This is a genomic window from methane-oxidizing endosymbiont of Gigantopelta aegis, assembly GCF_016097405.1.
In the GTDB taxonomy this organism is placed as follows: Bacteria; Pseudomonadota; Gammaproteobacteria; order Methylococcales; family Methylomonadaceae; genus Methylomarinum.
Window position 1 is genome coordinate 1 of sequence record NZ_JAEHGD010000003.1, and the last position, 55,807, is coordinate 55,807.

Annotated in this window: 66 protein-coding genes and 4 pseudogenes (1 of these 70 cut by a window edge); 54 read left to right on the forward strand and 16 right to left on the reverse strand. The window is 43.3% G+C overall.

Annotation, left to right across the window (positions count from 1 at the left end; translation table 11 throughout):
- On the reverse strand, positions 1-584 hold a 584-nt coding region (locus JEU20_RS13815), incomplete at its 3' end, for a class I SAM-dependent methyltransferase (protein WP_198246741.1).
- A gap of 172 nt (positions 585-756) precedes the next feature.
- Between JEU20_RS13815 and JEU20_RS13820 the strand changes: the two genes are divergently transcribed.
- The 5 genes from JEU20_RS13820 to JEU20_RS13835 all read left to right on the forward strand — a co-directional run bounded on the left by JEU20_RS13820 (position 757) and on the right by JEU20_RS13835 (position 4,083).
- Positions 757-1,320 carry a hypothetical protein gene (locus tag JEU20_RS13820; RefSeq protein WP_198246742.1) on the forward strand — a complete coding sequence of 188 codons (564 nt, stop codon included), beginning with the start codon at positions 757-759 and terminating at the stop codon, positions 1,318-1,320.
- Positions 1,321-1,339: 19 nt separating this feature from the next.
- A complete protein-coding gene (locus tag JEU20_RS13825) occupies positions 1,340-2,074 on the forward strand; it encodes a zinc-dependent metalloprotease family protein (RefSeq protein WP_198246743.1) in 735 nt (244 codons plus the stop codon).
- Complete coding sequence (locus JEU20_RS16000) at positions 2,061-2,786, forward strand: transposase (RefSeq protein WP_425356722.1); 726 nt, start codon at positions 2,061-2,063, stop codon at positions 2,784-2,786. The genes JEU20_RS13825 and JEU20_RS16000 overlap by 14 nt, the downstream gene beginning before the upstream one ends.
- Complete coding sequence (locus tag JEU20_RS16005; RefSeq protein ID WP_425356723.1) at positions 2,779-3,573, forward strand: IS3 family transposase; 795 nt, start codon at positions 2,779-2,781, stop codon at positions 3,571-3,573. The genes JEU20_RS16000 and JEU20_RS16005 overlap by 8 nt, the downstream gene beginning before the upstream one ends.
- Positions 3,574-3,900: 327 nt before the next feature.
- Positions 3,901-4,083, forward strand: coding sequence for a helix-turn-helix domain-containing protein (locus tag JEU20_RS13835; protein WP_198246744.1), 183 nt, complete (start codon positions 3,901-3,903; stop codon positions 4,081-4,083).
- Positions 4,084-4,466: 383 nt separating this feature from the next.
- Here the strand turns inward: JEU20_RS13835 and JEU20_RS13840 are convergent, their stop codons facing one another.
- Together JEU20_RS13840 and JEU20_RS15410 are read right to left on the reverse strand one after the other, a co-directional pair.
- Positions 4,467-5,465: a transposase gene (locus tag JEU20_RS13840; RefSeq protein WP_245395285.1), complete on the reverse strand. Its 999-nt coding sequence runs from the start codon at positions 5,463-5,465 to the stop codon at positions 4,467-4,469.
- An 82-nt stretch (positions 5,466-5,547) separates the two neighbouring features.
- Positions 5,548-5,769, reverse strand: a complete 222-nt coding sequence (locus JEU20_RS15410; RefSeq protein ID WP_245395275.1) for a hypothetical protein — start codon at positions 5,767-5,769, stop codon at positions 5,548-5,550.
- 89 nt (positions 5,770-5,858) lie between these two features.
- Here JEU20_RS15410 and JEU20_RS13845 point away from each other — a divergent pair, with 89 nt between their 5' ends.
- The gene (locus JEU20_RS13845) at positions 5,859-6,185 is read left to right on the forward strand and encodes a transposase (protein WP_198246745.1); all 327 of its coding nucleotides are present in this window, start codon (positions 5,859-5,861) and stop codon (positions 6,183-6,185) included.
- Between the two features lie 254 nt (positions 6,186-6,439).
- Here JEU20_RS13845 and JEU20_RS13850 read toward each other — a convergent pair whose 3' ends face one another.
- Positions 6,440-6,655, reverse strand: coding sequence for a hypothetical protein (locus JEU20_RS13850; protein ID WP_198246746.1), 216 nt, complete (start codon positions 6,653-6,655; stop codon positions 6,440-6,442).
- 149 nt (positions 6,656-6,804) lie between these two features.
- Here JEU20_RS13850 and JEU20_RS14770 point away from each other — a divergent pair, with 149 nt between their 5' ends.
- The gene (locus JEU20_RS14770) at positions 6,805-7,032 is read left to right on the forward strand and encodes a hypothetical protein (RefSeq protein WP_214657314.1); all 228 of its coding nucleotides are present in this window, start codon (positions 6,805-6,807) and stop codon (positions 7,030-7,032) included.
- A gap of 87 nt (positions 7,033-7,119) precedes the next feature.
- Positions 7,120-7,644 (forward strand): YcxB family protein, encoded by a 525-nt coding sequence (locus tag JEU20_RS13860; protein ID WP_198246748.1) that lies wholly within the window; start codon positions 7,120-7,122, stop codon positions 7,642-7,644.
- On the opposite strand, the gene JEU20_RS13865 is transcribed toward JEU20_RS13860, so the two are convergent.
- Positions 7,636-7,842, reverse strand: coding sequence for a hypothetical protein (locus JEU20_RS13865; RefSeq protein WP_198246749.1), 207 nt, complete (start codon positions 7,840-7,842; stop codon positions 7,636-7,638). The genes JEU20_RS13860 and JEU20_RS13865 overlap by 9 nt on opposite strands.
- Positions 7,843-7,862: 20 nt before the next feature.
- Here JEU20_RS13865 and JEU20_RS13870 point away from each other — a divergent pair, with 20 nt between their 5' ends.
- The 13 genes from JEU20_RS13870 (at position 7,863) to purD (ending at position 19,069) form a co-directional block, all read left to right on the forward strand.
- Positions 7,863-9,752, forward strand: a complete 1,890-nt coding sequence (locus JEU20_RS13870; RefSeq protein ID WP_198246750.1) for an ATP-binding cassette domain-containing protein — start codon at positions 7,863-7,865, stop codon at positions 9,750-9,752.
- On the forward strand, positions 9,745-10,257 hold the full coding sequence (locus JEU20_RS13875; RefSeq protein ID WP_198246751.1) for a hypothetical protein: 513 nt from the start codon (positions 9,745-9,747) through the stop codon (positions 10,255-10,257). The genes JEU20_RS13870 and JEU20_RS13875 overlap by 8 nt, the downstream gene beginning before the upstream one ends.
- 2 nt (positions 10,258-10,259) lie before the next feature.
- A complete protein-coding gene (locus JEU20_RS13880; RefSeq protein WP_198246752.1) occupies positions 10,260-10,703 on the forward strand; it encodes a universal stress protein in 444 nt (147 codons plus the stop codon).
- The gene (cobU, locus tag JEU20_RS13885) at positions 10,696-11,220 is read left to right on the forward strand and encodes a bifunctional adenosylcobinamide kinase/adenosylcobinamide-phosphate guanylyltransferase (RefSeq protein WP_198246753.1); all 525 of its coding nucleotides are present in this window, start codon (positions 10,696-10,698) and stop codon (positions 11,218-11,220) included. The genes JEU20_RS13880 and cobU overlap by 8 nt, the downstream gene beginning before the upstream one ends.
- Entirely contained in the window at positions 11,220-12,266 is a 1,047-nt protein-coding gene (cobT, locus tag JEU20_RS13890) for a nicotinate-nucleotide--dimethylbenzimidazole phosphoribosyltransferase (RefSeq protein WP_198246754.1), read from the forward strand. The genes cobU and cobT overlap by 1 nt, the downstream gene beginning before the upstream one ends.
- 132 nt (positions 12,267-12,398) lie before the next feature.
- Positions 12,399-12,815 carry a TM2 domain-containing protein gene (locus JEU20_RS13895; protein WP_198246755.1) on the forward strand — a complete coding sequence of 139 codons (417 nt, stop codon included), beginning with the start codon at positions 12,399-12,401 and terminating at the stop codon, positions 12,813-12,815.
- A gap of 4 nt (positions 12,816-12,819) precedes the next feature.
- Positions 12,820-13,548, forward strand: a complete 729-nt coding sequence (locus tag JEU20_RS13900) for an adenosylcobinamide-GDP ribazoletransferase (RefSeq protein WP_198246756.1) — start codon at positions 12,820-12,822, stop codon at positions 13,546-13,548.
- Positions 13,541-14,191: a 5,6-dimethylbenzimidazole synthase gene (gene bluB / locus JEU20_RS13905; protein WP_198246757.1), complete on the forward strand. Its 651-nt coding sequence runs from the start codon at positions 13,541-13,543 to the stop codon at positions 14,189-14,191. Before JEU20_RS13900 ends, bluB begins: the two co-directional genes overlap by 8 nt.
- A gap of 79 nt (positions 14,192-14,270) precedes the next feature.
- Positions 14,271-14,798 (forward strand): hypothetical protein, encoded by a 528-nt coding sequence (locus JEU20_RS13910; protein ID WP_198246758.1) that lies wholly within the window; start codon positions 14,271-14,273, stop codon positions 14,796-14,798.
- Positions 14,799-14,914: 116 nt separating this feature from the next.
- Positions 14,915-15,883, forward strand: coding sequence for a tRNA dihydrouridine synthase DusB (gene dusB / locus JEU20_RS13915; protein ID WP_198246759.1), 969 nt, complete (start codon positions 14,915-14,917; stop codon positions 15,881-15,883).
- A gap of 2 nt (positions 15,884-15,885) precedes the next feature.
- The gene (locus JEU20_RS13920) at positions 15,886-16,170 is read left to right on the forward strand and encodes a helix-turn-helix domain-containing protein (protein WP_198246760.1); all 285 of its coding nucleotides are present in this window, start codon (positions 15,886-15,888) and stop codon (positions 16,168-16,170) included.
- Between the two features lie 46 nt (positions 16,171-16,216).
- On the forward strand, positions 16,217-17,779 hold the full coding sequence (gene purH / locus JEU20_RS13925) for a bifunctional phosphoribosylaminoimidazolecarboxamide formyltransferase/IMP cyclohydrolase (RefSeq protein ID WP_198246761.1): 1,563 nt from the start codon (positions 16,217-16,219) through the stop codon (positions 17,777-17,779).
- Between the two features lie 15 nt (positions 17,780-17,794).
- Positions 17,795-19,069, forward strand: coding sequence for a phosphoribosylamine--glycine ligase (purD, locus tag JEU20_RS13930; protein ID WP_198246762.1), 1,275 nt, complete (start codon positions 17,795-17,797; stop codon positions 19,067-19,069).
- 140 nt (positions 19,070-19,209) lie between these two features.
- On the opposite strand, the gene JEU20_RS13935 is transcribed toward purD, so the two are convergent.
- The 4 genes from JEU20_RS13935 to ribF all read right to left on the reverse strand — a co-directional run bounded on the left by JEU20_RS13935 (position 19,210) and on the right by ribF (position 25,257).
- Positions 19,210-20,841 (reverse strand): methyl-accepting chemotaxis protein, encoded by a 1,632-nt coding sequence (locus JEU20_RS13935; protein ID WP_198246763.1) that lies wholly within the window; start codon positions 20,839-20,841, stop codon positions 19,210-19,212.
- A 151-nt stretch (positions 20,842-20,992) separates the two neighbouring features.
- Positions 20,993-21,454, reverse strand: a complete 462-nt coding sequence (gene lspA, locus JEU20_RS13940) for a signal peptidase II (RefSeq protein WP_198246764.1) — start codon at positions 21,452-21,454, stop codon at positions 20,993-20,995.
- A 13-nt stretch (positions 21,455-21,467) separates the two neighbouring features.
- A complete protein-coding gene (ileS, locus tag JEU20_RS13945; RefSeq protein WP_198246765.1) occupies positions 21,468-24,293 on the reverse strand; it encodes an isoleucine--tRNA ligase in 2,826 nt (941 codons plus the stop codon).
- A gap of 31 nt (positions 24,294-24,324) precedes the next feature.
- Positions 24,325-25,257, reverse strand: a complete 933-nt coding sequence (gene ribF / locus JEU20_RS13950) for a bifunctional riboflavin kinase/FAD synthetase (RefSeq protein WP_198246766.1) — start codon at positions 25,255-25,257, stop codon at positions 24,325-24,327.
- 220 nt (positions 25,258-25,477) lie between these two features.
- Between ribF and JEU20_RS13955 the strand changes: the two genes are divergently transcribed.
- From JEU20_RS13955 to fcl, 18 genes and pseudogenes are all read left to right on the forward strand, one after another.
- Positions 25,478-25,837, forward strand: coding sequence for a hypothetical protein (locus JEU20_RS13955; RefSeq protein ID WP_198246767.1), 360 nt, complete (start codon positions 25,478-25,480; stop codon positions 25,835-25,837).
- Positions 25,838-25,986: 149 nt separating this feature from the next.
- The gene (locus JEU20_RS13960; RefSeq protein ID WP_198246768.1) at positions 25,987-26,556 is read left to right on the forward strand and encodes a hypothetical protein; all 570 of its coding nucleotides are present in this window, start codon (positions 25,987-25,989) and stop codon (positions 26,554-26,556) included.
- A 148-nt stretch (positions 26,557-26,704) separates the two neighbouring features.
- The gene (locus JEU20_RS13965; protein ID WP_198246769.1) at positions 26,705-26,998 is read left to right on the forward strand and encodes a ComEA family DNA-binding protein; all 294 of its coding nucleotides are present in this window, start codon (positions 26,705-26,707) and stop codon (positions 26,996-26,998) included.
- A gap of 74 nt (positions 26,999-27,072) precedes the next feature.
- Positions 27,073-28,098, forward strand: a complete 1,026-nt coding sequence (locus JEU20_RS13970) for an IS630 family transposase (RefSeq protein ID WP_198243546.1) — start codon at positions 27,073-27,075, stop codon at positions 28,096-28,098.
- A 240-nt stretch (positions 28,099-28,338) separates the two neighbouring features.
- On the forward strand, positions 28,339-28,749 hold the full coding sequence (mntA, locus tag JEU20_RS13975) for a type VII toxin-antitoxin system MntA family adenylyltransferase antitoxin (RefSeq protein WP_198246770.1): 411 nt from the start codon (positions 28,339-28,341) through the stop codon (positions 28,747-28,749).
- On the forward strand, positions 28,742-29,155 hold the full coding sequence (hepT, locus tag JEU20_RS13980) for a type VII toxin-antitoxin system HepT family RNase toxin (RefSeq protein WP_198246771.1): 414 nt from the start codon (positions 28,742-28,744) through the stop codon (positions 29,153-29,155). Before mntA (JEU20_RS13975) ends, hepT (JEU20_RS13980) begins: the two co-directional genes overlap by 8 nt.
- 109 nt (positions 29,156-29,264) lie before the next feature.
- Complete coding sequence (locus JEU20_RS13985) at positions 29,265-29,750, forward strand: hypothetical protein (protein WP_198246772.1); 486 nt, start codon at positions 29,265-29,267, stop codon at positions 29,748-29,750.
- Positions 29,737-30,027, forward strand: coding sequence for a nucleotidyltransferase family protein (locus JEU20_RS13990; RefSeq protein WP_198246851.1), 291 nt, complete (start codon positions 29,737-29,739; stop codon positions 30,025-30,027). The genes JEU20_RS13985 and JEU20_RS13990 overlap by 14 nt, the downstream gene beginning before the upstream one ends.
- Before the next feature lie 72 nt (positions 30,028-30,099).
- On the forward strand, positions 30,100-30,501 hold the full coding sequence (gene mntA, locus JEU20_RS13995) for a type VII toxin-antitoxin system MntA family adenylyltransferase antitoxin (RefSeq protein WP_198246773.1): 402 nt from the start codon (positions 30,100-30,102) through the stop codon (positions 30,499-30,501).
- A complete protein-coding gene (hepT, locus tag JEU20_RS14000; RefSeq protein ID WP_198246774.1) occupies positions 30,494-30,910 on the forward strand; it encodes a type VII toxin-antitoxin system HepT family RNase toxin in 417 nt (138 codons plus the stop codon). The genes mntA (JEU20_RS13995) and hepT (JEU20_RS14000) overlap by 8 nt, the downstream gene beginning before the upstream one ends.
- Positions 30,911-31,017: 107 nt before the next feature.
- Complete coding sequence (mntA, locus tag JEU20_RS14005) at positions 31,018-31,434, forward strand: type VII toxin-antitoxin system MntA family adenylyltransferase antitoxin (RefSeq protein WP_198246775.1); 417 nt, start codon at positions 31,018-31,020, stop codon at positions 31,432-31,434.
- Complete coding sequence (gene hepT, locus JEU20_RS14010) at positions 31,427-31,840, forward strand: type VII toxin-antitoxin system HepT family RNase toxin (RefSeq protein WP_198246852.1); 414 nt, start codon at positions 31,427-31,429, stop codon at positions 31,838-31,840. The genes mntA (JEU20_RS14005) and hepT (JEU20_RS14010) overlap by 8 nt, the downstream gene beginning before the upstream one ends.
- Before the next feature lie 505 nt (positions 31,841-32,345).
- Positions 32,346-33,461: a GDP-mannose 4,6-dehydratase gene (gene gmd / locus JEU20_RS14015; protein ID WP_198246776.1), complete on the forward strand. Its 1,116-nt coding sequence runs from the start codon at positions 32,346-32,348 to the stop codon at positions 33,459-33,461.
- A 232-nt stretch (positions 33,462-33,693) separates the two neighbouring features.
- On the forward strand, positions 33,694-33,975 hold the full coding sequence (locus JEU20_RS14020; protein WP_214657315.1) for a nucleotidyltransferase domain-containing protein: 282 nt from the start codon (positions 33,694-33,696) through the stop codon (positions 33,973-33,975).
- Positions 33,976-33,980: 5 nt separating this feature from the next.
- The gene (locus JEU20_RS14025) at positions 33,981-34,469 is read left to right on the forward strand and encodes a hypothetical protein (RefSeq protein WP_198246778.1); all 489 of its coding nucleotides are present in this window, start codon (positions 33,981-33,983) and stop codon (positions 34,467-34,469) included.
- A 521-nt stretch (positions 34,470-34,990) separates the two neighbouring features.
- Complete coding sequence (locus JEU20_RS14030) at positions 34,991-35,164, forward strand: hypothetical protein (protein WP_198246779.1); 174 nt, start codon at positions 34,991-34,993, stop codon at positions 35,162-35,164.
- The gene (locus tag JEU20_RS14035) at positions 35,154-35,531 is read left to right on the forward strand and encodes a type II toxin-antitoxin system VapC family toxin (RefSeq protein ID WP_198246780.1); all 378 of its coding nucleotides are present in this window, start codon (positions 35,154-35,156) and stop codon (positions 35,529-35,531) included. The genes JEU20_RS14030 and JEU20_RS14035 overlap by 11 nt, the downstream gene beginning before the upstream one ends.
- 4 nt (positions 35,532-35,535) lie before the next feature.
- A pseudogene (gene fcl, locus JEU20_RS14040) lies at positions 35,536-36,477 on the forward strand (GDP-L-fucose synthase); the annotation flags it as partial.
- 58 nt (positions 36,478-36,535) lie between these two features.
- Here fcl and JEU20_RS14045 read toward each other — a convergent pair.
- Positions 36,536-38,094, reverse strand: a pseudogene (locus JEU20_RS14045) (IS3 family transposase).
- A gap of 202 nt (positions 38,095-38,296) precedes the next feature.
- Here JEU20_RS14045 and JEU20_RS14050 point away from each other — a divergent pair.
- Both JEU20_RS14050 and JEU20_RS14055 read left to right on the forward strand, forming a co-directional pair.
- Positions 38,297-39,383 (forward strand): annotated as a pseudogene (locus JEU20_RS14050) (DegT/DnrJ/EryC1/StrS family aminotransferase).
- Positions 39,374-40,003, forward strand: coding sequence for a WbqC family protein (locus JEU20_RS14055; RefSeq protein ID WP_245395277.1), 630 nt, complete (start codon positions 39,374-39,376; stop codon positions 40,001-40,003). Before JEU20_RS14050 ends, JEU20_RS14055 begins: the two are co-directional and overlap by 10 nt.
- 49 nt (positions 40,004-40,052) lie before the next feature.
- Here JEU20_RS14055 and istB read toward each other — a convergent pair whose 3' ends face one another.
- On the reverse strand, positions 40,053-40,793 hold the full coding sequence (istB, locus tag JEU20_RS14060) for an IS21-like element helper ATPase IstB (protein WP_198244246.1): 741 nt from the start codon (positions 40,791-40,793) through the stop codon (positions 40,053-40,055).
- Positions 40,780-42,326 (reverse strand): annotated as a pseudogene (gene istA / locus JEU20_RS15700) (IS21 family transposase). The gene istB and the pseudogene istA overlap by 14 nt, the downstream one beginning before the upstream one ends.
- 242 nt (positions 42,327-42,568) lie before the next feature.
- Between istA and JEU20_RS14070 the strand changes: the two are divergent.
- Positions 42,569-43,537 carry a sulfotransferase gene (locus JEU20_RS14070; RefSeq protein WP_245395279.1) on the forward strand — a complete coding sequence of 323 codons (969 nt, stop codon included), beginning with the start codon at positions 42,569-42,571 and terminating at the stop codon, positions 43,535-43,537.
- A gap of 11 nt (positions 43,538-43,548) precedes the next feature.
- Positions 43,549-43,866, forward strand: coding sequence for a hypothetical protein (locus JEU20_RS14075; RefSeq protein ID WP_198246782.1), 318 nt, complete (start codon positions 43,549-43,551; stop codon positions 43,864-43,866).
- Positions 43,867-43,956: 90 nt separating this feature from the next.
- On the opposite strand, the gene JEU20_RS14080 is transcribed toward JEU20_RS14075, so the two are convergent.
- Together JEU20_RS14080 and JEU20_RS15430 are read right to left on the reverse strand one after the other, a co-directional pair.
- On the reverse strand, positions 43,957-44,982 hold the full coding sequence (locus JEU20_RS14080; RefSeq protein WP_245395280.1) for a transposase: 1,026 nt from the start codon (positions 44,980-44,982) through the stop codon (positions 43,957-43,959).
- Positions 44,945-45,208: a hypothetical protein gene (locus tag JEU20_RS15430; RefSeq protein ID WP_245395281.1), complete on the reverse strand. Its 264-nt coding sequence runs from the start codon at positions 45,206-45,208 to the stop codon at positions 44,945-44,947. The genes JEU20_RS14080 and JEU20_RS15430 overlap by 38 nt, the downstream gene beginning before the upstream one ends.
- Positions 45,209-45,430: 222 nt before the next feature.
- Between JEU20_RS15430 and JEU20_RS14085 the strand changes: the two genes are divergently transcribed.
- Positions 45,431-45,757 (forward strand): class I SAM-dependent methyltransferase, encoded by a 327-nt coding sequence (locus JEU20_RS14085; protein ID WP_198246783.1) that lies wholly within the window; start codon positions 45,431-45,433, stop codon positions 45,755-45,757.
- Here the strand turns inward: JEU20_RS14085 and JEU20_RS14090 are convergent, their stop codons facing one another.
- Together JEU20_RS14090 and JEU20_RS15435 are read right to left on the reverse strand one after the other, a co-directional pair.
- Positions 45,758-46,786 carry a transposase gene (locus tag JEU20_RS14090; RefSeq protein ID WP_245395178.1) on the reverse strand — a complete coding sequence of 343 codons (1,029 nt, stop codon included), beginning with the start codon at positions 46,784-46,786 and terminating at the stop codon, positions 45,758-45,760.
- Positions 46,749-47,057, reverse strand: a complete 309-nt coding sequence (locus JEU20_RS15435) for a hypothetical protein (protein ID WP_198245660.1) — start codon at positions 47,055-47,057, stop codon at positions 46,749-46,751. The genes JEU20_RS14090 and JEU20_RS15435 overlap by 38 nt, the downstream gene beginning before the upstream one ends.
- A 338-nt stretch (positions 47,058-47,395) precedes the next feature.
- On the opposite strand from JEU20_RS15435, the gene JEU20_RS15530 reads away from it, so the two are divergent.
- From JEU20_RS15530 to JEU20_RS14140, 10 genes are all read left to right on the forward strand, one after another.
- Entirely contained in the window at positions 47,396-47,944 is a 549-nt protein-coding gene (locus tag JEU20_RS15530; RefSeq protein ID WP_198246855.1) for a glycosyltransferase family 2 protein, read from the forward strand.
- Positions 47,945-48,271: 327 nt separating this feature from the next.
- Positions 48,272-49,456 (forward strand): lipopolysaccharide biosynthesis protein, encoded by a 1,185-nt coding sequence (locus JEU20_RS14100; protein ID WP_198246784.1) that lies wholly within the window; start codon positions 48,272-48,274, stop codon positions 49,454-49,456.
- 383 nt (positions 49,457-49,839) lie between these two features.
- Complete coding sequence (locus tag JEU20_RS14105) at positions 49,840-50,748, forward strand: glycosyltransferase family 2 protein (RefSeq protein WP_198246785.1); 909 nt, start codon at positions 49,840-49,842, stop codon at positions 50,746-50,748.
- Between the two features lie 20 nt (positions 50,749-50,768).
- Entirely contained in the window at positions 50,769-51,716 is a 948-nt protein-coding gene (locus JEU20_RS14110) for an IS5 family transposase (RefSeq protein WP_198242941.1), read from the forward strand.
- 338 nt (positions 51,717-52,054) lie between these two features.
- A complete protein-coding gene (locus tag JEU20_RS14115; protein WP_198246786.1) occupies positions 52,055-52,957 on the forward strand; it encodes a glycosyltransferase in 903 nt (300 codons plus the stop codon).
- Entirely contained in the window at positions 52,954-53,943 is a 990-nt protein-coding gene (locus JEU20_RS14120; protein ID WP_198246787.1) for a UDP-glucose 4-epimerase family protein, read from the forward strand. Before JEU20_RS14115 ends, JEU20_RS14120 begins: the two co-directional genes overlap by 4 nt.
- Positions 53,944-54,004: 61 nt before the next feature.
- On the forward strand, positions 54,005-54,274 hold the full coding sequence (locus tag JEU20_RS14125) for a hypothetical protein (RefSeq protein WP_198246788.1): 270 nt from the start codon (positions 54,005-54,007) through the stop codon (positions 54,272-54,274).
- Positions 54,275-54,396: 122 nt separating this feature from the next.
- Positions 54,397-54,813: a nucleotidyltransferase substrate binding protein gene (locus JEU20_RS14130; protein ID WP_198246789.1), complete on the forward strand. Its 417-nt coding sequence runs from the start codon at positions 54,397-54,399 to the stop codon at positions 54,811-54,813.
- Positions 54,786-55,070, forward strand: a complete 285-nt coding sequence (locus JEU20_RS14135) for a nucleotidyltransferase domain-containing protein (RefSeq protein ID WP_198246790.1) — start codon at positions 54,786-54,788, stop codon at positions 55,068-55,070. The genes JEU20_RS14130 and JEU20_RS14135 overlap by 28 nt, the downstream gene beginning before the upstream one ends.
- 74 nt (positions 55,071-55,144) lie before the next feature.
- Positions 55,145-55,807: the 5' portion of an SPL family radical SAM protein gene (locus JEU20_RS14140; protein WP_198246791.1), read on the forward strand. The gene runs 330 nt beyond the window's last position; only the first 663 of its 993 coding nucleotides appear in the window; its start codon is at positions 55,145-55,147; its stop codon lies off the right edge, out of view.

Sequence of the window (55,807 nt, forward strand, 5' to 3'; positions counted from 1 at the left end):
CTATCGGCATACTGGTAAGCAAGCGCGTGAATTGAACGTTCTGATTTTAAATGTCCAAAATCGACCAGATACAGTCCGCCACTAGGCTTTAAGATACGACTGATTTGCGTAAATGTCTGTTCGAGTGCTGTCGTATCGGGTAAGTGATGTAACACGACGGTACTCATGAAAGCATCTACACTGTTGTCTGGGAATGACTGTAATTGGGTAATATCTTCTTGTCGAAACTGGATGTTGCTCAGACCTTTTTCCTGGGTATAGGCTTTTGCTTTGTGCCGCATCTCATTCGATAAATCAATGCCTATAAATTGAATATCCGGATTCAAGCGCGCAATTAAACCCAGCCGGGTGGCCGGGCCGCAGCCTAAATCCACGACAGTGTCCCCTGGTTTGATCACTTCACAGATTTGACTGCAGTGGTAAAGATAAACGGGGTGCATGACACCGTCCTCGCGTCCTGCTCGGGTATAAGCTGTAACTTTGTCAGGGTTATCCATCACTAAGTCGGGCTCGGTTTTGCGAACAGCTGTGGGCTTTGAGAAAAATTCGCGTAAAAAAAACTTGATGGCGGTAGGGCTGGGCATAATGTTTATTTATCTGAAGGTGAAAAAATATAAACAGCAGTATAAGTCTGGCCGATAGCGATTGATGTCAACTTCTTCACACTTAGTGGTCATAAAGTGTGAACTCCTTTCAGGTGGCTCTAATAAAACTCGTCTAAACTAAATGGTACTTAAACAGACTAGGGTGTTCCTGATGAAAAAATATATTTTTTTATTTGTTATCGGCATTGCTGTGCTGGGCTATTTTATGCAGGCAAATGTGCCCGTTGCAGCAGACAAGATTAGCAGTTTGCCTAAGCAGGTAGCTCGTTCTAAAACGCAAACTAATCAATTATGGCAAAACGTCGCTGATCCGGCACAGCTCCAGTACAAGGATTCGTTAGATTCGGTGATTGAACTGGCATATATCCAGACAGATCCGGATAGACTGGCGAATTTGACTGAAGGTCAAACCGTTAATTTTGAAATTCCGCAAACGCAGAAGACCTATCAAGGCGTGGTTGAAAGCCATTATCAACAGTTTGATGGCAAGGTTAATGTGGCTAAAGGCAAAATCACCGGGGGTGATGCCTTTTCATCGTTTTCTATTACGAGTGGCCCGGAAACAACACTGGTAATGGTAGCGACAGAAGACAGTGTGTATCAAATTGAAATTGATAATCGGACAGGGTACGGCACGGTGATAGATGATCGTGCGTTAGATTATTTTCGTAAGCAGGATGATGCGCAACTGACACCACCCGAAGGCTTGTCTTGAAGATATTGGAGATGACGGAATGAAAATTAAAACATCTGTTCGTATTATGTTGTTAGTTTGCTTGGCTGCGATAGCCCATAGTAGCTGGGCGAAAATTCATACATTGGATATTCTGGTATTGCATCCCCCAAAAACGACGTTGAATATTGATGCCTTGACGCGTGCAGCCAGTATGGAAACTTATGCCAATAAGGCATTGGAAAACAGTCAGGCTGAGATTCGGTTTCGTGTGGTCAAGGTCGTGGAATTCGATTTACCTAATCCAAAAACCGATGTCGCTACTTTGAAGGCGTTGAAAGACAATACTCAGGTGCAGCAGCTCAGGTCACAATATGGCGCCGATATCGTCACGATGATTACACCGACGGGACCTTATTGTGGTGTAGGTTATGTATTGGGCGGGCGTAATGATACGATTTATGCTGGCCTGAAAGGCTATGCCTATAATGTGGTGGGTGACCGTTGTATCAGTTCATTTGCACATGAAGTCGGCCATAATTTAGGTTTGGGGCATTCGTATAAACAAAATAGTAATGGCGGGCTTTATACCTGGGGGCGCGGGCATGGTGTCGATAATGATTTCGTTACGACCATGGCTTATACCTCGGCCTATAACGCCAGACGCGTGCAGTTTTTTTCCAATCCCGCTGTTTTGGAATGTCATGGCTTGGCTTGCGGTGTCGATCCCCCCCTATGTCAACATACCTGTCGCCTAGGAAATTTTAAATCAGGAGACAAAAATGAGCGTATTTAGCCAAGAATTTAAAGTACAATCAGTAGAAAAAGCATTATCCAGAAGACCAGAACAATCGCTAAAGCAAATTGCAGTTACTTTAGGTGTGGGTTACTCCACACTTCAAAAATGGATTCGGTTAGCTAAGAAAAATCAACTCGAAAAAACAGAGTCAAACATGTCAAAAGAAAAAAGCCCTCAAGATTGGAATACAGTAGAACGTTTTGAAGCCATTGTTCATTGTCATCATCTCACCGATGATCAGGCTAGCGCCTATTGTCGTGAACAAGGCATCTACTTACATCATCTAAATACCTGGAAAGCGGAATTTTTGTCAGAATCTAAATCAACAGAATCCGTATATAAACAGGCGCAAACAAAACTCAAACAAGAAAACAAGCGTTTGCATAAGGAGCTAAACCGCAAAGAGAAAGCGTTATCAGAAACAGCGGCTTTACTGGTGTTATCAAAAAGTGCCAAGCGATCTGGGGGAAAAGGCGGCCGATTAATCGCCTACTCAGATCGCCAACACTACAGCGCACTCATTGATGAAGCCGTTGACAATGGAGCGCGGCAGAAATTAGCCTGTGAACTGGTGGGTATATCAGCTCGAACCTATCAGCGTTGGAACCGGGGGAGAAGGACTCTCAGAAGACCTACGACTGCACAATACAGCGCCTGTGCACAATCAATTATCCGAGGCCATCAAGCAAGAAATCATCACCGTGATTAATAAACCGGAATACAGCGCTTTAACGCCGCATCAAATCGTTCCGAGGTTATTGGATTTGGGCTGCTATCTCGCATCAGAATCAACCTTTTATCGTGTCATGAAAGCCCACAACCAGCTTAAGCACAGAGCTAAAGGAGCCGCAGGTCAGCATAATAAACCGCAGTCACTCAAAGCCACACAGGCCAATCAAATCTACTCGTGGGATATTACGTATTTATTAAGCCCCGTCAAAGGGCAGTATTTTTACCTCTACATGGTGATGGACATCTATAGTCGGAAAATCGTAGGCTGGCAAGTTCATGATGCCGAATCAAGCGCACACGCTGCTGATTTGATCGAAGATATCGCTCGCCGGGAAAACATCGACAAAAAGCAATTGGTGATACATTCTGACAACGGCAGTCCGATGAAAGGCGCAACATTAAGGGCCAAATTGGTCGATTTAGACATTGCCACGTCGTTCAGCAGACCTCGTGTCAGTAATGATAATCCTTATTCAGAATCGTTATTTAAAACAGTCAAATATCATCATACCTTTCCAGAAAACCCTTTTAAAACATTAAGCGAAGCCAGGAACTGGGTTGAAGCTTTCGTTTGTTGGTTCAACAATGAACATCAACACAGTGCGCTCAAGTTTGTAACACCCAACCAACGCCATAACGGCTTAGACAGCGCCGTACTCGAAAAAAGAAAACGAGTCATCGAGCAAGCAAAAAAGAGACAATCCAGAGCGATGGAATGGACGACAAACACGAAATTTAACGCCCATTGGCCATGTTTATCTTAATCCGGATAAGGAAAATTTCAACACAACAGAATGTCAAGCAGCTTAATAAAATTCATTTCGTAAATTATTGCAAAAAATGCGACAGGTTGGTTGACATTTAGCGGTCAGTGAGGTTCGAAGAGAGGTTTTTCAGGTTAAATCAGCCAATGAATGAGCATCGTAACCGACCGATGTCAGTTTCGTGCGCCTTGGATTGTGTGTTTTCACTGGGGCAGGTGTTTTTCACATATCAATTTCCTTCAGCGGGAATTGCTGTGGAAACTCCCTATAAGTGGCCAGACGCAAATCGAGTTGTGTAAAATAGTATTTTCTACCCTCACATAATCTATGCCAATTCAAGTCATCATTGAATTAACCGAAATCGAACTGGAAACACTAGAAAACATTATCAAGAAAGGGAGTGATTGGTGGGAGCGAGAGCGTGCAATGACCATAAAACTGCTTTACGAAGGAAAGAGCACTGCCGAGATAGCGAAACAACAAGATTGTCACGTAGAAACGATTCGGTAAAGGCGTCGCCGTTAGCAAAAGAAGGATTTGCCAGTTTACCTGACAAGCCGCGTTCGGGGGCTCCCGGAAAACTATCGGAAGAAGACAGAGAATTATTAAAGTAAGTAGGTGACGTTAAAGTGAGCGATCGTTGTTTACACAGGACACTAAAAGTTATGGGGTTTGTTTGGAAGCGCACGCGCTACAGTCTAAAAAAGCGTGATGAAAAGCCTTTGCCAAAGCTCAGCAAGAAATTAAACAATTAATTGAACAAGCTCAGCGTGGTGAGATTGAACTGGCGTATGTTGATGAAGCCGGATTCATGCCACAACCACCTAATCGTTCAGCCTGGACGGTACGGGGTCAAACCCCATAAGCGCTAACTTAAGCCCCGAACCCATTGATTAAACACGACTTACGCCCAGTTCTCTGCATTGTCGAATCATTCCCAAAACCGGTTCAGGCAGGCTCTGCAACGAACGTTTTCTCGGGCGTTCGCTAACGCTTTTCAAATAATCACGCTGAAAGCGTTCTTGCTTCGGAAAACAGGCGTTCAATCCTGATTTAATGTCCTCAGCAATCGTTTTATACAAACGCCAGGGTGTCAATGCACGCGGCCCATCCATTTTCGTCAAGGCCTTGGTAAAACACCGCTGCGCGATCTTTTCCGTAACCACCGCATACAGAAGTTTGCCCTGTAAATACAATTCGGCCAATTGACTGTCTTTACGGGCACGTAATTGATTGATCGCCAACAGGCTTTTCAGCCGTTTGATCACCAATTCCACCTGCCAGCGTACACGATAGAGCGCGGCAGCCGTTTCGGTGCTGAGCAACTCGACCGGCACGGACGTTAAAATTAAGACCCATTCACTGAGATAGAGCGTTTTTTCCTGGGCTGTACGTCCTTTGTTCTGCGCTCTGAGTTTCGCTTTACGCCGGGCTTGCGCCGCTTTTTCGGCAGGTAACGGAACCGCATGTACCGTGCAGGCGATTCGTTTATTGTTATGGCACAAGTAAACCGGGATAGCACCCGCTTGTTTTCCAAGACCTTGTAATCGCGTTTCCCAGTCAATTTTTATCAGCTTGCCGTGGTCGTCAAGCGCATATAAATTCATGCTGTGCGCGTTATAGCGCAGCACAATATCGCCGCCCCGGTCGATAAAAGGCACCAACGACCTGGGCTGATTGTAGCCGCGATCGATCAACACGACATCGCCCGATTCCAACACATAATGGTCAAGGCTTTCACCAATCTTGTCCGTACTGACTTCAACCTGGCGCAATGTCAGTGAAATCAAATCTATCGCGATATGTAGCCGATACGTAGTTTCTGTCGCACCGGGCTCCTGCACGGTCGAACCATCAATAATAACGAAGCTTAATGAACCACTGTCAACCACCTCCTGCAACCCAAATACGCTCGATAGTAAGGATTTTACCCAAGGAACGCAGGCCGCCAGTCTTTTTTTACCGCCGTATCACTTAAGTGAGCCCTATAAGTGAGCCACCTCGCCGGCGCAACTCCGCAAGGAGAAATCCAGACCACAGTAGAGCATCACCAACTGTAACAGTTGTAAGGGCGAACGGGATCTTGCGCGCACGCGCGAAGGCTTTAAATTCATAGGCTTGTTGTTGATAATCCGCCGGAAGTTCTTGCACAAATTGTTCAAAACGTGTATCTATGGGATGTGGCTGCTTTTTCATAGGGTTTTCACTTTTGTTGGTAAAAATACGCTATGTGGTGGCCACACCTCTATTTTTCAACTCATAATCAATGATTTAATGGCAAAACTTTGGCGAAGCGTGACAGGGTTATATTTTTTGCCTTTCTGATGGCGATGATCGAAAAAATGAAAAAACCAATCACCGTTATTTTAGACAACGCGTCTATCCACACCAGCAAAAAGTTACAACCTTATTGGGATTTACTTAAGGAAAAAGGCATGAGCTTTTATTTTCTACCGCCTTACTCGCCAGAACTCAATCGGATCGAGGTGTTATGGCGGAAAATGAAATACGAATGGTTACCTTTTAAACAAATGAACCCAGAAGAGCTGGAAAACGAGATCGACAAAATTCATAAGGGATTTGGCAAAGAATACAAGCTAACTTTTTTCTAAGTACTTAATTAACGGTTTTGTTGCATAATTATTCTTAATTATTTAATTTTAAATAGTTTTTTATGGTTTTGCAATAAACCAGTAACCGTTCCAGCAATTCCCGCTGAAGAAATTTATATGTGAAAAACGCCCCATCAAGGGACAGCACACAATCCAAGGCGCACGAAACTGACATCGGTTGGTTACGATGCTCATTCATTGGCTGGTTTAACCTGAAAAACCTCTCTTCGAACTGCACTGATCACGGCACACATTCAGGATGTGTCAATGGTTATCATGGATGGCTTGAGCTTGTAAGCTAAACTGCCATAGAGACTTTCCCAGTCCATAATCAGATAGCAGGTAAATCTTTCCCGCAGTGCGGCCCAAAAGCGTGTCTTGCTACCCATCTTTTCGAGACCTCGTTGAAACAATCGGCAACAACGCTGTTGGATTTGATCGATCAAAAAGGCCAGTATCATCATCTGCATCAGCACGGTCACCAGATTCTGGTTGCCATGACCATTGTATGTTCGAAGTGATAGCCTTGGTTTTTCAGGGTGTTAAAAGTTTCATTTTCAATCCGCCAACGCGCGCGACACGTATGATGGGTATCATTTAATGGTGCATCGTTGTAGTAATGAAAACGGTGCTCAATACTTTGTTCGCCTGTCTGTTTCCATTTTCGGGTGGCTTCATTGCTGTCGATCCATTCGAACAAAAAGGATGGTCACCTTTTTTAGCGCTGTATCTGGATCAACAGGCATTTGGCCGCATTGCGCTCGCAGTCGTTTTTCGTTTGTCCGTCCTGCTTGAGAATAGGTTCTGGCGCTACGGGGAAAACTTAGTGATGTTCAGGATGAACTAACTACGTAAATATTTTCTGTTTTAGGGAACTGGTGACGGAATCATATATAATGCAAGCTTTGTCTTAACGAGCCGAGCCTAAAAAACCATGTTTGAAATCGAATACGAATTGCGTGAGCAAGACCTGGTTCATTTTAATGAATTATTGCTACAAAAGAATGTTGAATTGCAAAATACAATCCGTCGAAATCGTCTACTGGTGCCGGGGATTATGTTGTTTATCGGACTGTTTTACTACATTTTTTATGTTGATATGACAACTACGGCCTATATCACGGTGTTAGCACTGATTTGGGGTATTGTATCGCCATATTATTTGAAAATGGATATGCGCCGGCAGATTTTAAATCACTATACCGACGAAGAAAAAAAGGCTTTGTTCGGTATCCATAAGTTGAAAATTGAACCGGAATATTTATTGGAGCAATCCCCTGGCGGCAAGCATAAAACGCCGTGGTCAGAGATGCTGCGGGTTGACCGTTTGAAAGATTATGTACATATTTTTGTCGATTTTGATGCCGCTATTATTATTCCAAAAGAAACCGTTAAATCGGGAAATTTGGACAAATTTGCTGAACAAGTCGAAAAAATGATTGAGCGTCATTCAGACTGAGTCGGTTTTTGACGGTTGTTCCAGAACACCGTCCCGGCGCTGGATATAGAGCCGACAGGCATCCACGCATTGCGGTTTGCTGGCATATGGGCCTGAAATCATGTCCACCGTATAAAACCACCAGCCGTATTGGTTTACATAATAGCGATCCTGCGGCTTGAATAATGCGTTTTTAGGTTTAGTGGGGCGGATTTTCATGCAATTATTCTACCGAACAGATGTTGAATTTTAAAAACATAAGCTTAAGGCGCGGGACGCGTGTGTTGTTTGAACGTGCAAATTTTACTATTCACCAAGGCCAGAAAGTGGGCTTGACGGGTGCTAATGGTACGGGAAAGTCCAGTCTGTTTGCCATGATTTTAGGGCAATTAACGCCTGATGAAGGCGAACTGAGTATTCCTCCTAACTTGGAGATTGCACATGTAGCACAGGAAACACCGGCGTTGGAAACAAGCGCTATCGATTATGTCCTCGATGGTGACAGGGAGTTACGGCGTTTACAACAGGCATTGGCCGAAGCAGAACAGGCACATGATGGTTTGAAAGTCGCCGAGTTGCATGAAAAACTCAGTGTTATCGGCGGTTACAGCGCGACGGCGCGAGCATCTAGGCTATTGAATGGCTTAGGATTCAGTCCCGAACAGGAATCTCACTCTGTCAGCGCATTTTCAGGGGGCTGGCGGATGCGCCTGAATTTGGCGCAGGCCTTGATGTGTCGTTCCGATGTGTTATTACTGGATGAGCCGACCAATCATCTGGATTTAGATGCCGTTATTTGGTTGCAGGATTGGCTGTTACACTATCCGGGCACGTTACTGTTGATTTCGCATGATCGCGATTTTCTGGATGCGATTGCCGACCATATTTTACATATTGAACACCAGCAAATTACGTTGTACAGCGGTAACTATTCGGCCTTTGAAACCTTGCGGGCAGAAAAGTTAGCCCAGCAACAATCGGCTTATGTGCGTCAGCAACGTGAAATTGCTCATATCCAAAGCTTTATCAATCGATTTAAAGCCAAGGCGACTAAGGCTAAACAAGCACAAAGTCGGGTCAAATCTTTAGAACGCATGACCCTAATCGCACAGGCGCATGTCGACTCTCCCTTCTCTTTTCAGTTTACAGCGCCGGGCCGTGCCCCCAATCCTCTGCTGAAATTGGAACGAGCCTCATTAGGTTACGATGGCAACATTATTCTGAAGGATATATCTTTCAGTTTATCGCCTGGTGATCGTATTGGCCTGCTTGGACCGAACGGCGCTGGAAAATCGACCTTGATTAAAGTGCTGGCCGGCCAAATGATGCCTTTAACGGGTCAGTTGCAAACAGCAGATGGCTTGCGGATTGGTTATTTTGCCCAGCATCAGCTCGAACAGCTGCATTTGGATGAAAGCCCGCTTTGGCATTTTCAGCACCTGGATAAACAGGCGACCGAGAAAGATTTACGCAATTTTCTCGGTGGCTTCGATTTTCGTGGTGATAAGGTCAATGATCCGGTTGGTCCGTTTTCTGGTGGTGAAAAAGCGCGGTTGGTGTTGGCGCTGTTGGTTTACCAGAAACCAAATTTGTTATTGTTAGATGAGCCGACCAATCATTTGGATTTGGAAATGCGGCATGCGCTCATTATGGCATTGCAGGATTATGATGGCGCCATGTTGATTGTTTCTCATGATCGACACATGTTGCGTTCGGTCACCGATCAGCTTTGGTTGGTGGCAAATGAAAAGGTCAAGCCTTTTGAGGGCGACCTAGATGATTATCGGCAATGGCTGAGCGATCAAAAAAGGACCGAAAGCAACGAGAACATAACATCGGCTCCAACACCATCACGCAAAGATCAGCGCAAACAAGAGGCGTTGCGTCGGCAGCAATTAAAACCTTTGAACGATGCTTTGAAAAAAGCTGAGCAACAGCTTGAACACTATCAACAAAAACAAGCCGAGTTGGAACAACGCTTAAGCGATCCTAGCCTTTACGAGGCTGAAAACAAACAACAACTAAAGCAGCTGTTAGCCGACAAACAGAGCATCGATCAGGCTTTGTCAAAGGCTGAAGAAAGTTGGATGAATGCGGCTGAACAACTGGAGTATGCTCAAAATGATTAAACTGATAACCCTGTTTATCGAAATCTGTGCGTTTAAAAAAGGCCCGCAGGATGTCCCCGCCTCGCAAACCTTATTGTCGTTGCTGACATTTTTATATTTAGTGGTCAGTGCATTGATTTTGGCATTGAATATTCCAACCCATGAAGCCTTATTGCAGGCGTTGGTTGAAACCTTGTTGGTTTTGACATTTCCTTGGTTGATGTTGAGGATTGCACATAAACCGGAACGCTATCTGAAAACAGTTTCCGCCTTGTTGGGCAGCGATATTTTAATCAGTCTGTGCGCATTGCCGGCGCTGAGTTCGCTGTCGGTGCAAGTGACGCCGCTGGGATTTGCTGCGGTTATCATTTTGATGTTGTGGAATTGGGCGGTAACCGGCCATATTTTCAAACATGCCCTATCCCAGCCTTTTCTATTTGGATTGGGCGTGGCTTTGTTGTATTTCCTGTTATCCTATCAGATTATCGGAATGTTATTCCCAGCCCCAGTCACTCCCGGAGGATAATCATGCAACTGTATCAACATATTCTATTGGCCGCCGATTTTTCAGAACATGGTAAAACGGTCAGCGCCAAAGCGAAACAATTGGCCGAACAAAACCAGGCACGCTTGAGTCTGATTCATGTGGTTGATTATCTGCCGATTACCGATGTCACCTATGGCCCGATTATTCCATTTGATGTTGATTTGACCGAAGAATTGGTTGCCATTGCCGAGCAACGTTTGGCCGACCTGGGACAAGAATTGGATGTGGATAAAGAACGACAATGGTTGGAAGTTGGCAGTCCGAAACTCGAAATTGTCCGTATGGCCGAAGAAAATGATGTCGATCTGATTGTGTTGGGGTCACACGGTCGCGGTGGCTTGGCCGTGTTGTTGGGCTCGACTGCAGACGGTGTTTTGCATCATGCTAAATGTGATGTGTTGGCCGTGCGTCTGAAAGATGATTGAACTGGTACTCGGCGGCGCCCGTTCCGGGAAAAGCCGGTATGCGGAAAAGCAGGCGCAAGAAACCGATAAGCCGGTACTTTATATCGCTACGGCCGAAGCGCGTGATGCTGAAATGCAGGCCCGCATTGCACGTCACCGACAAGACCGGCCAGGCCATTGGCAAACCTTAGAAGAGCCCGTTGCTTTAGGGCAAGCCATCGCCCGACATGATAACGCCGAGCAATGCATTCTGGTTGATTGTTTGACCTTGTGGTTGAGCAATATTTTGTTTGACCGGGAAGGTAAACTCACAGAATCGCGCCTGCAGCAGGAAAAAGCCGAACTGCTGGCGGCCTTGTCCGCCTCGAATGGTGATATCATTCTGGTCAGTAATGAGGTGGGGCAAGGTGTTGTTCCGATTGAGAAAACAACCCGCCGTTTTGTTGATGAAGCCGGTTTCCTGCATCAGGACATTGCTCGCATCAGTGCCAAAGTGACATTGATTTGCGCGGGACTGCCACTAAGCCTGAAAGGATAATGATGCTGGACTGGCTTGAGCAAACGATAAGTCCTCCGGATGCCTCTGTTCGGGAACGGGCGCTGGCACATCAGGCACAATTGACAAAACCTGCTGGTGCGTTGGGGCGGCTGGAGCACGTTGCCGTTCAGCTGGCCGCCATGCAGGGATGCTTGCGGCCTGAAATCAATCGCATTCATGTCAGTCTGTTCGCAGGGGATCACGGCATTGCTGCCGAAGGTGTTTCTGCCTTTCCGCAGCAGGTTACCGTTCAGATGGTTAAAAATTTTATCGATGGTGGCGCGGCGGCCAGCGTGTTGAGTGGGTTCCTCAATGCCACGCTTGAGGTTATCGACACCGGTATGGCAACCCCTGTGGACGATAAGCGTATCATCGCTGCATCAGCGGGCAGAGGTACGGCTAATTTTTTGCATCAGGCTGCGATGAATCTACAGCAATTGAAACAATCACTCGATACCGGCCGCGCCGCCGCGTTGCGCGCAAAGCAATCGCGTAGTGATTTATTCATCGGTGGTGAAATGGGGATTGCTAATACGACCTCGGCGACAGCATTGTCCTGTGCGTTGCTATCGTGTGATACGACACAGTTGACCGGTGCGGGAACCGGCTTGAATACGGCACAAATTCAGCATAAGGCGGCGTTGATTGAACAGGCTTTGATACACCATCGAGCGATGTTACATTCCCCCTTGAACATCCTGCAAACCGTAGGCGGGTTTGAAATTGCTGCGCTAACGGGGGCATATATTTCGGCAGCAAGCTGGCAATTACCGGTTCTGGTCGATGGCTTTATTTGCACAGTTGCGGCATTGTTAGCTATCCATATCAATCCTGGTGTTAAGGCGTGGTTGTTGTTTTCCCATTGTTCGGACGAGCAAGGGCATCGTTACCTGCTTAAGGTATTAAATGTTAAAGCCTTATTAAATCTTAATATGCGATTGGGTGAAGCTAGCGGTGCTTTAAGCGCAGTCCCGCTGCTGCAAATGGCTTGTCAGTTGCATAATAATATGGCAACGTTTGCCGATGCAGGTATTAGTACCGAATAAATCCAGCACCTCGCTCTGAAGGGCAAGGTTTTCTTTAGGAAAATAGTGCTCCTTTGCATCCTCGCCGTTAATGGCGAGGTATTATGAGGTGCTGGATAAAGTTTCATCAATCAACATAACAAAAGAAAAATTATGATTGGACATATTGAAAGTTATAACGAAGACACACAAACCGGTGTGATTAAACACGAGGATAAATACTACGAATTTCATATTGAACAATGGAATAATGCCTCTCCGCCACAAGCCGGTGACGATGTCGATTTTGACGAAGAAGATGGTGTTGTTACCGAGGTAGAACCTGTCAGCGCGTATTTAAAATCAGCCCTGCAGCCCGTTAAAAAACGTTGGATTGCAGCCACTCTGGGCTTATTGTTTGGCGCTTTAGGGATGCATCGCTTTTATCTTGGTTTTTACAATATCGGTGTGCTGCAAATTCTGGTGACATATCTCAGTGGCGGCTATGGTGTGATGTGGGGCTTTATCGAAGCGATTCTGATTATCACCGGCCATATCTATAAAGACGCTAAAGGGCGTCCTTTGAAATAAGGTGATGCGAAACGCATTACTGTTAGCTGTACAATTTTTAACCCGCATTCCAGTACCGATGCAAATTCAGGTCAGCCCGCGGCAGTTAGGGTATTCGGTGTTGTTTTATCCTTTGGTGGGTGGTTTGATTGGTGGGGGGCTTTATTTGCTTGGGTCGCTTTTGGCAGCACAGCCGCCGCAGCTGGGCGCGGCACTTATTTTAGCTATCTGGGTGTTTTTATCGGGTGGCTTACATCTTGATGGTTTGGCCGATTGTGCCGATGCCTGGGTTGGTGGTACTGGCAATCGTGAAAAAACGTTAGCCATCATGAAAGATCCGGCAGCCGGAACCGTAGCGGTTATCGTCCTGGTTTTAGTGTTGCTGTTGAAGTGGGTTGGGTTGAGTGTGTTGATTACCGAACAACGGCTTGACAGCTTGTTCTGGATACCGGTTTTAGGGCGTAGCAGCCTGTTGTTGCTGATGATGACGACGCCGTATATTCGGAAAAATGGCCTGGGTGAACAATTGGTTGAGAATTTGCCGGTTTCTGCGGCGAAGGTCATTTTGGGTTTGGTTCTAGCAATTGTGTGGGTGGTATTAGGTTTCATTCCTGTGCTCGCAGCCTTAAGCTGTTTGTTTCTGATTCGACGGGTGGCGTTGCATCGTCTTGCGGGTATGACCGGGGATGTTTATGGTGCCAGCGTTGAACTGGTTGAACTGGTTGCTTTGTTGAGTTTGGCGTTATATGTCTGAGCATCGTTTCAGCGAGGCCGAAATTCAGGCGGTTTATCGTGCCATTGGAGAACGCCGTGATATGCGGCATTTTCTGTCGACGCCCGTTGATCCTGACATGCTGCGACGCTTACTGCAGGCAGCAAACCAAGCCGGCAGCGTCGGCTTGATGCAGCCCTGGCGTTTTATTCGTATTAGCAAACAACCATTGCGACACGCTATTCATGCGCTGGTGGATCAAGAAAGGCGACTGACAGCTAAAGCCTTGGGCGAACGTGAAGATGAATTTATGCGGCTGAAGGTTGAAGGAATCCTGGAATGTGGGGAATTGTTGGTAGTGGCATTGGCGGACAAGCGGGAGCGGCATATTTTTGGGCGCCGTACAATGCCGGATATGGACTTGGCTTCAGTGGCCTGTGCCATACAGAATATGTGGCTGGCCGCACGCGCCGAAGGCTTAGGTATGGGCTGGGTGTCTTTGTTTGATCCTGAAGCATTGGCTCAGTTGTTGAAAATGCCGATGGGCAGTCAGCCAGTCGCTATTTTGTGTTTGGGACATGTCAAAACTTTTTATAAGCGGCCGATGCTCGAAATAGAGCAATGGGCGAGTTCTCAGCCGCTGGAAAACCTAGTATCGGAAAATAGCTGGCCGACACAGGAGTGAAGTTTCCACAAGCGGAAGTCTTTATAGTAGAATCATCGGTCTTGATCTTGTCATCATTAACGCATACCGAGGAGAAAAAATGAAAGCTTGTGAATCCTGTTCCGATCGTGTCCATATTGGGTGTAATCATAAAAAAATGCCGGTTTTGGCGCGTGCGCTGGGCTTGGTATTGATTTATCTGCCTATTTTGACGCTGCCTTTCGTTTTTCTCAGTGCTTATATGACTTATTTCAGTTTAAAGTTGTGTGGCGCGCAAGATGTGAAAAAATTAAAAGACTTTCTGCCAGATCGTGCGAGTCATCGCTATGATTTGAAAAGCCAGGTTACTATGGATGGCTCGTTTAGTTTGAGTCTGGCGCAATCTAAACTGTATTGGATTATAAATTGCACCTGGTATTGTCCGGTCAGTGTCGGCTTGTTTGAATGGCATGCCTATATGGTGAAAGTGGTTGAAAATTGGTGGTGTCCGTTTAACCATTCACGTAAAAATCAATACACAGACGGTGCAATCGACCAATCTTTCTGGCATATTTATCCAGAAGATAAAGCAAAATTACACGAAGAAGACAAAAATAACCCTATTTTTACCGAAACGCCGGAAAAATAAGCCGGTTTAGTCGTTCCGGCGTCGTTTTGACGCCGGTCAAATTTCCATGCAAACTGCATGCATCTTTTATCAATTTAGGCTAGAATAGCGCCCCCGTAATCGTTTTGGCCGTGTGCATGCAAATAGGTCCCTACACTTTAAGTAACCCCTATATTCTGGCGCCTATGGCGGGTATTAGCGATCGGCCGTTCAGAATTCTATGTAAGCAGTATGGCGCGGCGTTGGCATTTAGCGAAATGGTTGCCTCGCAGCCACATTTGCAAAAACATCGTCGTACCCTGCAAAAAACAGATTATCAGGATGAGCCTGGTTTGCGCGCAGTACAGATTTTAGGAACAGAACCTGAACAAATGGCGCATGCGGCTAAAGGCAATGTCGAACGTGGCGCACAGATTATCGATATCAACATGGGGTGTCCTGCCAAAAAGGTTTGTTCGGTAGCGGCAGGCTCTGCCTTGATGCGCGATGAAAGACGGGTCGATGCTATCTTATCGGCTGTTGTCAAAGCGGTTGATGTACCCGTCACCTTGAAAATACGTACTGGCTGGGATAAGCAGCACAAAAATGCACTGAATATCGCCAAAATTGCAGAACAAAATGGTATTGCAGCATTGACCATACATGGTCGTACGCGTGCTTGTAAATTCAGTGGCCAGGCCGAATATGACACAATAAAGCAGGTGAAGAAGGCCGTTAGTCTGCCAATTATCGCCAATGGCGATATCGATTCGCCGCAAAAAGCCGCCTTTGTTAAAGCCTATACCGGCGCCGATGCGATCATGATTGGTCGGGCGGCTCAAGGGCGGCCGTGGCTATTTGCGCAATTGTCACAGACACATTTTGATCGACCTGATTTAAATGAAATTCAGCAGGTGTTAAATACGCATCTTGAAAGCCTATACAGCTTTTATGGTAATATCGGGGGCGTACGGATTGCGCGTAAACACATCGGCTGGTATTTTCAACACTTAGGATGTCTTCCCGCTGCCTGGAAAAAGCAAATCAATCAGGTGCAACAACCCGACCAGCAATTACATTTGGTGAATCAATCTTTTAACTTTTTCAGTCAACAAAGCCCGGTATAACAATGGACGCATTTTCTACCGATCAATATCGCTCTGATCCAAATCAAGACGGCAATAACGAGCCACCTTTGTCGGTGCATGTCCGCTATGCGATCGAAAGCTATTTTGAGCAACTCGACAATCAAGACTCATCTGGCTTGTATGCCTTGGTTATGGCCGAAGTGGAAAAACCGCTGTTGGAAGCGACTCTGAAACACGTCAATTACAACCAGACCCGAACGGCAAAAATTCTTGGCTTAAGTCGCAGTACGCTGCGCAAAAAAATGGCATTTTACAATATTCGGTAATTGTTGTTGTGTACAGCATTGCTGTTTCATCTTTTTAGAGGTTTATATGAATAAAAAAGTCACCCGCGCGCTGGTGAGTGTATCCGACAAAACCGGTATTCTGGAATTTTGCCAACAGTTGGATCGTTTAGGAATCGAAATCTTATCCACTGGCGGCACCGCGAAACTGCTGGCCGATAATCAGGTTGCGGTGACCGAAGTCTCTGACTATACCGGCTTCCCTGAGATGATGGCCGGTCGGGTTAAAACCTTGCATCCGAAAGTGCATGGCGGTATTTTAGGGCGTCGTGGCATTGATGATCAGGTGATGGCGGAAAACGGCATCAAGCCCATTGATATGGTCGTTGTCAACCTATATCCGTTTGAGCAAACCGTTGCCAATCCCGATTGTGATTTGGAAACTGCAATCGAGAACATCGACATCGGCGGCCCCACCATGATTCGCGCTGCGGCAAAAAATTATAAGGATGTTGCTGTCATCGTCGATCCTGCCGATTATCAGCCCGTTTTAGACGAATTAGTACAGCAGCAAAATCAGCTCAGTTCAGAGACCCGCTTTCAACTAGCGATTAAAAGTTTTGAACAAACCGCACGCTATGATAATGCGATTTCGCAGTATCTTCGCAACACACTGCAGCCTGACTTTCCAGACACGCTGAACCTACAATTCCAGAAGCGTCAAGTGATGCGTTATGGTGAAAATCCGCATCAGAAGGCCGCGTTTTATCAGGAAAAAAATCCACCGGCGGGAACCATTTCCTCGGCGCGGCAATTACAGGGTAAGGAATTGTCTTATAACAATATTGCCGATGCCGATGCCGCTTTGGAATGTGTTAAGGAATTTGACCCACAAGCGGCGGCCTGCGTCATTGTCAAACATGCCAACCCGTGCGGGGTTGCTATCGGTGATGATGTACTGGAGGCATACGATTTAGCTTATACGACAGATCCGACCTCGGCCTTTGGCGGTATCATCGCTTTCAACCGGGCACTGGACAAAAACATTGCCGCAGAAATTATCAACCGTCAATTTGTGGAAGTAATTATTGCGCCGAGTATTGATGCGGATGCAAAAGTGGTATTGGCTGAAAAGAAAAATATCCGAGTTCTGGAATGCGGCCAATGGCCGCAGACAGCGGTTTCCGCTTGGGACTTCAAGCGTGTTGCTGGTGGTTTGTTAGTGCAGGATAAAGACAATGGCCACATCAGCGGCGATGACGTTAAGATCGTCAGCCAGCGTGCACCGACAGCACAAGAGCTAAGCAATTTATTGTTCGCTTGGAAAGTGGCTAAATTTGTGAAATCCAATGCCATTGTCTATGTCAAAGACCATCGTACCATTGGCATTGGTGCAGGCCAAATGAGCCGGGTGTATTCGGCCCGAATCGCAGGCATTAAAGCGGCCGATGAAGGGCTAGAAGTGAAAGGCTCGGTAATGGCCTCCGATGCCTTTTTCCCTTTTCGCGATGGTATTGATGCCGCCGCTGAAGTGGGTATTACCGCGGTGATTCAACCCGGTGGTTCAATGCGCGATGAAGAAGTTATCGCAGCGGCTAATGAGCATAATATTGCCATGGTTTTTACCGGAATGCGGCATTTTCGTCACTAAATTATCAAAATTATTATGAAAGTTTTAATCGTAGGTAGCGGTGGCCGGGAGCATGCCCTGGCCTGGAAAGCCAAACAATCAGCTGGCGTTGAGACAGTGTTCGTCGCTCCTGGCAATGCAGGAACAGAACGGGAAGCCGGTATTGAAAATATCGCCATCAGTTCGGATGATATACCGGCACTGCTGGATTTTGCCAAACAACAAAGGATTGATTTGACGATCATCGGCCCTGAAGCACCGTTAGTCGCCGGTATTGTCGATCGCTTTAATGAAGCTGGCTTGCCCTGCTTTGGGCCGACGGCAGAAGCAGCGCAACTGGAAGGCTCTAAATCATTTTGCAAGGATTTTATGGCGCGCCATAAAATCCCGACGGCGGAATATCAAACCTTTACGGACACCGCAGAAGCCATTGCCTATATCCATGAAAAAGGTGCGCCGATTGTGGTGAAGGCCGATGGTTTGGCAGCCGGTAAGGGTGTTATTGTCGCCGAAACGGAACAACAAGCGATAGATGCCGTTAACGACATGTTGGCCGGTAATCGTTTTGGTGAGGCAGGTCATCGTGTTGTCATCGAAGAATTTCTGGCCGGTGAAGAAGCCAGTTTTATTGTGATTGCCGATGGTGAACATGCGCTGCCGATGGCGACCTCACAAGATCATAAAGCCCGCAATAATGGGGATACCGGACCTAATACCGGTGGTATGGGGGCGTATTCGCCAGCTCCCGTGGTGACTGAGGCTGTTTATCAGCGGGTGATGGACGATGTGATTACGCCAACGCTTAAGGGTATGGCCAAAGATGGCCATCCGTACACTGGTTTTTTATATGCCGGCTTGATGATTTCACCTGATGGTACCGTTAAGGTACTCGAATACAATTGCCGTTTTGGTGATCCGGAAACCCAGCCGATCATGATGCGGCTTAAGAGCGATTTGGTGCAATTGTGTCAGGCCGCACTGGATAAAAAACTGCAGCAAACCAAGACCGAATGGGATTCACGCCCTGCCTTAGGTGTCGTATTAGCGGCAGGCGGTTATCCTGATGCCTATAAAAAAGGCGATGTCATTGAGGGTTTGCCGGAAAAAGAACAGGATGACCTGAAAGTCTTCCATGCCGGCACCGCCAGTCAAGGGAACAACATCGTTACGGCAGGCGGTCGTGTATTGTGCGTCTGTGCCTTAGGCGATGATATTGCAGATGCCCAGAAAAAGGCTTATCAAGGGGTTGAAAAAATTCATTGGAATGGGGTCTATTATCGGACCGATATCGGCTTTAAGGCGATTAAATAAATATTTGCTACGCAGCGGCGCTTCAAGCGCATTAAGCGCGCCCACGCCGGAGCGTGGACGCGGGAGGAACCCGATTTACGTTAGATATAAACATATTGAGATTGGTATTAAGCTTTCTTATGGCAAGCGTTTTGTTGGTGTCACAGTTTGAATTGCTTGACTAAGAGCGCAAGATCATCGGTTATTTGTTTCAATTTTTCAGAGGCTACATCTGCGAGCTTTGCGCTATCGGCCGATTGGTTGGCGGCTGACATAATGGTATCGATGGACCTAGCGATTTCAGTCGTTGTAGCAGATTGCTCTTCGGTGGCGCTGGCGATTTGAGCGTTCATTTGGCTGATGATAGCGACGGTTGAGCTGATTGACGATAGCGTTTCGCCAGTTTTGTTTGATTGTTCGACGCTTTGTGCCACTTTGTCTTTGCTGCTATTCATGACTTTGACCGCTTGCTTGGTACCTGCCTGCAAACGTTCAATCATATCCTGAATTTCTTGGGTCGATTCCTGAGTGCGGCTGGCTAGGGTGCGAACCTCATCGGCGACAACGGCAAATCCTCGGCCTTGTTCGCCGGCTCGTGCTGCTTCAATAGCCGCATTTAAGGCGAGTAAGTTGGTCTGTTCGGCAATACCTCGGATGACATCGAGGACATTGCCGATGGTATCGCTTTGCGCTTCTAGTTGATTGAGTGTTTCCGTCGCATTGTCGACTTCATTTGCTAATTCCTGAATGCCCTGAATCGTTTGCTTAACAATGTCCATACCTTCATGCATGGCGCGGTCGACAGCTTGGGTTTCTTGTTCGGTATTGGCCGCATTACTGGCAACTTCGTTGACAGATTCGGTCATTTCTTGCATGGCTGTGGCGACTTGCTGAGTTTCTGTTTTTTGTTGGTTGATGGCGGCGGCTGTTTTATTGGAAATGAGTTCAGTATCTTTTGCTGATGCTATGAGGAGATCGATTTCATTACGAATATTGAGAACCATATTATGAAGTTTGTCGATAAAAGCATCAAAAGTGCGGGACAGATGGCCTAATTCATCATCACTGGGATCATTGATTCTGCGCGATAATTCTCCCTCGCCTTCTGCAATGGAGCGGATACTTTGATAGGTTTTCTGAATACGCTTAAATACCACAATTTTAAGATATATCGCGGTGGCGATAAGGATGGCCAGAATAAGCACCACCATGATAATGGTCGAATATAAAATACGACTGTTATTTTCATTGGCGATGTCTGTGTAGAGCAATACCAAATCATTGCTGAGTTTTCGGAGCTGATTGGATTGTCGTGGAATATCGACTAAGGTTTGACGGTATTTATTCGTACCCGCTTGTGTGGCAATAAATTGCTCAATGGAGTGTTGAAACTGGTTAAACAACCGTTCAATTTCAGTAATTTTGTTTTGAATAGCATCATTCTCTAGCCGTTCAAGCTGACCATAGCGTTTTAAAGCTAGATCCAACGGGTATTTTCCACCGGATTTTACGGCATGCAATGTTTCTGCAAAAATCGTTTTTGCTTGTTCATATTCGTGTAAATTCGTTTTGCTTAAAGCCTCGTTAGTTTCATTTTTGGCGGCAGCATACGTTAATACCGACTTTGCCATGGCTTGCGTTAACATGCGTTGTCGACCGAGGGCATTGACGATTTCGGCATCTTGTTTGGATTTTTCCAAAGCCATAAAAATCAGGGTGGCGGCAATTAACATAATTATGCCGGCAAAGGCTAAAGCAAGATAGGTTCTGAATTCAATTTTTCCGGTCGACATAAATTATTCCCCCGTAGGTAAATAGAAATAAGAACAAGCCGGTTAAGTATAGTGTATATTTTTCAGGCAGGGCGGAAACATAAAGTCATCGGGGAACAAGAAAAGGGGTGAGATAACGACAATGTGTTGGCTGCGACCGCATAAAAATGGCTTATGACTTCTTATGGATGCTGCTTTCTAGTAGCATGAATGCGACGCCTACACAAATGGCGGAATCGGCGATATTAAAAGCGGGCCAGTGCCAGTTCTGATAATAGAGGTCTAAGAAGTCGATGACATAACCATAAAGCAGACGGTCGATCAGGTTGCCGATTGCACCGCCTAAAATTAGCGACAAGGCTGCCGCCATCAAGGTTTCATGCTGCTTTAAGCGCATCAACCACAGTGTCAGAATGACACTGATGGCTAAAGCGATGAAGGCGAAAAACCAGCGCTGCCAGCCTCCTGCTTCGCTTAATAAACTGAAGGCCGCGCCGGTGTTGTGAACATAGGTCAGATTAAAACCGGGCATCAGCGGGATAGACTGATACAACTGCATACTCTGAACGACCAGCCATTTGCTGGCCTGATCGAGGATCAGCACCAGCAAGGACAGGTTTAGCCACTTCAGCATGGGATTTAGGCGGTCAGGCATAACGACGTGTTTCCCCTTCGCCGTCAATATTTTCGACACAGCGCCCGCATAATTCAGGATGCTTAGGATGCTGGCCGACATCTTCACGCTGATGCCAGCAGCGGACACATTTGCTATGCCTAGAAGCGATAACTTTCAGTTTGAGGCCGTCGATGTCGGTGGCTGTTGCATTGGCGTCGGCATCGCCTAGCGTTTGTACACAGGCTTCTGAGGTAATAAAGACGAAGCGTAGTTCATCGCCTAGTTTGCTGAGTGCCGTTAGGTAATCGGCATCGGCATACAGAGTCACTTCGGCATTCAGAGAGGCACCGATAGTGCCGGCTGAGCGCAGGCTCTCGAGTTCCTTGGCGACAGCCGAGCGTACCTGCATGATTTTTTCCCAGCTTTCGCGGTCGATTTCGCTGGCCTCATCCAGCGGAAATAAATCGGTGTACCAGCTTTCCAGAAAAACCGATTCGCTGCGTTGGCCAGGAATATAATGCCAGATTTCATCGGCGGTATAGCTGACAAGGGGAGCTAGCCAGCGCACCAACGCTTCGATGACATGATACATGGCGGTTTGTGCCGAACGCCGCGGCAGTCCATCGGTTTTGGTGGTGTATTGACGATCTTTAACAATATCCAGATAAAAACCGCCTAAATCCAGCGTACAAAAATGCAGGATTTTTTGGTAAATATGCTGAAATTGATAGGCGTCATAGGCGTCAATGATCTCATTTTGTAGTTGATAAGCACGGTCGACAATCCAGCGGTCGAGCGCTAACAGATCAGTGTTGTCAACTCGATCACAGGCCGGATCAAAGCCATGTAGGTTCGATAACAGAAAGCGTGCGGTATTACGTAGCCTGCGATAGCCATCGGTCGTGCGCTTTAAGATTTCATCAGAAACATGCATTTCCCCGCGATAATCGGTGCTGGCCACCCACAAGCGCAAGACATCGGCGCCAAGTGATTTCATCACTGTTTGCGGGGCGACCACATTGCCTTTAGATTTAGACATCTTTTTGCCTTCGGCATCGACAGTAAAGCCATGGGTCAGCACGGCCTTGTAAGGCGCAGCATCATTCATCGCCGCCGAAGTTAACAATGAGGACTGAAACCAACCGCGGTGTTGGTCGGAGCCTTCGAGGTAAAGATCAGCCGGAAATGTTAGCTGTTCGCGTCGTTTCAGCACGCAGGCATGGGTGACACCGGAATCAAACCAGACATCTAAGGTGTCCTGAACCTTATCATATTGATCAGCTTCATCGCCCAATAATTCAGTCGTATCCAGCTCAAACCAGGCATCAATGCCATGTTGTTCGACTTTTAAAGCGACTTGTTCAATCAACTCAGGTGTGCGTGGGTGCAATTGGCCGCTTTGTTTGTGAATAAACAGCGTAATGGGTACGCCCCAGGTGCGTTGTCTTGAAATACACCAGTCCGGCCGGTTGTTGATCATGCTTTCGATGCGAGCCTGTCCCCAGTCAGGAATCCACTGAACTTTTTTCACTTCGGCCAGTGCCGTGTCGCGTAAATGGTTTTTCTCCATCGAGATAAACCATTGCGCAGTAGCGCGAAAAATAATCGGCGTTTTATGGCGCCAACAATGTGGATAGCTGTGCAGCAACGCTTCATGATGCAGCAGTTTGCCTTTTTCTTTGAGCACTTCCAGCACATGGTCATTAGCGCTGAAGACATGCTCGCCGGCGAATAATTCGGTATCAGGCAAAAAGACGCCATTTGAGCCGACAGGGTTATCCACCGGCAGATTGTATTTCATGCCGACAACATAGTCTTCTTGGCCGTGTCCAGGTGCGGTATGCACAGCCCCGGTGCCGGCATCGACAGTGACGTGATCACCGAGGATGATGGGGACTTTACGGTCGTAGAATGGATGCTGTAATAGCTGGTTTTCCAGTGCCTCGCCTTTGCAATAGGCAATGACATGGTAATCGTCAATGCCGTAACGCAACATGGCGTCTTTGAGCAACACTTCGGCAATCAGCAAGCGTTCTTTCTGACCGTCTTTGTTACATTGTACGATGGCGTATTCCAACTCGGGATTCAGCGCGACACCCTGGTTGGCAGGGAGTGTCCATGGCGTTGTCGTCCAGATAACGACTGATAGCGGACCTTCGCCTTCATGTTCGGGAACATGATGACAAGCTGCCATGAGCGCTTGTTCATCAATCACCTGAAAACGCACATCGATGGCTGGCGATGTTTTATCCTCGTATTCAACTTCGGCTTCAGCTAGCGCCGAGCCACAATCGGTACACCAATGCACAGGTTTAGCACCCTGGCTTAAATGGCCTTTTTCGGCGATAACACCGAGGGAGCGGATAATATCGGCCTCGAATTTATAATCCATAGTCAGATAAGGATTGTCCCAATCCCCTAGCACGCCCAGCCGGATAAAGGCCTGTTTTTGCATGTTGACTTGTTTGCCAGCGTACTGACGACATTCTTTGCGGAATACGGCAGGAGAAACTTTGGCACCGGCTTTGCCAACCTTTTTTTCTACCATCAGCTCAATCGGCAGGCCGTGACAATCCCAGCCAGGTACATAGGGTGCGTCATAACCGCTTAACGATTTTGATTTGATGACAAAATCTTTCAGAATCTTATTGACGGCATGGCCAATATGAATATCGCCATTGGCATACGGTGGGCCATCGTGCAGCACAAATTTTTCTTGCCCTGCATGTTTTTGTCGAATCTTCTGGTACAAATCCATATCCAGCCATTTTTTCAGCCGCTCTGGTTCGCGTTGCGCCAGATTGCCTTTCATTGGGAAATCGGTTTTCGGGAGATTGAGTGTTTTTTTATAATCCATAGCTGATGATTTGAGCGTGAGTTAACTGTTCTTAGAAGGCTGTTAAAATCTGTTTAGCCTGTATTACATCATAGTTTATTTGTTGTTTAAGCTGTTGCAGGGATGAAAAACGAATTTCATCGCGAATTTTTTGTTTAAAATGGACTTCCACATAGCGGCCATATATTTCCTGGTCAAAATCAAACAAATGTGTCTCTAGAATAACCCGTGTACCACCTTCAATTGTCGGCCGGGTGCCCACATTGGCAACGCCTGGGTAGGTTTTGTCATCAATGCCACTCATGGTAACCGCATAGACGCCTTCAATCGGTGTGTTTTTACGGAACATTTCGATATTTGCCGTTGGAAAGCCCAATGTCCTGCCGCGTTTATCACCGTGAGCAACCCTGCCACAGACCGAGTAATCGCAGCCTAACATGCGCCGGGCGGTTTCTAAATCACCTTCGCCCAACGCGTCGCGGATTAAGGTACTGCTGACGCGGTGACCGTCGATTATTAGCGATTGCGTGTCTTCCACCGCAAAGCCTGCTTGCTGGCCAAATTGCTGCAGCATGGAAAAATTGCCACGTCGAGCTTTACCAAAATGAAAATCATCCCCGACCACTAAATGTTTTACCCGCAGTTTGTCGATTAAAACATCCTGTATAAAATCTTCGGCTTCGTAATTTGCCAAGTGACGGTTAAATTTCATCACCAGCAGTTGGTCTACCGGCAAGTTACTCAGTCCGATGGCCTTTTCCCGTAGCCGCATTAAACGCGATGGCGCATTATCTTTCAAAAAATATTCCAAAGGTTGCGGCTCAAACAGCATCACCACCACCGGAAGATTTAATTCTCGCCCCTTCTGAGCCAGTTTTTCAATCACCATGCGATGACCAATATGCAAGCCATCAAAATTACCAATCGTTAAAACACAACCCGCCGGCAGGGTTTCAAGATGAGCCAGTCCCCGGATTAAACGCATATAATTTAAGCAATTATAAAACCTCCCATTCTATCATTAACTGATGTTACGCAGTAACTCTTCCCTCATTCCCACACTCCTGCGTAGGAGCCCATATAGACACTTCAGACCACAGAGCGCACAGAGTTATCGTTTGTATCGTTTAATGCCCTTGAGCATGAACTTAAAATGTTGATATACCCTATCCTTGATAAATATACCGTGGTAACGGAGATTAAATATGCAAAAAACGCGCGTAGACGACATGTTGGTCGAGATGATAGCGCCTAAAATTAAGGAAATAGAAGAAAAATTCTCGAGCGGTGGAGCATTAACGCAAGACGACATCAATACCTTACTCTTGAAATCACAATACAACCATATCAATCACCTGGATGCAAAATTAGATGAGGTGGCTGGAAGTGTTGTTGCATTGGAGCAGAAGTTTAATCAACTAGAACAGAAATTTAATTATCTGGAGCAAAAATTTAATCAGTTGGAACAAAAATTCAGTCATTTAGAACAAAAGTTGTCTAGTGATATGGATAATCTGGAACAAAAACTATCCAGTGAACTGTATAACCTGGAACAAAAAAATTGAAGTCACGATACAAAAAGCACTGAATAAAAATATGATGACCTTGATTGTTGTTATCGGCGCTTTTCTGACACTATCAAAAATTATTGATAAGTTTTAGGTTGTCGTTTCACAATCAATTACACTTTGGAGTTGAGTCTGCGGAATTTATTATGGCATTAGCAGAAGAAGATATTGAACAAATTCAATCCATGATCCGGCAAGCAATTGCACAAACGCCTGCGGTTGGCAATGCCAATGTGCGTTATGAGCTGGAGTTACGAGAACGTACTGTTCGGGTTGAAGAAGAATTAAAACATCAACGGGAGTTGATGTTGAAAGGGTTTGCGCAAACGGAAAAGCGTTTTGAGCAAGTAGAAAAGCACTTTGAACAGGTAGACAAACGTTTTGAGCAAGTAGAAAAGCACTTTGAACAGATAGATAAGCGTTTTGAGCAAGTAGAAAAACGCTTTGAACAGGTAGATAAGCGTTTTGAGCAAGTAGAAAAGCGCTTTGAACAGGTAGACAAACGTTTTGAGCAAGTAGAAAAGCGCTTTGAACAGGTAGACAAACGTTTTGAGCAAGTAGACAAGCGACTTGATCAGGTTGATAAACAATTAGAAAAGCTCGCTCAGGGAGTTTTTGATATTCATCAAGAAATTAAACAACAAATGAAATGGACATTTGCCATGATGATTAGCGTTGCCGGTCTGATTATCGCGATTTTAAAAATAACAGGCTAGTGTTATATGAAGGAAGCTTGAGTCGTTAACCCAGCCGGGTTAAATGCCTTCAATTACTTGTAGAATTCAAGATTATTGCTAATCTGAAGCAAAGGATATTTGAATTGATAAAAGGATGTATCCAGAATTTATACGAGGAATTGAAAATATGAAAAAACTTGGAATTCTTTTGATGCTATTGGCTTTTAATGTCATGGCTAAACCTGTCAATATCAATACTGCCGATGCCAAAACCATTGCCGGCTCACTCCAAGGAATAGGTCAGAAAAAGGCAGAAGCAATTGTTCAATATCGCAAAACCCACGGTAAATTCAAATCCATCAAAGACCTTGTCAAGGTAAAAGGCATTGGGCCGAAGACATTACAGAAAAACAAAGGCGACATTCTGATTAAAGGCAAAGCAAAAGCCAGCAAAAAACAATCAAAAACCAAGAAAAAATAACTTGTATACTCTTCGCAAATGAGAATTTAGCATAAAAAGATGACGTAATGGAGTGAAATATATAAAATAAGGCCATGTCGAATTACACCCTTCCAGAGACTGAATTAGCCGATTTGCGCGAAGCCCATGGTGAGCTTCGAGAAAAACGTGATGCAGACCGAGTTAAAGCCATCATTCTTTTAGGTTCAGGCTGGTCAGCAACAAACGTTGCCGAAGCACTTCTCATTGACCGCAATACAATCCGTACCTACTATCGAAAATATAAGAAAGGTGGTCTTGCTAAACTCCTACAAACTCAGCATGTTGGAAGTGCCAGTTTCTTATCGGTTTCAGAAGCGACCGAGTTGGATGAATATCTGCAGAAAAATCTTCACTTAACCGCTAAATCGGTTGCAGCTTACATTAAAGAGCGTTGGCAGGTTCGCTATAGTGAACGCGGTGTGACAGCCTTGCTGCATCGCTTGGGTTATGTCTATAAAAAGCCCAAGCTGATACCCGGCAAAGCTAATGCAAAAGCCCAACTGGAGTTCCTTGAGAAATATCAACAACTAAAGGAAGACAAGCAGCCCGAAGACTTGATATTGTTCATGGATGGTGTTCATCCACAACATAATCCTGTAATGGCTTGTGGTTGGATTAAGCGTGGTGTGGAATTCACGATTCAGAGTAATACCGGGCGTCAACGTCTCAATGTCAACGGTGCAGTCAATATCGATTCTCTGGATACTGTCTGCCGCTTCTATGACACCATCAATGGCGAGGCAACGATTGATCTTTGTAAGGCGATTGAAGAACGTTACCCGAAGGCTGGGACTATTTACATCATTTGCGATAATGCACGCTACTACCGATCAAAGGCTGTCAGACAATTTCTTGAAATGTCGCGAATTGAATTAGTGTTTTTACCGCCGTATGCGCCGAATCTTAATTTGATTGAACGGTACTGGCGATATTTCAAGAAAGAAATCTTATATGACCAGTATTATGAAACATTCAAAGAATTCAAAATAGCCTGCGAGACATTCTTTTCTGAGCCAGAAAAGCATGTCGACAATTTGCGCTCACTTTTAACTGAGAATTTTCAAATTATCGGTGCATGATGGTTTGCTCTATTTTCATGTGCGGAGAGTATAGAAAGGGGTGGGTGAAGCCATAGCAAAGCCCATCCTCTTTTTACATCTAAATTTCGGTAATCCTATGCCGGTTTGTCCCAAGGTTGTAAGAAGATGTGCCGCAATTACAAAAATAATAGAATGGATCAAGCTGAAACATAGCGAGTCGACCAAAACAAAAAACTCCACATAAAAATATTGGGCGCTCACCTGTAAATATACGGACAAATGGAATTTAAACAGATAAAAAACCAGATTATTCATCTGGCTGAAAAAAACAGCGAGATTGAACTACTTTGGTTGTATGGTTCTTATGCTAAAGGGACTGCGCATGAAAACAGTGATATAGATTTGGCTGTTGTGTTTAAAAGCTGGGAAAAGGATGTGGTTGAGCGTCGATTAAGGCCAGAACTTCTTGCGCTGGAATGGCAACAGTATTTAAATTTAAAAGAAGGACAGTTAAGCATATTGGATATGAACATTGCCCCCATTCCTCTGGCTATGGCAGTCCTTGAGAGCGGCCAATTACTACTGAGCAAAAATTACTCCCGCCAGCTTCAAGTCCAGCAACGGATCATGTCTAAATGGGAAATAGATTACCTTTACCATTACCAGCATTATCAGGAAAATTATGGATAATACTTACTTATTTTCCATGCAGGAGCACCTTACTGAGCTAAAAAGTGAGCTACAAGGATTGACAGAAATAATCACCCAGCGTGATTTAAATCGCTATGAATACCGGGCATCGGAAAGAACATTACAAATGTTGATAGAGGCCTGTATCGGCATAGCTAAACATTGGGCTAACGATTTGAATAAAACAGCACCAGCAGATGCCTATTCTGCTTTTGAGGCTTTATCACAGCATGGGGTTGATAGCGCTATGGAAATTAATTGGCGAAAAATAATCGGCATGAGAAATGCCCTGGTTCACGATTATCTTAATATGCAACCGGAGATTATCAGGGCGATTATAAAAAACACAAGCTATCATCCTTTATTTATCTTTGCGGAACAGGGGTTGATTGCCTTGAAAAAATAACGCATAGGAAAATACTAAGGATAGGTATGGCGGCTGCATGCATAGAATTGTTTATCAATGATTTATGGCTTGTTGGCAGTAAGGCAGGGTTAAGCGGATATGGTAGAAAATGAGCAATAAAAAAGAAATTCTTAAAAAACGCTTTGATAAATTAAGGCAGCATTATGAGGCTTTGAAAGCTTATAAGCAATTGATTGACAAGTTATCAGCACAGGTTGATATTTATCAGCCTGAAAACTTCAATAAACTTGAAATTCAGGACAAGGCTGTTTTTGATGCCTATTTAAAACGATTTGCTTCAATACAGGATTTTTTGGGTGCTAAAATTTTCCCGATGATATTGGAACTATCCGGCATTAGCTATGGGAAAATGACAGAAGTTTTGTACGCAGTAGAAAGAGAAGAAATCATTGATAGCCTGGAACATTGGATAGAATTGCGAGAAGTGCGGAATGACCTGGAGCATGATTACCCGGATAACTTATCAGCCGCATTGAAAGACTTAAAATATTGTGTGGATAACTTTGAAACATTGGAAAGTTATTATTTAAAAGCGTTAGACTTTGCAAAACAACAAGTACATGCGCCTGTCTGATTACTTGAAAAACAAGATTAAACGCGGTATTCAAAACAGTTTTGGCAATGTTGATGTTTATCTTTTTGGAAGTAGGGTTGATGATGCTAAAAAAGGTGGAGATATCGATATAGCTGTTGATACAGATTTATCACCGGAGCAATTTAAAAAATGTAAAATACAATTTATTACTGAAATGATGAAGATGGGGCTGGATTTAAAGATTGATGTTGTACCACTAAATTGTGCAGACAAGCTGTTAGAAGATGAAGTGCATAAGACCGCAATAAAATTATAAAGAAGAGTGAAAATTAAGGGCTACCATAAAGTGGACCCCACCATCCATCAATGCAGTAAAAACAGGCGGAAATTGAAAAAACATCCAGAACAAAATCCAATCATCAAAAGCCTGATTGCCTTGGCAAATAATCATACCGATGTGGAAATCCTGTGGCTGTATGGCTCGCGCGCAAGAAACACCGCTAATCTGCACAGTGATTATGATCTGGCGGTAGCCTTCAAGCATTATCTTGAAGACCCGGTTGAGCGGCGTTTGAGACCTGAAATGCTGGCATTGAAATGGGCGCATGAAACAGGCGTGGAAATTTCCGTCATCGATATCAACCAAGTCCCCCTGCCGTTAGCTTATACGGTGGTACAAGACAATTGCCTGCTTTACAGCGATAATGATTATCGCAAAATGATAGAAGAACAAAAGATCATGTCGAAATGGGAATTAGACTACTGCTATCCTAAAAAACACTATGCTTGATAGTTATGTTGAGGCCATTCAGCAACATATCAATGAAAGTGTTGAAGACCTGGATACCCTTTACACTATTTTGCAAGAGCGCACCTGGACAAGAGTAGAGCGCAAAGGGGCGGAACGGTTATTGCAAATTCTAGTGGAAGCCTGTATCGGGGTGTCCCGACATTGGCTGAAGAAGCAGCATAAAGTGATCCCTGCTGATGCCTATGCCGTTTTTGAAAAACTGATGGAATTACAGTTAATCCCTGCTGACGATGCGCAGGAATGGCAAAGAATTATCGGCATGAGAAATGCTATCGTGCATGATTATCTCAATTTGGATGAAAAAGTCATTAAAGCGATAGTTGTCAATAAAATGTATCTTAAACTCCAATCATTTGCTTTAACGGTGAGTGTTCAATTAAAAAACTGACCAGTGCGGTTAAACTCGATCATGGTAAGGGATTGTTTGATAGTATGGATGTGTGCCAAAAAGATTTCACACCTTCCTATTCCAGAGCAGCGAGCGGTTACAAGGGCATGAGCGATTATCAAATAACAGAACTGGAGAAAAATATCGTCTCTGCCATTCAGTCGGCAGTGCCCGGGCTCAAAGCCGTTTATCTTTTTGGTTCGGCAATAAAGGGCGATATGCATGACAATAGCGATATTGATTTGGCTATATGGACTGAGCAGCCTTTGTCTGCATTGGCGTTGTGGGACTTGAGGCAATTGATGGAAACGATAGTGCAACGACCAGTTGATCTGATTGACTTAAACAAAGCGACAACGGTAATGCGGATGCAGATTGTATCGCAAGGCAAACGCTTGTATTGTCAAGACTTTAGCGCTTGTGAGCAATTTGAAGATTTTGTTTTTTCTGATTACGTTCGTTTGAATGAAGAAAGGCATGAAATACTGGAAAGCATTCGCCAGCAAGGACGGATTTATGGATGATGTGTTGTTAAACAAAGCAGCTATCATAGAGCGATGTTTGATGCGGATTAGGCAAGAATATCATGGACATGAAACAGAATTGGACACAAATTTCACCCGCCAGGATGCGATTGTGTTAAATCTGCAACGGGCCTGCGAATCATCCATTGATGCCGCAATGCATTTGGTCAGGGTACACAAACTGGGTATTCCACAACAAAGCAAAGATGCTTTTTCATTGCTTGAAAAAGCAGACTTGTTGCCATCGGAATTATCTCGACACCTGCAAGCTATGGTTGGGTTCCGAAATATTGCTGTTCATCAGTACCAAGACTTGAGTCTAGATATTTTGAGGTTTATTCTGGAAGAACGATTAGTCGATTTTCAAGCCTTTTCGACCCTGCTTTCGCGCTTGGCGTTACAATGATGCAAATATTGATCATAACGGCCGTGCAGAAAAGCCAATTTTTAAGTCAAGATTCTAATGACGATTGTTGTTGCTTGGTCTTGTCAAGAAAGCCAGCAAATAATGCAGGGTAATCGCATTAAAACTATATTTATCTTGTAAATCAATGCGTTAAGATTGAATTGCAAAAAGATCGTAGTCTCGTAACATACTGATTTACTGGTGCTTTTCCGTTTTAATGCGATTGCCCTGGCAAATAATGCTGCAAAAACTCCAGCGAAGAGCCCTAATACAATAGTAGTAGTCAACCAAATTTGTTGAGGTGGATTGATTGAACTCTACCATAAGAACAGTGTTTTTATGACAGGGTAACGGTGTAGGGGTATAATTTCTGCTTCAGTGCTGATGTGATCACTTTTGGTTGTTTTTTGCTTGGTATGGCTTACTTAGATAGCCGTACCAAAAAGTTTACAGTAGGCAAATTTAGTACCGCACTTTGAGAATTAAAATTGAATAAGGAGGTTTAATGAAAAAAGCACTCATAACAGGGATAACCGGGCAGGACGGGTCATATCTAGCCGAATTTTTATTGGAAAAAGGCTACGAAGTGCATGGCATCAAGCGCCGTGCCTCACTGTTCAATACCCAGCGGGTTGATCATATCTATCAAGACCCCCATGTCGATAATGCCAACTTCATTCTGCACTATGGCGATCTTACCGACTCATCCAACCTGACCCGCATTTTGCAACAAGTCCAACCCGATGAAGTCTATAATCTGGGGGCGCAATCCCATGTGGCGGTTTCTTTTGAGTCCCCCGAATATACGGCTGATGTCGATGCCATGGGTACGTTGCGATTGCTGGAAGCCATCCGCTTGTTAGGGCTGGAAAAGAAAACCCGCTTTTACCAGGCCTCAACTTCAGAACTCTACGGGAAAGTACAGGAAATCCCCCAAAAAGAAACCACGCCTTTTTATCCACGCTCGCCCTATGCCGTGGCCAAACTCTATGCCTATTGGATAACGGTCAATTATCGGGAAGCTTATGGCATGTATACCTGCAATGGCATCTTGTTTAATCACGAATCTCCCCGCCGAGGCGAAACCTTTGTCACCCGTAAAATCACTCGCGGTCTGGCCAATATTGCTCAAGGTCTGGATGATTGTCTTTACTTGGGTAATATGAACGCCCTGCGGGACTGGGGACATGCCAAAGATTATGTGCGTATGCAATGGCTGATGTTACAACAAGACAAACCAGAAGATTTTGTGATTGCCACGGGCGAACAATACTCTGTGAGGCAATTTGTTGAATGGTCAGCAAAAGAACTGGGGATAACACTACGTTTTGAAGGTGAAGGCATCAACGAAATTGGTATCGTCGAAACCGTAGAAGGCGATAAGGCGCCTGCCGTAAAACAAGGCGATATGATTGTCCGCGTTGATCCGCGTTACTTCCGTCCGGCAGAAGTGGAAACCTTATTGGGTGATCCCTCCAATGCCAAACAAAAACTGGGCTGGGTACCAGAAATCACCGTACAGCAAATGTGCGCCGAAATGGTGGCGGAAGACCTAAAAATTGCGCAGCGCCATGCTCTACTAAAAGCGCATGGGCATGATGTTCAGATTTCAATGGAATAACGTGAGTTAAGGGATTCGAAGGCGTTTTAACAGAAAAACCGTCATTCCGGCAGGGATTGCCGGAATTCAGGAGCCATGGATGGTTTTTTCTTAAATTAATGGCATGGCGCTCCCGCGCGGGAATGCATCCGGTGGCGATGTACGACACAAGAGTGCGGGAGCAAGAAAAATACTGAAATTGTGTAATGCGGATTCTCTTTTAAAGGTCAGCTAAATGAGATTAACAGAGGCAATGCAACAAATAATCAAAACAGAAGTTTATAAACTTTTGGGGCCTGATAGCCAAATTATCTTGTTTGGTAGCCGCATAGATGACAGTCAAAAAGGGGGCGATATTGACTTGTTTATTCAAACCCCTCAGCAGTTAAGTAACAAGATTGAAGCGGAGTGTCGATTGAGTGCGCGTCTTTATATTAAATTAGGCGGGCGGAAAGTAGATGTCTTGATAAAAGATAAACACAGCAACATAGCACCCATCTATCAACATGCGATTGATTATGGTGTGGCTTTATGAAACAAATGACGCAACAAGAACACTGGTTTTTGGTTAATCAACTTCTTGCGGTGACAGAAAAAGAAGCGAAGCATCTCAAATTAACAGCAACACGAATCAATGCCTTAAAACCTGATTTAAAATGGGTTGAATCGCTTGAAGAAAGAGTTGAGCAAGGTGAAATGTTAGATGCGTTTGTATCGAGATTCAGTCGATTACAAGATACGTTAGGCGATAAATTATTGCCCGCATTATTGCGAGCAAGCCTTGAAAGGACGGGTTCCCAATTAGATAATTTGTTGAGAGCAGAAAAGATGGGATGGCTTGTTTCAGCCGAAAGCTGGATTGAAATTAGAATGCTTAGAAATAAATTAGTTCATGAATACATGGATTCTCCGGCTGGTTTATTACAAGCTTTAATGACAGCACTTGAAAGCTATGAGATATTAATCCAAACACAGGAAAATTTAGCGAAATATGCAAGAAAATTACAGCAAGAAATTCAGTGTCGATGAAGAGCTCAAAGATAACAAACAGCGACTGAAAAATACGGCAGGGCTGTTACAATCAAGAAATATTGATCCAATAATTCGAAGGCTTTTTTAACAGAAGAACTGACATTCCGGTAATCCTTGCCGGAACCCAGGTGTCATAAATAGTTTTCTGCAATAAAACTATTCGGGTTGCATCAGTGAATAAACAGGTGAGAATGTATGCTGAGTATAAAAATCGATAACCCAGAGCTGGAAAAAAGTATTCAGCACGTGTTTGGTGAATGAACATGCAATGGTCAATGCGTTTGTTGAGTTCATCCATCTACAAACATTGAAAAAGGATGTGGCAATTTCAATTGAGCAGTTAGATTCAGGGCAAAAAAATTATTACAGGATGTAATAAAGGATGTGCGCATAGGCATGATGCTTCTAGCATAGTAAAATAGAAGTTACGTTGTTTTTTACAGGTATTATTGATTATGATTAGGAAAATTATAAAACCGTCGAGTGAGTATTATAGCGTGCATATTCCGAAAGAATATATGGATAAAAGGATTGAAATTTTAGTGTTGCCTTTTAACGATGATCTCGAAGACAATAATAAAGAAATAAATAAAAACAATCAGTTACTTGAAAAAACGGCGGGTTTGTTGAGAACAAGAAATATTGACCCCGTAAAGTGGCAGCAAAGCATTAGAACAGAATATGAACGATAAACAATTTCTGGTCGAGTCTAATATTTTTATTTACCACATCAACAATGAGCCGGTTGCCACGCAATTTCTAACAGAGTATTTTTGTCAGTGTTGTATTTCCCAGCTCAGTTTTATTGAAGTATTATCATTCGATTTTACTCACGAAGAACGACAAGCAGTGCAAGAATTGTTAGAGGGTTTTGAAATAATCGATACCACAAAAGATATTTCTTTGCAGGCTATTTCTAATCGAGACAGAAAAAAGATAAAGATAGCAGATAACATTATTGCTTCTACCGCACAAGTTTATTCTCTTACCTTAGTAACCCGTAGTATCAAGGATTTTCAATCATTGGATATCAAACTTCTTAATCCATTTGGACAATAAGAGCATGGATGATAGAACTAAAATTTTTATCGCTGGCCACAACGGCATGGTTGGCTCAGCCATCATACGACAATTGCAAAAAGATGAGCGCAATCAACTGATCACGGCGAGTAGAAAAGAACTGGATTTGACCAATCAACAGCAAGTCAACCAATTTTTTGCCGACAACAACATCGATCAAGTGTATCTGGCGGCGGCCAAAGTTGGCGGCATCCACGCCAACAACACCTACCCCGCAGAGTTTATCTATCAAAACCTGATGATAGAAGCCAATATCATCCATGCCGCTCATCAGAATAATGTTCAAAAGTTACTATTTTTAGGTTCATCCTGTATTTATCCCAAACTGGCTCAACAGCCCATGAAAGAAGAAGCCTTGCTGACAGGAACACTGGAAAGTACCAATGAACCCTATGCCATTGCCAAAATAGCCGGTATTAAATTGTGCGAAAGCTACAATCGCCAATATGGCAGAGATTACCGAAGCATTATGCCCACCAATCTTTACGGCCCAAATGATAATTTTCACCCCGAAAACGCCCATGTTATCCCAGCCTTAATCAGACGCTTTCATGAAGCCAAAATCAATAATAAACCTCAAGTGACAGCATGGGGGAGTGGCAAACCCATGCGAGAATTTCTCTACGTTGATGATATGGCCGAAGCCGCTGTTTTTGTGATGAACTTAGATGCTGAAAAGTATAACCAAGAAACCAAGCCGATGCTTTCACATATCAATGTAGGAACAGGAACAGATTGTACGATCAAAGAACTCGTCGAAACCATTGCAAAAGTGACAGGCTTTCAAGGAGAAATACAGTTTGATACATCCAAACCGGATGGCACACCGAGAAAATTGCTGGATGTCTCGAAAATTGAAAAGCTTGGTTGGAAAGCGAAGACCAGTTTGGAAGATGGGGTGAACCAGACTTATTCTTGGTTTGTGCCGCTAAATGTCAACCAACCTGTCGCATTTTTTGCAATAATTTACGAAATGAATTTTATTAAGCTGCTTGACATTCTGTTGTGTTGAAATTTTCCTTATCCGGATTAAGATAAACATGGCCAATGGGCGTTAAATTTCGTGTTTGTCGTCCATTCCATCGCTCTGGATTGTCTCTTTTTGCTTGCTCGATGACTCGTTTTCTTTTTTCGAGTACGGCGCTGTCTAAGCCGTTATGGCGTTGGTTGGGTGTTACAAACTTGAGCGCACTGTGTTGATGTTCATTGTTGAACCAACAAACGAAAGCTTCAACCCAGTTCCTGGCTTCGCTTAATGTTTTAAAAAGGGTTTTCTGGAAAGGTATGATGATATTTGACTGTTTTAAATAACGATTCTGAATAAGGATTATCATTACTGACACGAGGTCTGCTGAACGACGTGGCAATGTCTAAATCGACCAATTTGGCCCTTAATGTTGCGCCTTTCATCGGACTGCCGTTGTCAGAATGTATCACCAATTGCTTTTTGTCGATGTTTTCCCGGCGAGCGATATCTTCGATCAAATCAGCAGCGTGTGCGCTTGATTCGGCATCATGAACTTGCCAGCCTACGATTTTCCGACTATAGATGTCCATCACCATGTAGAGGTAAAAATACTGCCCTTTGACGGGGCTTAATAAATACGTAATATCCCACGAGTAGATTTGATTGGCCTGTGTGGCTTTGAGTGACTGCGGTTTATTATGCTGACCTGCGGCTCCTTTAGCTCTGTGCTTAAGCTGGTTGTGGGCTTTCATGACACGATAAAAGGTTGATTCTGATGCGAGATAGCAGCCCAAATCCAATAACCTCGGAACGATTTGATGCGGCGTTAAAGCGCTGTATTCCGGTTTATTAATCACGGTGATGATTTCTTGCTTGATGGCCTCGGATAATTGATTGTGCACAGGCGCTGTATTGTGCAGTCGTAGGTCTTCTGAGAGTCCTTCTCCCCGGTTCCAACGCTGATAGGTTCGAGCTGATATACCCACCAGTTCACAGGCTAATTTCTGCCGCGCTCCATTGTCAACGGCTTCATCAATGAGTGCGCTGTAGTGTTGGCGATCTGAGTAGGCGATTAATCGGCCGCCTTTTCCCCCAGATCGCTTGGCACTTTTTTTGATAACACCAGTAAAGCCGCTGTTTCTGATAACGCTTTCTCTTTGCGGTTTAGCTCCTTATGCAAACGCTTGTTTTCTTGTTTGAGTTTTGTTTGCGCCTGTTTATATACGGATTCTGTTGATTTAGATTCTGACAAAATTCCGCTTTCCAGGTATTTAGATGATGTAAGTAGATGCCTTGTTCACGACAATAGGCGCTAGCCTGATCATCGGTGAGATGATGACAATGAACAATGGCTTCAAAACGTTCTACTGTATTCCAATCTTGAGGGCTTTTTTTCTTTTGACATGTTTGACTCTGTTTTTCGAGTTGATTTTTCTTAGCTAACCGAATCCATTTTTGAAGTGTGGAGTAACCCACACCTAAAGTAACTGCAATTTGCTTTAGCGATTGTTCTGGTCTTCTGGATAATGCTTTTTCTACTGATTGTACTTTAAATTCTTGGCTAAATACGCTCATTTTTGTCTCCTGATTTAAAATTTCCTAGGCGACAGGTATGTTGACATAGGGGGTGCAGAACCAGCGAAGTTTTAGAATATCCTGAATGCAAGTTAAAGCCACTAATGAGTCTTCCAGGTGCATACGGGGACATAGGAGCGATGTTTCCTCAAGGGACAAGATGTTTTAAAAACGATAGGAATTTAATCTTTTGAAAACACCAATTTATGTAACAAAATCACTGTTACCTGACCGAAATAAATTTCATAGATATGTTGATCGCATATTGGATTCGGGATGGTTGACTAATCGTGGCGAATGTGTGCGTGAATTAGAACTAAAGCTACAACATTACCTTGGAGTAAAAAATGTAGTGTTGGTGAGCAATGGAACAATGGCTCTACAGCTAGCGTATAAAGCTTTGAACCTTAGTGGAGAAATTATTACTTCGCCATTCACCTTTATTGCCACAGCAAGCTCGGCCAAATGGGAAGGGCTGGATATTCTTTTTCGGATATCAATAAAAAGACTTTCAATATTCCTCCCGAAAAGATTGAACCACTCATTACAAGGCAAACTAGTGCACTTGTACCTGTGCATGTATTCGGTAATCCATGCGATGTTGAAGGGATTGAGAAGCTGGCAAAAAAACATGGGCTGAAGGTTATTTATGATGCGGCGCATGCGTTCAGTGTTCAATACAAAGGAGAAAGTATTCTCAACTGGGGGATATTAGTATTCTCAGTTTCCATGCAACTAAGCTTTTTCATACCATTGAAGGCGGTGCGCTGATCATCAATGATGATACGTTATGTGAAAAAGTGCGTAAGATGATAAATTTTGGTATTACAGGGCAAGAGAGCATTGAGTGCCTTGGTATCAATGCGAAAATGAATGAGTTTCAGGCAGCAATGGGGTTATGCCTTTTGGATAATATGAATGAAGAGATTGATAGGCGGACTCTGTTGGCTGCATTGTATGATACGCTTTTGCCGGATAATCTGATTCGCCAGCAATGGGCGGATGAGGCAATGTCAAACCATGGTTACTACCCTATCGTGTTTGATCGTGTGGAAACACTCAAACAGGTTCAGAAAGCTTTGAATGCCGAGAATATTTTTCCGCGCCGTTATTTTTATCCGTCATTGGATAGCTTGGATTTTCTTGTAGAAGGGCAATGTACCCCTGTATCGCGTGATATTGCCAGCAGAATTCTCTGTTTGCCGCTTTATGCTGATCTGGCAATTCGCGATGTCGAGGTTATTTCGGAAATCATCTTGGATGTACAGCAGGGTAAGAGATGCGTTTAGCGATTATGCAACCTTATTTTTTTCCTTATATTGGTTACTTTCAACTGATTTATGCCGTTGATACTTTTGTGGTTTATGATGATGTGAATTACATAAACAGAGGTTGGATTAATCGGAATAATTTACTTGCTAAGGATAAGCCTGAGCTTGTAACGCTACAGTTGATGGGGGCAAGTCAGAACAAATTGATTAATGAAATACATGTAGGTCATAATCGCTTGAAATTGCTGAAAAATATTTCTCAAAAATACTCAAAAGCACCTTGTTTTCAGCGTGTTTTTCCTGTTATAGAAGATATTATGTGCTACCAAGAGGATAATTTGTCGTTATTCCTAGATTACAGTTTGCGGGCAGTTTGTGATTACCTATCAATTCATCCTAAGTGGATGTTATCCTCTTACATTGAGAAAGATAACGCATTGAAAGGGCAAAATAAGATTTTAAGTATTTGTAAATCATTACATGCTACGCATTACATTAATCCGCCTGGAGGGAGGCACCTTTATGATCATGAATTGTTCGAGGAGCAAGGTATAAAGCTATCCTTTATTGAAACAGAGTGTTCGCCTTATAAGCAGTTTTCAGGTGATTTTGTTTCTCATTGTCAACGGCCAAAATAATTGAGCCAGTTTCGGCCATTAATATTGAGCCACTTTTCCAGAGAAATAGTTATTTGTTAAGTTTAGATTTCAGTCGATAACTTTCGCCTCCCAGCATAAAAATGTGTGAATGATGGATGAGCCTATCTACAATCGGCACGGCCACATTGTTGTCGAAAAAGAACTCACCCCAATTCGTAAATTCTTTGTTGGTTGTCAGGATGATTGAGCGGTATTCATAGAGCGCATTGATCAATTGAAACAAGTTGTGCATACCTTGTTTATTCATCGGTAGATAACCGAGCTCATCAATGATCAACACATCAAATTTGAGTAGCTGATTGATTTTCTTTTTCAACTCGCCTTTGAGTTCAGCTAATTCCAATATTTCCATAAGAGCCAAAGCCGTGTTGAAGCTGACTTTATAGCCTGCATCAATCGCTTTAAGCCCCAGACCAATAGCCAGATGCGTTTTACCCACACCTGGCGGCCCGATAAAGACGACGTTATCTCGATTATCAATAAAGTTAAAGTCACACAGGCTATTCATTTCACGCTTGCTGATCGTGGTCTGAAAGCGATAGTCAAACTCTTCCAGGCTTTTATGCAAGGGAAAACCTGATCGCCGTCTGTTTTGTTCAATACGTTTACTGTTGCGTTGATTTTCTTCATACTCAACCAGACTTTGTGCAAACTGTAGATAAGAACTTTCATTTGCCTCAGCTTGGCTTAATAACGGCTCAAGATGTTCTGCAATGGCTGACATGCGTAGGCTTCGGAATTTCTGGGTGACCTGATCAATGGATGACATGGCTCTCTCCTTGACCGCCAGGGTGGCCATTTAGCGCAGCATAATGCGCTAATGCACTATTACCCTGATTAACTTGATCCTGTGTGACTTGCTGACTCTGTGAGTCGTTATTTTCTCTGGGTTTTGTTGGAAAGCCAGCAGACGTTCTCTTAACCCTGTTGCTGTTAAGCGCGGTGTATTGATCAATCGTGATAAATGTTCTGCTTCAATAGCACCATATTGTTTGCAATACGCGCTGACTATTTGTTTAGCGCCCAAAAGCTGGTCTTTATATATTTTGGGTGAGGTCGTTTTTAAGTAAGGCGCATAAAGCCTGAGTCTGCTCTGTGTCACCTAAAATGTGTAAAAGCTCAGCTTCTAAGTCTTTTATCCTCTGGGCTTTATCACGGTAATGATCGGTGTTCTTGATGACTTGACCTTTCTCGATGCTGATCAGGTGTTCAGCAATTTTGTTACCTGTTTCTAAATCACTGATGATTAACTGACCTGTTTCGGTTTTGACACCGACACGGGCACTTTGATAGGCCATCGGCACGGAGTATTTATTGGATTGCCAAGCGATAAGTCCTGTTTTATCGGCTTTACGTGTAGCGACAGTACTTGCTGAATAAGACGCTATACAGGAAGGTGTCAAATAAGGCTGCATATGAGCCTGTTCTGACTGATCATAATATTCTCTGGGTTTTTTACCTGTGCTGCCATGAACACGTTGATTAGCGGTATTATCCAACCAGTCAGAAAAATACTGTTCTAATTCATGCCAGCTGGCAAAGCTTTCACCATAGAGCCCATTGTTTTTGGCATACTTTACACCTGCTTCAACCTTGCCCTTGCTTTCTGGGTCATAGCCTTCACAGGCATGAATACGAAATCCAGCGGCGGTTGCATACTGAAAAAAAGCTGATTAAGGTTTAATTCCCTGAAGGTTTCACTGATAACCACCAGTTTAGTTTGATCATAAACACATTCCTCAGGCATGCCGCCAAAATAACGGAAGGCGACATCATGCTGTTTGATCAACATCTCGGTATTAATCGGCTTATTTGATAAAGATACATGCATTAAACGAGAATAAGACAATACGAAGACCATTAAATAAACGGTGGTTTCAACACCATTAATCATCACGCCACGCAGTTCACCGCCATCAACCTGACATTGTTCGCCAGGCACCATATCTATGACAGGCTCATAGTAACGGGCTTGCTTAAAACTGATTTCTTGCTTCAGTGCTTGAATATAGCGTCTGACAGAACGATCTGACACGCTCAGTGTTTCAACCTTGGCCTTCAGTTTACGTAACACTTTAACCGCTGATAAATCGGGATAGGTTTGCAGCAGTTGAATAATGTAGTCCCGATATTCATCTAGTTTCTTAGTTCTATCGGTATCGGACAATATCTCAGTAATTTCTGTTTCTGGCATGTTGAGATATTTACTGACGGTATTGCGAGAAACACCCAATTGTTTGGCAATCTTACGCTTCGATAAACCATTGCCTTGATTGTGTAATGCTTTGATCTGATGAATCACGATCCACTCCTTCATAACGTTCCCTAGATAAATAGAGGGACTGTTACAGCTTTAATATAAAAAGAAAGTCTGGAAAAGTGGCTCAATATTAATGGCCAGTTTTGGCTCAGTTTAAATGGCCATTAACACTCATTTGTCAATCATTGATGTCATGATGTTTAACGATCAGGAACAGTGTCGACAGATGCTTGGGGAGTATTCTCTTGTCTGAGAAGAGAACAGAAACGTTTAAGAGAAATGCGTTGCTTGAGGAATTGCTGTATGGACTAAATGGTGATTTACAGCCATCTGAAAAGAAACTTGTCGAAAAATATGCAGGTCAAACGATGAGCCAGCCGTTAATTTTGGTCATGGGGCCGCTCCGTAGTGGCACAACCCTATTTACCCAATGGTTGGCCAATACTGGACTGTTCGCTTATCCAACCAATCTGTTGTCGCGTTTTTATCAAGCTCCGATTCTTGGAGCCAAGATTCAGTTGTTGTTGACTGATCCACGCTTTAATTTTCGTGATGAGTTGGGTGAGTTCGTACAACAGGCTGAGTACAAGTCAGAAAATGGTAAAACCAAAGGCGTGCTGGCGCCAAATGAATTTTGGTATTTCTGGCGCAGGTTTTTGGCTGATCCGACGCGTGATGTGTGGTTAAATGATGAATTGAAGCAGAGTATGGATGTGCAGACCATGAAGGCAGAACTGGTAGGTATGATGGATGTGTTTCAAAAACCGTTTGCCGCAAAAGGGATGCTCTTTAATTATAATATTCCCTTTTTGGATACTGTGCTGGATAAGGCCATATTTGTGCAGATCAAACGTGACCCGTTGATGAATATACAATCTGTGTTAGGTGCTAGAGAGCGTCAATTGGGCAGTTGTGAAGCATGGTATTCGTTTGAGATTCCCGAAAAACAAGAACTGATGAAACTTAGTGCGATTGAACAAGCGGCAGGGCAGGTAGCAAGTATTAATAAAGCCGTAGAGGAAGGTTTGCAGGGTGTGGCTGAAGACAGAAAGCTTGTCGTGCAATATGAAGATTTTTGTGCGTCACCCGAACATTATTTTAATAAACTGATGAGTTGTATGTATCAGCAAGGCGTAAAAATAGAAGCTAATTATTTAGGTAGAACTCAATTCTCATGTAAAAATAATTTTCATATGTCAGAATGTGAAGCGAGTTTGGCAAAAAATATTTACAGAAAAATTTTTATGGGCTGATAGGAAGATGCATGATTATCAATAAGCTAAAGAAAATAGCAAGAATTTTCTCTGGAGAAAGAAATAACTTTGTTGAACAGTACAGAAATTTATTAGTGAGTGAACCATTAGACTCTAAGTTGCACTTTCAGTTTGGTAAAGAAGCCTTGAATCAAGGAAACTATCCATTAGCGATAGCCGAATTAAAAACTGCTATCGCGTTGGGGAGATCTGTGTGCACTGTTCAGAAATACCTTGAAAGAGCCCAGAAAAAAGTTCTTCGCTGTTTTCTTTGGATCATAATACTTATTATCGTTTTAATAGTTTGCGACTTGAAATTGAGAAAATAGTTGGATGCATGGAAAATTATTCAATTTTAGATATTGGAGGTGGGGAGGGGTATTTAGCATAAGCGCCAACTTAAGCCCCCAACCACTTGATTAAACACGACTTACGCCCAGCTCTCTGCATTGTCGAATCATTCCCAAAATCGGTTCAGGTAGACTCTGCAACGAACGTTTTCTCGGGCGTTCGCTAACGCTTTTCAAATAATCACGCTGAAAGCGTTCTTGCTTCGGAAAACAGGCGTTCAATCCTGATTTAATGTCCTCAGCAATCGTTTTATACAAACGCCAGGGTGTCAATGCACGCGGCCCATCCATTTTCGTCAAGGCCTTGGTAAAACACCGCTGCGCGATCTTTTCCGTAACCACCGCATACAGAAGTTTGCCCTGTAAATACAATTCGGCCAATTGACTGTCTTTACGGGCACGTAATTGATTGATCGCCAACAGGCTTTTCAGCCGTTTGATCACCAATTCCACCTGCCAGCGTACACGATAGAGCGCGGCAGCCGTTTCGGTGCTGAGCAACTCGACCGGCACGGACGTTAAAATTAAGACCCATTCACTGAGATAGAGCGTTTTTTCCTGGGCTGTACGTCCTTTCTGCGCTCTGAGTTTCGCTTTACGCCGGGCTTGCGCCGCTTTTTCGGCAGGTAACGGAACCGCATGTACCGTGCAGGCGATTCGTTTAGTATCATGGCACAAATAAACCGGAATAGCCCCCGCTTGTTTCCCGAGACGTTGTAATTTCGTTTCCCAGTCAATTTTTATCATTTTGCCGTGCTCGTCAAGCTCGTATAAATTCATGCTGTGTGCGTTATAGCGCAGCACAATATCGCCACCTCGGTCAATAAAAGGCACCAACGACTTCGGTTGATTGTAGCCACGATCAATCAACACGACATCGCCCGATTCCAGCACATAATGGTCAAGGCTTTCGCCAATCTTGTCCGTACTGACTTCAACCTGGCGCAATGTCAGTGAAATCAAATCTATCGCGATATGTAGCCGATACGTGGTTTCTGTCGCACCGGGTTCCTGCACGGTCGAGCCATCAATAATAACGAAGCTTAATGAACCACTGTCAACCACCTGATGCAACCCAAATACGCCCGATAGCAAGGATTTTACCCAAGGAACGCAGGCCGCCAGTCTTTTTTACCGCCGTATCACTCAGGTAGCCCTGTAAGTGAGCCACCTCGCCGGCGCAACTCCGCAAGGAGAAATCCAGACCACAGTAGAGCATCACCAACTGTAACAGTTGTAAGGGCGAACGGATCTTGCGCGCACGCGTGAAGGCTTTAAATTCATAGGCTTGTTGTTGATAATCTTCTGGAAGTTCTTGCACAAATTGTTCAAAACAGTATCTATGTGAGGTGGCTGCTTTTTCATAGGGTTTTCACTTTTGTCGGCAAAAGACTCTATGTGGTGGCCACACCTTTATTTTTCAACACGTAATCAATGATTTAATGGCTTAAGTTGGCGCTTATGGGGGTATTTAGCGCAATTCATATCGACAAACAACTATTGTTTAGTTGAGCCTAACATTAATGGGATATCTGGAGTTGATTTGCCTTTTGAGGATAAGTCATTTGATGTTGTTGTATCATGTCATGTATTAGAACATATTCCAGTTGAAGATAGAGATGTATTCTTAGAACAACTTTGTGCCAAGGCAAAAAAATCAGTTGTTTTACTTAATCCATTTCAGGTTGAAGGGGTAAATGAAGTGGAAAGGCTACAATTGCACATTGATATTATAGGTGCTTGGTGGGCAAAAGAACATTTAGAATGTTCGTTGCCTTTAGTGGAAGATGTTGAAAAATTCTCAAAACAAAGAGGCTATAAGTGTGAGGTCAAACCTCATAAGCGCCAACTTAAGCCCCCAACCACTTGATTAAACACGACTTACGCCCAGCTCTCTGCATTGTCGAATCATTCCCAAAATCGGTTCAGGTAGACTCTGCAACGAACGTTTTCTCGGGCGTTCGCTAACGCTTTTCAAATAATCACGCTGAAAGCGTTCTTGCTTCGGAAAACAGGCGTTCAATCCTGATTTAATGTCCTCAGCAATCGTTTTATACAAACGCCAGGGTGTCAATGCACGCGGCCCATCCATTTTCGTCAAGGCCTTGGTAAAACACCGCTGCGCGATCTTTTCCGTAACCACCGCATACAGAAGTTTGCCCTGTAAATACAATTCGGCCAATTGACTGTCTTTACGGGCACGTAATTGATTGATCGCCAACAGGCTTTTCAGCCGTTTGATCACCAATTCCACCTGCCAGCGTACACGATAGAGCGCGGCAGCCGTTTCGGTGCTGAGCAACTCGACCGGCACGGACGTTAAAATTAAGACCCATTCACTGAGATAGAGCGTTTTTTCCTGGGCTGTACGTCCTTTGTTCTGCGCTCTGAGTTTCGCTTTACGCCGGGCTTGCGCCGCTTTTTCGGCAGGTAACGGAACCGCATGTACCGTGCAGGCGATTCGTTTAGTATCATGGCACAAATAAACCGGAATAGCCCCCGCTTGTTTCCCGAGACGTTGTAATTTCGTTTCCCAGTCAATTTTTATCATTTTGCCGTGCTCGTCAAGCTCGTATAAATTCATGCTGTGTGCGTTATAGCGCAGCACAATATCGCCACCTCGGTCAATAAAAGGCACCAACGACTTCGGTTGATTGTAGCCACGATCAATCAACACGACATCGCCCGATTCCAGCACATAATGGTCAAGGCTTTCGCCAATCTTGTCCGTACTGACTTCAACCTGGCGCAATGTCAGTGAAATCAAATCTATCGCGATATGTAGCCGATACGTGGTTTCTGTCGCACCGGGTTCCTGCACGGTCGAGCCATCAATAATAACGAAGCTTAATGAACCACTGTCAACCACCTGATGCAACCCAAATACGCCCGATAGCAAGGATTTTACCCAAGGAACGCAGGCCGCCAGTCTTTTTTACCGCCGTATCACTCAGGTAGCCCTGTAAGTGAGCCACCTCGCCGGCGCAACTCCGCAAGGAGAAATCCAGACCACAGTAGAGCATCACCAACTGTAACAGTTGTAAGGGCGAACGGATCTTGCGCGCACGCGTGAAGGCTTTAAATTCATAGGCTTGTTGTTGATAATCTTCTGGAAGTTCTTGCACAAATTGTTCAAAACGAGTATCTATGTGAGGTGGCTGCTTTTTCATAGGGTTTTCACTTTTGTCGGCAAAAGACTCTATGTGGTGGCCACACCTTTATTTTTCAACACGTAATCAATGATTTAATGGCTTAAGTTGGCGCTTATGAGGTCAAACCTAATGGTTCATTGGCACTGTCTTTTGCGAGCGTATACATTGATTATTTTGCTAAAAAACAGACGATAGTGAAAATCTGATGAAAGTAAATGAATTTATGAATAGAAATTTTATTGATATTGCAGTAGCAGAGAATTACCCTAATGCATATATTATCAAATTAAAGGTTGATTCATGAGTAAGGGTAAAAATCCTTTAGTCAGTGTCTTAATTCCGGCTTATAAAGCAATATTTTTGAGGAATGTTTAGATAGTGCCATTGAGCAAACCTATCAAAATATTGAAATTATTGTAAGTGATGATTGTCCTAATTCTGAAATTGAAGATATTGTTAAATCTAAAAAAGACTCCCGTATTCTATATTATAGAAACACTCCCGCTAAAGGGCCAGCATTAAATTATCCAGAGGTATTTAAGCTAGCCAAGGGTGATTATATTAAATTTTTAAATGATGATGATATTCTTCATCCCAGATGTATAGAAAAAATGCTTCCATATCTGTTCTTGTCATCAGTAAAGGTTGTGACTACTTATAGGCAGGAGGTGGATGATAACGGAAATAGTTTGCCTGATAGGCTGCATAATACACCTTTGTTTAAAGAAAATATTTTGATAGAAGGAGCGTCTTTAGTTTGTGCTATGCTAGCAAATCAAATTAATGTGGTTGGTGAGCCTTCGTGCATTTTGTTTAGAAAAAAAATATTGAGAGTGTTAAACCTCATTTACTATGTTTTGGGGGGTATGGATATCAACGTTCAGGTTTGGGTGATGTTGGGTTAGTGCTAAATCTACTAAAACAAGGCGATTGTGCATACTTGGGAGAAGAGCCGCTTGTGTGGGTAAGGGTTTTTGATGGCCAATGGCAACAATTGTCAGGTGCTAGAGAATGGTCATTAAAAACTTGGAATATTTTTAGAAAACATGCTATTGAAAGCGGGTTGATGCGGAGAGTCAGCTTTGGTCGAAGCCTTCGATGCCGGTACAGTGAGGGTGATGCTTTTCATCGTAAATCCTTTATTGCCAAACGTCATTTTAGGTGGTTTTTATCAAAACCATATTGTTTTGAGAAGTAAGGTGTAAATGAGAGTAGAACGATCGTACAAACATATGTTTGGGTGGAGTGCATTTGAGCAATTCTTTCGTATGGGGATACAATTTGCTGTTATGTTGGTTCTTGCACGGATTCTTACCCCAGAAGATTTTGGGTTGTTTGCAATGCTTGCTATTTTTATTGCAATCACTTCTACAGTTGCGAATGCAGGGCTTCCTGATGCGATTATTCAAAGTAAATCGTTAACGATTGAAGAAGTGTCTAGTATTTTCTTTTTATCTCTTATAATACTTGTCATAAGTTCATGCCTGTTAGCTACTTCCGCACCGTTGATTGCAATATTTTTCAAGCGTTCACTTTTAGAAAACATTACCTATGTTATGGCCTTAGCTGGTTTTGTTGGAGGTTTAGGGATGATTCAAAGTGCACTTTTATCTCGAGAGTTAAACTTCAAAGCACAAGGGATAATTTCAGCTATATCCTCCTTGGTTTCTGGAATGATAGCTATTACTTTTGCTTTGAATGGTTGGGGGGTTTGGAGTTTGGTCTATGCTACACTAATTGGAGGAGTTGTAAGCTCGGTATTACTTTGGTTTTATCATCCTTGGCGGCCGCGACTGTTCTTTAATGTGTCATTAATTCAGTCCCATATTAAATATGGGACTAGTTTGTTATTTGCTCGTTTGATTAATGTTGTGATAGCTAACCTTCCTGCTACATTGTTGAGTAAGTTTTATACTCCACAGGAAGTAGGGTTATTTAACCGAGCAAATAGTTTGCAAAACCTATCAGTTAACACATTGTCAGGGATTGCTGCCAAGGTTGCATTCCCTCTGTTTGCGCATGCAGCAGATGACTCCAAAAGGCTTGAGCGTGGTATGAATAAAGCCTTGAAAGGAACATTGTTAATCACAATGCCTGTAGCAGTGTTTATGATTTTGTTGGCTGAGCCTATTATAAAAATACTTTTGGGAAATCAATGGCTAGAATGTATTCCATTATTACAAATATTAAGTTTTCAAATTATTATTTGGCCTCTGCATTTGCTGAATGTAAATTTATTGATGGCTGTGGGGCGTAGTGATTTGATTGCAAGAGGAGTTATGATTAAGTTTGTTGTAGTGATTGCTAGCCTTTCGCTTGGAGTTAAATATGGATTGTTAGGGTTGGCTATAGCAATGCTTTTTTTCAAGTGTCGTGAATCTATTTATAAATATATTCTATACGAAAAAAGTAATTAGTTTTGGTTTTAACAGACAGTTGTTAATTTTGTTGTCGAACCTGCTAACATCTATTCCAGTAATCTTGGTAGTATTAATTACGAATAACTCACTTATTAATGATATAGCAAGACTAAGTGTGGGAATTTTATTGGGTTTGGGGGTGCATTTCCTTATTCTTTGGCTGAAAGGGTTTCGTCTAAATAACTTTATGCAAAATATTTAGGTATTTACCTTTCGATTTTGTAAAGTTTTTGTATAGATGAAAGTGAAGTTATCACCTTACACGCCAGCTACTCATCTACAAACTGTAAAATAGACCGATTTAGTCCAAATATGACGTATTGGCATAAATGGAGTTCCAATACGAATGAATTTCAATAAGTATTTTTTTAATTGGTGAAATGTCTAGCATTGTAATTTTATTATCCACATATAATGGTGAGCGTTATTTGCAAGGATTTGTTGAGAGTATTCAGAAACAGAGTTTTGTAGATTGGAAGCTGCTTGTGCGTGATGATGGATCAAATGATCATACATTGAAATTGATTCGTTCTTTAGCGCTAGAAGATAAACGTATTCATTTGATGGGTTCTCATGGGAATGTAGGAGTAGTCAAAAGTTTTTCAGCTTTATCAGAAGAAGCGCTTCAGATGTTTCCAAAAGTCAACTATTTTATGTTTGCTGATCAAGATGATGTATGGTTGGATTTTAAGATTATAAAGACATTTGAAGAAATGAAGAAACAGGAAAGAGATGATGATCTTCCGGTGCTAGTTCATACCGATTTGAAGGTTGTTACATCTGGATTGGATGAAATTTCTTCATCGTTTATGAGATATCAACAGTTACGACATGAAAGAAAGCAACCTTTAGGAGTTTTACTCATTCAAAATTTTATTACTGGTTGTACTGTGATGGTAAATAGGCGATTGTTAGAGCTGGCAGTTCCATTTTCTAGTGCAGTTATAATGCATGATTGGTGGTTGGGGCAATGCGCGGCGGCAGCTGGTTCTATTGGTTTTGTTAATGAATCAACGATTTTGTATCGGCAGCATGAAAATAATACACTTGGTGCAATTGGCTTTAGTAAGAAAGTTGTTAAAGTGTTGAAGCGAAGGTTTTCGTTAACAAAACAAGAACGTTATAAACTAAATTTACAAAACTTGAAAGATTTAATAGATCAATCAAATCAGCTATACCGCGTTTTAAAACAACAAGAAACATTGGTTGAGGAAGAAACATTACTTATGTTGGAAGAGTTCTCTGATATTTTATATCAAAACTCATCGGCTTTGTTGCATAAATCATAAGGATCCCCATATTATAGGGCATGGACAAGAAAAAGAAACAACGCTACAAACTAAAGAATTGGTCGAATTACAATCAAGCCTTGATCAATCGAGGTTCATTAACGCTATGGTTCGAAGAATCCATGATCAAGCAATGGCATCAGCCTGAAAAGACAGGCTATAGAGGAAGCCCGATGACGTATTCTGATACTGCTATTCAATGCGCATTGACCCTGAGAGAACTCTTTAAGCTGCCGTTGAGAGCGACACAGGGATGTTTGTTGTCGTTAGTCCAGTTATTAAAGCTGTCTATCCAGATTCCTCATTACAGTACATTAAGTCGCCGCCAGCAAACTCTGGAGGTTCGGCTGCCTCGTTCAAGCAGTCGAACGCCAAGACACTTAGTCGTCGATTCGACCGGCTTAAAAGTCTACGGTGAAGGCGAGTGGAAAGTTCGCAAACATGGTGCCAGCAAGCGCAGAACCTGGCGTAAACTCCATATCATGGTTGATGCACAAACGCAGGAAGTCGTGGCAGTTGAGATGACGGCTAATTTTGTTGGTGATTCCGAAGTCTTGCCGGATTTATTAGAGCAGCTGGATGAACACGACCAAGTTGCCAGTGTGGCGGCGGATGGCGCTTATGATACGATCCAGTGTCATCAGGCGATTCGTAACAAAGGCGCCGATGCATTGATACCGCCGCGGGAAGGGGCGGTGGAATGGCCGAGTGATGAAGATGGGAGAACTCATCCAAGAACAGCGATTGTTCAACGTTGCGCTGAAATCGGGAGAAAGGCATGGAAACAAGAAAGTGGTTATCATCAACGCAGCCTGGCTGAAACGGCTATGTTTCGCATCAAAACGCTCTTTAGTGGCCAATTAAAAAACCGGACCTTTGCGGCTCAGATGGTTGAGGCGTATCTCCGCGTCGGCGCAATGAATAAAATGACAGGCCTGGGTATGCCTGAAAGTTATTCTGTTTCATGAATAAAGACTGGAATTTAAGAAAAGAGTACGCTGTGGATTATTTATGCAACAAAGCCAAACTCATCTATCCGGCGCAAAGTTTTAAACCGATGGAATATTCGAAGACAGTTTTTTTTATATAATAAGGCTTTTAGGCTTTTTTTGTTGAAAAATTCAATACTTTCATCGCGGGATGCAAAAATATCTAAATAAGTACTTATATTCCTAAGTACTGATAATTAGAGATATAATTCCTACATAAAAGTATAACAATTTTAATAAACATTGGAAGTTGAAAAATAAAAACGAAAATTTATGAACGATTTGAAGTTGAGAATATTCTGATTCTGTAAGGGCATATGAATACTTTGGATTTTCCAAAAGTTGCAGTTTTGTTGGCTATATATAATGGAAAGCCATTTATTAATAAGCAACTAGACTCCATACTTAATCAAATTAAAGTTAATGTACAGGTATTTATCAGTATTGATTTGTCAGCAGATGATAGTTATGACTATTGCAAGACCTTAGATCGAGAACATATTAATTTAACGATTCTTGGGTATGGAAAACGATTTGGAGGGGCTGCTAAAAACTTTTTTCGATTGATTCGCGATGTCGATTTTTCTGGTTATGACTATATTGCTTTTTCTGACCAGGATGATATCTGGTTTTCAGATAAGTTGATCCATGGAATAGGGCAGATGGGAAAGCATCATGCAGAAGCTTATTCAGCGAATGTTATTGCTTTTTGGGAAGATGGACGAGAAAAGTTAATTGATAAAGCTCAGCCACAAAGAGAGTTCGATTATTTATTCGAGGCAGCAGGGCCTGGGTGTACCTATATCTTCACTAATAAAGCAGCGAGTCTAATAAAATATTATTTAAATCAGTTTCCTGAGTTGGATAATTTTATTCTTCATGATTGGTTGTCTTATGCAATTTTAAGGCATAACCAATATAAATGGTTTATTGACTCAGTTCCTAAAATGAAATACAGGCAACACGATAATAATCAAATAGGTGCTAATACATCTTTTAGAGGGAAATTGCATCGAATACAGACTATTTTGTCTGGTCAAGCCTTTGATTATGTAGCTATGCTAATCAATGTCCTGAAGATTTATGACCTAAATGTTTCATCTAGAATAGGAGTGCTTAAGTTAGCTGTTAAAGCAAACCAATTACGACGTCGAAAAATAGATCAGATTTTTGCTTTTATTGCATTGCTTATTTATGCCATAAAAGGTCCTGATAAATGAACATTTTAGTAGCAGGTGCAACAGGGTTTGTTGGTAGTGTTTTGGTTAATTATTTAATTAAAACTGGTCAAAAAGTCATTTCATTATCGCGACAGCAAACAAATCTGTTACCTACAGAAGTAGAACAGCTTATTGGTTCTATGGAGTCATTAATTGATGATGCGCAATCATCAAGAAAACAGTTAAAACATCAATTACAGAATATTGATGTTGTGATTCATCTTGCTGCTCGGGTTCATATGATGCAGGAAAAGTCTGAGAATCCTTTGCATGAGTTTCGTTTAGTCAACTGCGATGCAAGTCTGGCTTTGGCAAAAATGGCGGCTGACTCGGGTGTGAAGCGGTTTATTTATTTAAGTTCAGTCAAGGTGAATGGTGAAATGACTGAGCTAAACAAACCGTTTAAACCCGATGATTTTGTTGAACCAGACGACCCTTATGGTTTATCCAAATATGAAGCTGAGCAGGGTCTGTTAAAATTAGTCCGGGAAACGAATATGGAAGTCGTGATTATTCGTCCGCCATTGGTGTATGGTCCCGGCGTTAAAGCTAATTTTGCCGCAATGATGAAATGGGTGAACAAAGGTATTCCCCTGCCTTTTGGTGCCATTCATAACAAACGTTCACTGGTTGCTTTAGATAATTTGGTGAGTTTTATTATTCATTGTATCGATCATCCGAAGGCGGCCAATGAGATTTTTTTGATTTCAGATGGCGAAGATGTTTCGACCACGGAGCTATTACGAAAGGTTGCCAAGGCACTCGATAACCCCCCCCGGCTTGTACCGGTGCCGGTCAGTTGGATGCGGTTTGTGGCCAAATTATTGGGCAAGGAGCAGGTGGCCAATCGCTTGTTTGGTTCATTACAGGTCGATAGCGCCAAAGCGCGGGAGTTATTGGGCTGGAAGCCGGTGATTACGATGGATGAGCAGTTGAGGAAAACGGCAGAAGTTTTTTTGAACAAAAAGGCATCCGTTAATGAATGATATACGATATATTTAGTGCTTTGACAATGGCAGTATCAGCGGGGGGTAAGGGCGTAAAATTATGACGACCATGATTACAGAAGTTTATAACGCATTTAGAAAGGCTGGGGTTGATGAAGAAACAGCAGAAAAAGCCGCGATTGCCTTAACAGAAGAAAAAAATAAAGAACAAAAAGATGTTGAGCAAAAGATTCATGATATTGACCTACGCGTAAACAGCATAGAGAAATTATTGTTTGAAATAAAAGCGGAAAACAAAATCAACAGGTGGATGTTAGGCCTTATCATAGCCATTCAAGTTATTCCCTTTTTGCGGGAAATTCTGAGATAAAATATAGCATTCAATAAGGTAGCTCCAAAGCTTGGGCGTTATTGGGCTGGAAGGTGGTGATTACGGTGGATGAGCAGTTGCAAAAAACAGCAGATGCTTATCTAAAAATAAGGTGTGAGTGAATGGACGATGTACGCTATATTCAACGCTTTGAGAATTTTGATAAATCTTTTTTATTGTTAAAAGATGCGTTGGCGATTAATAACCCATCAATCGTGGAAAAAGCAGGATGTATCCAGTTTTTTGAAACGACTTTTGAACTTGCATGGAAATTGATGAAGGATTATCTGGGGTTTTTGGGGTATGACGCAAAGTCTCCACGAGAGGCGATAAAGCAGTCTTTCAGTATGGGCTTGATTGAAGATGGAGGCAGATGGTTGGATGCATTGATGGACAGAAATCTTACTGTACATACTTATGATGAAAACATAGCCAATGAGGTTTATCAAAAAATCAAGAATGACTATTTTTTATTGCTTGAAGCATTACACAATAAATTCAGAGATATGATATGTTCGGATTCACAGAGGATGAACTAGCGACTATTCTGGAGATATTAAGGAAAAACAATATTAAAACCTGCATTTTATTTGGCTCTCGGGCAAAGGGTAATTTTAAAAAAGGCAGTGATGTGGATATTGCAGTTCTTGGCGATGACAGAAAGCTGGCTTATTGTTTAAATGAAGAGAGCAACTTGCCTTATTTTTTTGATGTGGTTAATCTGGAGACCCTGAGAAATCAAAATTTAAAAGAGCATATTCGTCGTGTCGGTAAGCGACTGGATGAATTATTTTAGGGATGAGCATTTATTTCCCTTGATGATGGGGTGGCAGGCATGATAAATCGCAGTCGGGAAATTCAGCTTAACGCATGATCACCCGAATTTATATCGAACAAGCGATTAAACAGCATCCACGAGTGCAACAAATTTGCCAGCGTTTTCCGGAAGCCAGGCAGATTGAATGTGAACGCTATGGTGAGGTGTTTAATCCTAAGGCGCAGAATTTCCGTATTCAAAAACAACAACCGGCCTTGATTTTGGCGCGTAAGCATAAAGGTTATGCGTTGCCCGCGCCGGCGGGTTATGGCATTGGTGCGCAGCAGAATTATTATTTCTCGCACATGCTCAATTGTTTGTATGATTGCCGCTATTGTTTTCTGCAAGGCATGTATCAATCGGCCAATTATGTCCTGTTTGTCAATTATGAAGACTATATGGATGACATCAGGGCAATCAGTGCACAACATGCGGCACAGCCGGTGCATTTTTTCTCCGGTTATGATTGTGACAGTCTGGCGCTGGAGCCGGTGACCGGGTTTGTCGATTATTTTTTACCGCAATTCGAAAAACTGGATAATGCCTGGCTGGAGTTGCGCAGTAAAAGCACGCAGATTCGTCGGTTATTGCAGTATTCGCCTTGGCCGCGTTGTATTGTGGCGTTCAGTTTGTCGCCGGAGGATGTAGCGGATAAATTAGAACATAAGGCTCCGCCTTTGCAAAAACGGTTGGAAGCGATGGTTAAATTGCAGCAA

Excerpts from the sequence above, each read along its gene's own strand:
- JEU20_RS13820 (WP_198246742.1), top strand. The coding sequence starts at position 757 with ATGAAAAAATATATTTTTTTATTTGTTATCGGCATTGCTGTGCTGGGC.
- JEU20_RS13825 (WP_198246743.1), top strand. The coding sequence starts at position 1,340 with ATGAAAATTAAAACATCTGTTCGTATTATGTTGTTAGTTTGCTTGGCT.
- JEU20_RS16000 (WP_425356722.1), top strand. The coding sequence starts at position 2,061 with ATGAGCGTATTTAGCCAAGAATTTAAAGTACAATCAGTAGAAAAAGCA.
- JEU20_RS13835 (WP_198246744.1), top strand. The coding sequence starts at position 3,901 with ATGCCAATTCAAGTCATCATTGAATTAACCGAAATCGAACTGGAAACA.
- JEU20_RS15410 (WP_245395275.1), bottom strand. The coding sequence starts at position 5,769 with ATGAAAAAGCAGCCACATCCCATAGATACACGTTTTGAACAATTTGTG.
- JEU20_RS13850 (WP_198246746.1), bottom strand. The coding sequence starts at position 6,655 with ATGCAGATGATGATACTGGCCTTTTTGATCGATCAAATCCAACAGCGT.
- JEU20_RS14770 (WP_214657314.1), top strand. The coding sequence starts at position 6,805 with ATGAAAACGGTGCTCAATACTTTGTTCGCCTGTCTGTTTCCATTTTCG.
- JEU20_RS13860 (WP_198246748.1), top strand. The coding sequence starts at position 7,120 with ATGTTTGAAATCGAATACGAATTGCGTGAGCAAGACCTGGTTCATTTT.
- JEU20_RS13865 (WP_198246749.1), bottom strand. The coding sequence starts at position 7,842 with ATGAAAATCCGCCCCACTAAACCTAAAAACGCATTATTCAAGCCGCAG.
- JEU20_RS13870 (WP_198246750.1), top strand. The coding sequence starts at position 7,863 with ATGTTGAATTTTAAAAACATAAGCTTAAGGCGCGGGACGCGTGTGTTG.
- JEU20_RS13875 (WP_198246751.1), top strand. The coding sequence starts at position 9,745 with ATGATTAAACTGATAACCCTGTTTATCGAAATCTGTGCGTTTAAAAAA.
- JEU20_RS13880 (WP_198246752.1), top strand. The coding sequence starts at position 10,260 with ATGCAACTGTATCAACATATTCTATTGGCCGCCGATTTTTCAGAACAT.
- cobU (WP_198246753.1), top strand. The coding sequence starts at position 10,696 with ATGATTGAACTGGTACTCGGCGGCGCCCGTTCCGGGAAAAGCCGGTAT.
- cobT (WP_198246754.1), top strand. The coding sequence starts at position 11,220 with ATGATGCTGGACTGGCTTGAGCAAACGATAAGTCCTCCGGATGCCTCT.
- JEU20_RS13895 (WP_198246755.1), top strand. The coding sequence starts at position 12,399 with ATGATTGGACATATTGAAAGTTATAACGAAGACACACAAACCGGTGTG.
- JEU20_RS13900 (WP_198246756.1), top strand. The coding sequence starts at position 12,820 with ATGCGAAACGCATTACTGTTAGCTGTACAATTTTTAACCCGCATTCCA.
- bluB (WP_198246757.1), top strand. The coding sequence starts at position 13,541 with ATGTCTGAGCATCGTTTCAGCGAGGCCGAAATTCAGGCGGTTTATCGT.
- JEU20_RS13910 (WP_198246758.1), top strand. The coding sequence starts at position 14,271 with ATGAAAGCTTGTGAATCCTGTTCCGATCGTGTCCATATTGGGTGTAAT.
- dusB (WP_198246759.1), top strand. The coding sequence starts at position 14,915 with ATGCAAATAGGTCCCTACACTTTAAGTAACCCCTATATTCTGGCGCCT.
- JEU20_RS13920 (WP_198246760.1), top strand. The coding sequence starts at position 15,886 with ATGGACGCATTTTCTACCGATCAATATCGCTCTGATCCAAATCAAGAC.
- purH (WP_198246761.1), top strand. The coding sequence starts at position 16,217 with ATGAATAAAAAAGTCACCCGCGCGCTGGTGAGTGTATCCGACAAAACC.
- purD (WP_198246762.1), top strand. The coding sequence starts at position 17,795 with ATGAAAGTTTTAATCGTAGGTAGCGGTGGCCGGGAGCATGCCCTGGCC.
- JEU20_RS13935 (WP_198246763.1), bottom strand. The coding sequence starts at position 20,841 with ATGTCGACCGGAAAAATTGAATTCAGAACCTATCTTGCTTTAGCCTTT.
- lspA (WP_198246764.1), bottom strand. The coding sequence starts at position 21,454 with ATGCTGAAGTGGCTAAACCTGTCCTTGCTGGTGCTGATCCTCGATCAG.
- ileS (WP_198246765.1), bottom strand. The coding sequence starts at position 24,293 with ATGGATTATAAAAAAACACTCAATCTCCCGAAAACCGATTTCCCAATG.
- ribF (WP_198246766.1), bottom strand. The coding sequence starts at position 25,257 with ATGCGTTTAATCCGGGGACTGGCTCATCTTGAAACCCTGCCGGCGGGT.
- JEU20_RS13955 (WP_198246767.1), top strand. The coding sequence starts at position 25,478 with ATGCAAAAAACGCGCGTAGACGACATGTTGGTCGAGATGATAGCGCCT.
- JEU20_RS13960 (WP_198246768.1), top strand. The coding sequence starts at position 25,987 with ATGGCATTAGCAGAAGAAGATATTGAACAAATTCAATCCATGATCCGG.
- JEU20_RS13965 (WP_198246769.1), top strand. The coding sequence starts at position 26,705 with ATGAAAAAACTTGGAATTCTTTTGATGCTATTGGCTTTTAATGTCATG.
- JEU20_RS13970 (WP_198243546.1), top strand. The coding sequence starts at position 27,073 with ATGTCGAATTACACCCTTCCAGAGACTGAATTAGCCGATTTGCGCGAA.
- mntA (WP_198246770.1), top strand. The coding sequence starts at position 28,339 with ATGGAATTTAAACAGATAAAAAACCAGATTATTCATCTGGCTGAAAAA.
- hepT (WP_198246771.1), top strand. The coding sequence starts at position 28,742 with ATGGATAATACTTACTTATTTTCCATGCAGGAGCACCTTACTGAGCTA.
- JEU20_RS13985 (WP_198246772.1), top strand. The coding sequence starts at position 29,265 with ATGAGCAATAAAAAAGAAATTCTTAAAAAACGCTTTGATAAATTAAGG.
- JEU20_RS13990 (WP_198246851.1), top strand. The coding sequence starts at position 29,737 with ATGCGCCTGTCTGATTACTTGAAAAACAAGATTAAACGCGGTATTCAA.
- hepT (WP_198246774.1), top strand. The coding sequence starts at position 30,494 with ATGCTTGATAGTTATGTTGAGGCCATTCAGCAACATATCAATGAAAGT.
- mntA (WP_198246775.1), top strand. The coding sequence starts at position 31,018 with ATGAGCGATTATCAAATAACAGAACTGGAGAAAAATATCGTCTCTGCC.
- hepT (WP_198246852.1), top strand. The coding sequence starts at position 31,427 with ATGGATGATGTGTTGTTAAACAAAGCAGCTATCATAGAGCGATGTTTG.
- gmd (WP_198246776.1), top strand. The coding sequence starts at position 32,346 with ATGAAAAAAGCACTCATAACAGGGATAACCGGGCAGGACGGGTCATAT.
- JEU20_RS14020 (WP_214657315.1), top strand. The coding sequence starts at position 33,694 with ATGCAACAAATAATCAAAACAGAAGTTTATAAACTTTTGGGGCCTGAT.
- JEU20_RS14025 (WP_198246778.1), top strand. The coding sequence starts at position 33,981 with ATGACGCAACAAGAACACTGGTTTTTGGTTAATCAACTTCTTGCGGTG.
- JEU20_RS14030 (WP_198246779.1), top strand. The coding sequence starts at position 34,991 with ATGGATAAAAGGATTGAAATTTTAGTGTTGCCTTTTAACGATGATCTC.
- JEU20_RS14035 (WP_198246780.1), top strand. The coding sequence starts at position 35,154 with ATGAACGATAAACAATTTCTGGTCGAGTCTAATATTTTTATTTACCAC.
- JEU20_RS14055 (WP_245395277.1), top strand. The coding sequence starts at position 39,374 with ATGCGTTTAGCGATTATGCAACCTTATTTTTTTCCTTATATTGGTTAC.
- istB (WP_198244246.1), bottom strand. The coding sequence starts at position 40,793 with ATGTCATCCATTGATCAGGTCACCCAGAAATTCCGAAGCCTACGCATG.
- JEU20_RS14075 (WP_198246782.1), top strand. The coding sequence starts at position 43,549 with ATGATTATCAATAAGCTAAAGAAAATAGCAAGAATTTTCTCTGGAGAA.
- JEU20_RS15435 (WP_198245660.1), bottom strand. The coding sequence starts at position 47,057 with ATGAAAAAGCAGCCACCTCACATAGATACTCGTTTTGAACAATTTGTG.
- JEU20_RS14100 (WP_198246784.1), top strand. The coding sequence starts at position 48,272 with ATGTTTGGGTGGAGTGCATTTGAGCAATTCTTTCGTATGGGGATACAA.
- JEU20_RS14105 (WP_198246785.1), top strand. The coding sequence starts at position 49,840 with ATGTCTAGCATTGTAATTTTATTATCCACATATAATGGTGAGCGTTAT.
- JEU20_RS14110 (WP_198242941.1), top strand. The coding sequence starts at position 50,769 with ATGGACAAGAAAAAGAAACAACGCTACAAACTAAAGAATTGGTCGAAT.
- JEU20_RS14115 (WP_198246786.1), top strand. The coding sequence starts at position 52,055 with ATGAATACTTTGGATTTTCCAAAAGTTGCAGTTTTGTTGGCTATATAT.
- JEU20_RS14120 (WP_198246787.1), top strand. The coding sequence starts at position 52,954 with ATGAACATTTTAGTAGCAGGTGCAACAGGGTTTGTTGGTAGTGTTTTG.
- JEU20_RS14125 (WP_198246788.1), top strand. The coding sequence starts at position 54,005 with ATGACGACCATGATTACAGAAGTTTATAACGCATTTAGAAAGGCTGGG.
- JEU20_RS14130 (WP_198246789.1), top strand. The coding sequence starts at position 54,397 with ATGGACGATGTACGCTATATTCAACGCTTTGAGAATTTTGATAAATCT.
- JEU20_RS14135 (WP_198246790.1), top strand. The coding sequence starts at position 54,786 with ATGTTCGGATTCACAGAGGATGAACTAGCGACTATTCTGGAGATATTA.